Genomic DNA, 57,671 nt, shown 5'->3' with positions numbered 1-57,671 from the left:
CAGCGACGGGGCTGAGTCGGCGCCCAACGTTTGTCGCAGAATATCGCGATAGCTCGCAGCAAGTTTCTCCATGCGCTCTTCCGGCAAAGCGGACGCCTGATACTCCAACGTCAGCCGGCAACTCTCCTCGGCGTGCAGCACCGTGAGATTCAACGGTCCGTGAGCTTCCTTGCCGACATCGTCGCCTTCTGCCGTCGCATCGCTGGCCTCGACGGAGTCGAAATAGGAATAGGCGACATTCAGCAGCGGATTGGAGCCAAACATTCTAGGGTCGTGACGCAGTAACGCAAATACTTCCTCCACCGGGAAAAACAGACGTTCCGTCGCCCGCCACTGCGCTTCCGCCAGAGATTTGAGGTAAGCGTCAAACCCCTCTGCATCGCGATCAAAGCGAAACGCGCAAGGCGCCAGAGACACGAACATGCCTATGGTGTTTTGCGCCTGCGGCGGACGAAAGGCGTTCGCCACGGAGATAGAAAACCCATCGCTGCGGCCCTCCCGCGCCACGGCCAGTCCCCATATCCCCAGAAAGAATACCGACGGCGTGACGTTGTGGCGGGCGCATAGACGCTTAACCGCCGCCAACTCGGTTGCGGCCAGAGACCAGGAGGTATATTTCACCCCGTCATCGTCATCCACCGCGCCATGACCGAAGGGATCAAAATCGAGACCCTCAAGATAATCTTTCCAGAACGTCTGCGCTTCTTCCCAGAGCGGTTGCTGACGGGCTTCCGCCAACGCCTGCGCGTAACGGCGATAACTCAGGCTGGACTGCGGCGGCTGCGCTCCGCGCAGAAGCTGCTCAAACTCGTGCTTGAGAATCTCCATTGAGGGCTTGTCCACCAGAATATGATGGACCTGCAGATGTAACCGCGCCCGCTCCGTCTGCGGCTCCAGCAGACATCCTCGCAGTAAGGGCCCCCGCTCCAGGGCGAACGCCCGGGTCCAGTCCGCGTCAGCGCCGATCAACACCTGATCGACGTCGAGGGTCGCCAGCGCTTCCGCGCATGGCGCGCCCTGTTCATCAAGGGGGTAACGCGTGCGCAAAATGGCATGGCGGTCAAGCAGGGCCTGCAAGGCCTGTTTCACGGCGTCGCTGGCGACGTCCTGCGCAAGGGGAATGTCGATGTCCAGCACATAAGCCATGGAGTCTGGATGCAGTCGGTACTGCGCATACAAGCGGGCCTCCTGAGGGGACAGCTCGCCCCGAATCACCTCGCCGGCCTCCGCCGCGTTATCCAACAGCCTGGAAAAAGTGTCCGCAACGCCAGTCTGATATCCGCCTGAGCGGGCGTCGATCAGCGCCGCCAGACTTGCGATGGCGTCATGCTTAAAGAACTCCAGCAGTGACACCCCCTGACCGAATTCCTGCTGTATCTCCGCCAGCACTCTGCCTGCGCGCAAAGAGTGTCCGCCTAAAGCGAAAAAGCTTTGTTCCGCGCCAATAGCTGTGGCGTCCAACTCAAGATGGCGGGCCCAGCACGCCGCCAGCCACTCTTGAGTCGGCCCTTGTGGACGCGGGCCCGCGTCGCCGGCTGCGTCACTGAGCGCCTGCTTCAGCTTCTGTCGATCCAGCTTGCCGTTGCGGGTCAATGGCAACGCAGGCGTCAAAATGATCTGACTGGGAACCATGTAAGCCGGCGTACGCTGTAACAGCATCTCTCGCAAGTCGCGCTCGCTGAGGCTGTTGTCGGCGGCGACAATAAAAGCTCCGAGGCGGGCGTGCCCGCGCTGGTCCGTCAGGCTGATCACCGCCGCCTGGGACACCCCCGGCAAATCCAGCACCGTCCTTTCGACCGCGTCCAGCTCCACGCGGAAGCCGTTGACTTTCAACTGCCGGTCCCGTCTGCCCAGAATTTCCAGTTCACCGTTCGCGTCCCAGCAGCAGATGTCGCCGCTGCGATAAAAGCGGCCCTGCAGAGCCCCGTTGTCCAGGTCGATGAAGGCGTTTGCGGTCAGATCGGGGCGATTCAGGTAACCGGCGCCGACTCCCGCGCCGCCGATCAGCAGTTCCCCCGGCGCGCCGATCGGACAGGGTTGCAGAGTGTCGGGAAACGCCACAACGCACTGGCAGCCATTGAAGGGCCTGCCGATGGTTACCTTCTGATCATTGCGGGAGATATTCTGATAGGTGGTGAGCACCCCGGTTTCGCTGGGCCCGTAGAGGTTGATCAGCTCGTAATTATTTTTCTGGAACGCGCGCAGGCTCTCGCCGCCAAAATACAATTGCCGCAGGCTGGGGATGTCCCCCTGCGCCATGATGTCCTCCGCCAGCACCGTGGTCGTGAACATCAGGTCGATGCGCTGCTCCCGCAGGAAGTCGACGCACTTGGCCGCGTCGGTGCGGGCCGCTTCCGGCGCCACGACAATGACGACGTCTTCCGTCAGCGCCAGCACGCACTCCAGCACAAAGTAATCAAAGGTATGGTTCGCCAGCGAGGCGACCCGCGAGTGATCTGTGTGGTACTGGGCGCGCTCCTCCTGACAGATATTGAGCAGGGCCCGATGGGTGTTGACGCAGCCTTTGGGTTTGCCTTCGCTGCCGGACGTCATCACCACACACAAAGGGTCGTCCAGTGACGCCGCGTCGCCATGGCTGAATGCGTCTTCCCGGCCGCACGCCAGCGCGGACGCCGCGACCGCGCCGTTATAAGACGGCAGCCTGACCACTCGGCAACCCTGAGCGGCAAAGCGCTGCTCCAGCTCGCCGCCGCCATCCTGCAACAGCACCGTTTGAGTCCTGTGCAGGGCCACCACATCGGATAGCTGTTCTATTGGCGATTGCCGGGACTGTAGACAGAACGGTTTGCCGATGCGCATGCAAGCCATCGCCGCCAGTGTGGTCTCCACCCCTTTATCGCCAACGATCAAGACATAGTCGCCGAGGGCGTCCCAGTGCGGCCAGTTGGGAGCTTGCAGCAACGCGTCGATATAGCCGTCCAGCTGCTTAAAGCTGACCGTCTGGTCGTCGCACTCCAGAAACACCTGCTCGCCCCGATTGCGAAGCGACGCCGCAATCGCCTGGGCGACATTGCGATAAGCCAACGGGCGGCCCTGGGTCGGCGCGGACAGCGCGTCAATGCGCGCCTGCTCCGCAGGTGGAATCCAGGGCATGGACGCGAGCACGCCGCCCGGGTCGAACGCCATCGCCTCCATCAGCGTTCGCAGGCGCTCAGGCAGCAACTGCGCCAGCGCCGGGTCCGCCTGATTCGGGTTGAAGCGCAGATGCAGCCGGGTCGCTTCAGGACGCGCCTCAACGCCAATACAAAGCCTGTACTGAGAAGCGTCAATGCCTGCGCAGGGGACGCCCGTTTCCGAATATCCCACCAGCACCTGCGGCCCCGCCGACATATCGGTGGACGCGCTTTGCGGCGACAGGCCGGCGATCAATCCGGCGACCTGCTTCCACTGCCTCAGCTCCGCGCCGATCAGTTGTTTGACCGGCTGCGCCAATTCTGTTTCCGTCAGCCGCCACTGGGCGGGAATGACGTAAAGGCCGTCATTCGGACCTTGCCCCAGCTCTCCAGCGCCTATCGCCCAGTTCAGCGCGCCCAGGGACTCGCGACTGTGCACAAACGCCAGATGCTTGATACAGGCGGAGAACAACGATAACCGATGCAACGGAGAGGCGGACGCCATCGCGTAAATCCGGCTGTTAAGCGCCTCAGGTAGCGCGCAGGTAAGGGTCGTCGTCGCGTCCGCCTCAGGCGTCGCCTGCGCCATCACAAAAAACGGGCACTCCTGATAGTCCGCCGCCAACTGCTGGCGGACATAGGCTTTGAGCGCCTGTTTCCTTGCATTTATTGCAATGGGATCATTCGTGAGCATTTCCATGTTTTACTGCTTCTCCATGTCTTTCTGCTTATCCGTGTTTGCCTGGGTTCGTTTTTTCAATCCAGCGCGCATTGCAGCGCTTCCTTGAAACGGGCGCCCCAGTCTTCCTGCGCCGCCTCGGCGCGATACGCCAACGCCTCCAGTCGGATGTCAAAGCCGGCGTCATGTTCCGCCACCTCGCAGGTCAGGCTCCACTGCGACTGCGCTCCCGCCACGCCGGCCAGCTCAAGCTGGCGACAGGGAACTCCGGCGATGCGACCGGTAAAGCCGTCTTTATGGAAGTAACCGAAAAAGGCGGATGGATAGAGCGCCTCTCTGGACAGGTCAGGATGACGGGCGCCGAGGTCTTCCGCATCGTACAGGTAATGGCGGCAGGCCTCGCGAACCGCAGCGGACACCTTTTGCAACAAGGCGCTCCCCTGCTCCGACGCCATGGCCACCCGCACAGGCAACAGAGTCATCAGCGGCGCGATGACCGTCTGTTGCGCCAGATTGTCGCGGCCGTGGAAGATCATGGAGACCAGTTGCTCCGCCTGCTGGTCGAGTCCGCTCTTGAACTGGGTGAACACCGCCATGAAGTATTCTGGAACGCTGATCTTCAGTCTGGCGGTCAGCGCTTCGATGCGCGCCTTGCAGTCGGCGTCCACAGAGACCAGCCAGGCGCCGGTGCGCGGTTGGGACGCGACCGCTGGCGAGGTCGGCGCACTGCCCTGCAGTTGCGCCAGCCAGTAATCCGCGTGCGTGCGTCGCTGAGCGGCGAAAGCCGGGCTGTAGAACAACTCGGAGTACGCGCTCAGATCGCCGCCGGCGTCGGACTGAGGGGCGTCCGTCGTCAGCTCATGCAGAACCTGGGTCAGTCCCGAGCCGTCAATGCAGGCATGAGAGAAATCCAGCAACAACACGCCACCCTGTGCATCGGACACCCAGCGACCGCGCACGTTTACGCCATCTTCCAGAGAAAACGGCCGCACAAAGTCGCGCACGTCCTCTTCCAGACTCCCCAAGCTTTGCCGTTTTTCCAGACGAAACAGGAAGCGTTTGGCGGGGCGCAGGAAAAGTTCGTCCTCCGCCAGCGTAAACTGCGCGCTGAGACTCTCATGGCGTGCAAACGCCGTTTGCAGCAGGTTGCGCAGTTGTTTCAGATCCGGCTCCGCATCAAACGCCAGCGCCACGAAACTGTTGTTGCTGAGATCGCCGGGATTCAGTTTGACCGCCTTGTAAATCGCCCTTTGCGCAGGCAGCGCCCGGATGCCCTGGCTTGGCGACTGAGTTGACGCTGACATGAGTGTCGCTGATTGCGCGTCCGCTGTCTGTTCTGCCTGTAACCGAAACAATTCGGCTTCAATCAATCTGGCCTGACTCTCCAGATCCAGATGCGCCACGATCGCGCTCAGGGATATAGCGAGATTGAACTCCCGCTGAATGCCCGCCATCAGCGCCACCGCCAACAAGGAGTGTCCGCCAGCTTCGAAAAAGTGCGTTTGACGGCCAATGGCGTCAGTGTTGAGCAGAGCGCGCCATAGTTGCGCCAGCCTGGCCTCCACGCCCTCCCTGGGCGCTTGCGCCTCAGGAGGAGCCGCGGCGCTGAAAGACGGCGCCGGCAGCGCTTTGCGATCCAGTTTGCCATTGCTGGTGACAGGTAAGGTCGCCAGCCAGACAAAGTTGGAAGGAATCATGAACGCCGGCAGGCGGTCTTGCAGATGTTCCCGCAGCGCAAGATTCAACGCGTCTGCCTGAGCGTCCACGTCTTCGACTGACGGCGCCGCCGTGATATAGGCGACCAGACGGGCGTCTCCCGGCGCATCTTCGCGCACCAGCGCCACGCACTCCTTGACGCTGGCGTGGGATGCAATCGCCGTCTCCACCTCGCCCAGCTCAATGCGAAAACCGCGCAGCTTGACCTGAAAGTCATTGCGCCCCAGGTACTCAATGTCGCCATCCGGTAGAAAACGGGCCAGGTCGCCCGTGCGATACATGGCGCGCCCCGCATCAGCGCAGAACGGTTCGGCGACGAATTTTTCGGCGGTCAGCTCGGGTTGATTCAGATAACCCCGCGCCACGCCCACGCCGGCGATATACAGCTCGCCAACGACCCCGACCGGACAGGGCTGACGATGCGGATCAAGAATATAAAGGCGGATGTTGTCGATCGGGCGACCGATGGGAACCGTTGCGCCGACCTCATTGCCCACGCAATCCCAGACCGTCACGTCAATGGCGGCCTCGGTCGGTCCATACAGGTTATAGAGTTCAACGCCGGGGAATCGCTCCCGAAACCGGCGCACGCTTTGAGCAGGCAAGGCTTCACCGCTGCAAAACACATGGCGCAGGCTGTCGCTGACGCTGGCCGCCGCCTGATCCAGAAACGGCGACAGCATGGATGGCACGAAATGCAGGGTGGTGACGCGCCGGGCGCGAATCAGGTCGCTCAAATACACCGGGTCCTTGTGCCCCTCCGGCTTCGCCACCACCAGGCGCGCGCCGTACATCAACGGCCAGAAGAATTCCCACACGGAGACATCGAAGCTGAACGGCGTTTTTTGCAGCACCGCATCCTCCGCCGTCAAAGCGTGGGCCTTCTGCATCCAGGTCAAACGGTTCACCACGCCGCGATGTTCGTTCATCACGCCTTTCGGGCGCCCGGTGGACCCGGATGTGTAGATGACATACGCCAGATGAGAGGCGTTCACCGCCGTTTCTTCCCGGCTCAGATCTACGTTGCGCTTTTGCTCCCAGGCCGCCGTTGCGTTGAGATCAATCAGTCGCGCGTCGCGTTCTACGGCATAGGCCGCCAGCAGCGCATTAACGTCCGCGGGTACTTGAGCGTGAGTCAGCACCGCCTTCGGAGCGGCGTCGCGCAGCATGTAGTCGAGACGGTCGCCGGGATAATGGGGGTCCAGAGGCGCGTAGGCGGCGCCGGCTTTCAACACCGCCAGCAAAGCCGTCACCATTTCCACACTGCGCTCCACGCAGACGCCAACGATGGCGTCCGGCCCGACGCCCACGTCTTCTCTCAGATAGCGCGCCAGTTGATTGGCGCTACGGTTCAATTGCGCATAGGTCAACGCCTCTTCGCCGAACTCCACCGCTATTGCGTCCGGCGTGCGCGCCGTCTGCGCTTCGATCAGCCAGTGCAGACAGGCCTCACTGGGAAAGTCCGCCTGAGTCTGATTCAAGCGTCGCAGCACCAGATCACGTTCCTGCTCAGGCATGGCGCTCAGGCGGCCAAGACGGGTTTCCGGCGCCGCCTCCAGGGCGTCGACGATTTCCCGCAGCGCCGTCTCAAAAAAGTCGCACACCCGCTCGGGATCATGTCCCTGCGCCACCTGCGCGTTGACCACAAAATCATCGCCAAAATCGTCCACATTCACCGACACCGGATAGGTGGTGCGCTCCATCACGCCGGAGTAGCTGAGGCCCGCCACGGCGGAGGGATTAAGGGCCTGAAACGGGTCCGCCGACGGAACGTTGCGCACGTCACTGTGACGGTAGTTCAACATGGTCGTGAACAATGGCGTCTCGCCCTGAATTTGCGCGGACTTTTGCGCCTGCGCCAGGGAGGCCTGTTCATGTTTCACCAGTTGCATCAGCCTGTCCTGGGCGTTCCACAATCCTTCCAGCACCGGCAGCGACCCCAGGCGCAGACGAATCGGCAGTGTGTTGATGAACTGCCCCATGGCGCTTTCCGCTTCGTCGCCGGCGAACATGCGACCCAGCAGCACCGTGCCGAACACCACGTCATCGCGCCCGCTCAGGCTGCCCACTACCTGGGCCCAGGCCAGATGAATAATCGCCGCGACGCTGACGCCGTGCGCCCTGGCCTGCCGCCGTATCTGCGCGGATAAAGCCGGAGAAAGCGAACGCCAGGCTTCCGTGACCGCATCCTCGCCGGTCAGATACTGTTCCAGGCCAAGGGGCGCCGGCCCCGGTTCATAGTCCTGCAGCATGGCGTCGAAGAAGGCTTTGCGCCCCTCAACGTCGACATCGGAATACAGGCCGGACCGGGTTTCGGAGAACGACACGGCGGACGCCTGCGCAAGCGGTTGCCCCAGCAGTTGCGCTTCTATCTCCTGCTGCATTTTTTCTACGGTGGCATGGTCCACCGCCAAATGATGCAGCAGGTGCAGCAACACCCATTGCCCGTTCTGGGCGTCATAGCAGTAATAACAACGCTGCAGAGGCGCCCTGGCGATATCGAAGCGTTGCGCGGACGCAGCGCAGCGTCGCTTCAGGGCGGTAACGGCGTCTTCACCCTCCCGTTCCGCATGCACTTCCTCTACGGCCAACGGCGCCTCTCGCCAAACCACCTGCAGCGGTTGCGTCAGCCCTTCATAGGCAATACTGACGCGGAAAGCGTCGTGCCGGGAGATAGTGTTGCGCAACGCGTCCAGATAGTCATGCAACAGATCAGCGCTGGCGAACCGGGTCGCCTGCCATAACACATAAGGGTCCGCCGCCGGATTGGCGAGAGCATGATAGAACATGCCCTGCTGCAGCGGCCCCAGAGGACAGACGTCCTTGATATTGGCGGGTCCGCCCGTGACGGCGGCGATGGCGGTCTGTTCCTCCAGACTCAGTTGCGACCACAACGTCGGCCGGGTTTCGTTCGCCGCCGAAGTCGCCGCCCCCTGCTGCGGATCAAACCGCCGCAGCTGCGTCGCCAGATCCGCCAGGACCGGGTGCTGATACAGGGTGTGCGCATCCACGATGAAGCCGCGACGACGCAGCGCCAGCATCATTTTTACGATAAGCAGTGAGTGGCCGCCCAGATTAAAAAAGTGCGCATTGCGGCCGATGTCCTGAACCCCCAGCAGTTCGCTCCAGACCTCCGCCAGCAGACGCTCCAGCGCAGTCTCGGGAGGCGTGGCGTCGCCGTTGTTGGCAGCCCTGTAGGCGATGACCGGAAAGGCTTTTCGATCGACCTTGCCGCTGGCGGATAACGGAAAACGCTCCATGATGACCACCGCAGCGGGTCTCATGTAGTCCGGCGCCTGCTCCTGCATATAACGGCGAATGCTTTCCTGAACGCCTTCTGACGTCTGGCGTTGCTGCGCACGCTCCGAAACCAGCACGAAGGCCGCCAGACATTTGCTGTCCGCATCCTCTCCCTGCGCCACCACGACCGCATCGCGCACCGCCGGATGCCGCATCAGCATGGCTTCGACTTCACCCAGTTCAACCCGGTAGCCGCGTATTTTGACCTGAAAGTCGATGCGACCCAGAATGTCCAGCAGCCCGTCCGGCCGCCATCGCGCCAGATCCCCCGTGCGATACAGACGCCGTGACCCGCCGCCGTCCACATCGATATCGACGAACCGGGCGGCGGTCTCCTGGGGGCGCTGATGATAGCCATAGGCGAGTTGCAGCCCGCCGATGCACAGCTCACCCGGCGCTTCGTCGCGTAGCGGACGGTTGTTCTCGTCCAGCACATACAGCTCCACCTGATCGATGGCCGCCCCCACTGAGGGCAGATCCGGCCATTGCCGGGGATGTCCGCTCAGGGTGTGCGCCGTCACCACATGGCTTTCCGACGGACCGTAGTGGTTATGCAGACGGCAGTTCGGTAAAGCGCTGAAGAATTGCCTGATGGCGGGGGTGATCACCAGCTGCTCGCCGGCGGTCACCACATCAAGCAGCCCGCCGGGATAGCGATCCTCCGCCACCGCCGCCAGCGCCAGGCTGTTCAGCGCCACATAAGGCAGGAATATCCGTTGCGCCTGCTGCGACTCAATCAGCGACAACAGCTCCACAGGGTCCAGACGCAGTTCATTAGCCATCAACACCAGTTCGCCGCCGCTGGCCAGCGTGGCGAAGATTTCCTGAAACGACACATCAAAACTCAGCGGGGAAAACTGCAGGGTTTTCTTGCCTGCGTAGTCGCCCTGCTCGCGAATCTGCCAGACCAATAAATTCACCAGGGCTTTGTGGGGCATGCACACGCCTTTGGGCGCGCCCGTGGAGCCGGAGGTATAGATAAGGTACGCCAGATCCTCCGGCGTGCAGGCGCGGGACGGATTCTGCGACTCGTCGTCGTTTGCGTCGCCGGAAAAGTCATAGGCGTCCATATCCAGGAAGGCGAAGGTATCGGGCAGCGTGCGGATAATCTCGGCGCAGGAAATCACCACTGAGACATTGGAGTCGCGCAGAATATAAGCCTGACGCTCAAGCGGATAACTCATATCCACCGGCGCATAGGCGGCGCCGGCTTTTAACGCGGCAATAACAGCGACGATAGCGTCTATGCCGCGATCCAGGCAGACGCCCACTACCGCGAGTTCGTCGCCATAACGCCGGCGCAGTTCATGCGCCAGTCTGTTGGCTCTGCGATTCAGGGCGTCATAGGTCAGGGTTTGCGCGCCAAAACGCAGCGCAACGGCGTCCGGGGTGCGCGCCGCCTGACGCTCGAACAGGTCCTGCACGCAATCGTCCACGACGGCGTCCGCACCCGGGTCGGTTTGTTTGAGATGGCCAGAATTACTGTCTAACAACGATTTAGTAAACATAACTATCTTCTTTGAACTCGATAAGTTGACCGTTTTTCATGGTGATCAGGGCGTCCGCCTCGGAAAAATATTCATCATCATGGGTCACGACAAAAACGATGCGTCCCTGGGCTTTCAACATAGGGACCCATTCCTTGTAAAACCGGGATTTGGAGCGCGGGTCCTGGTCCGCGGCCCATTCATCCAGCACCACCACCGGACTGGGGTCCGCCAGCAGCATGGCCAACGAGAGGCGTTTACGCTGCCCGGTGGACAGCTTGATATTGTCGAAGGCGCCGTCGTCCAGCAGCGTGGACTTATCCGCCATGCCCAGCAGCGCAATATTGCGGTTGATGGCGTCCCGCGCCGCGATCAGGGCGGGATCGTATACCCGCTTGAACAGCCAGTTGTCGCTGAATATGGCGCGGGTGTGCTCCAGCAACTGGCTTTGCGACACCTCGACGCCGTCTATCCTAAGCGCGCCCTGGGCGGGGGCGTAGAGGCCCGCAAGAATCATCGCCAGGGTGCTCTTGCCGGAGCCGTTGCCGCCTGTCAGGAAGTAGGCCTTGCCGCTTTCCGCCGTCATGGAGACCGGCCCGACCCCGAAGCATTCGCTTTCCCCGCCCGGCGCGGGATAGTTGAAGCGAACGCCGTCCAGCTGCAGGGTTTTGACCGGTTGCAAAGTCGCACCCGCCACGCCGGACTCAGCGCTCTGGATGGACTGACTGAACGCCACCATATTGCGCATCAGGCTGCGCAGCCGCACCAGTTCGGGCATCGCCGACATGACCGCGTTCAGGGGACCGATCAGATACAGCAGGATGATCAGATACTCTTTCGACGCATCTCCGTCGAACCGGGGAATCAGCAACGGAAACAGCAAGGCCACCGCCACCAGCAAGACCGTAAGCAGGGACTCGCCGATAAAAAACGCGCTCAAGAATCCACGATCATATTGAATTCGCAACGCCTTGAAGCGGTCCGACACCGCCTGGGCATGGCGGTAAAAACTGCGCTTCACCGCTTCACGACGCAAACCTTTGTAGCCCTTCTGCAGGTCTTCAACGGTATCCATGAATTCGCTGCGGGTCTGCAACGCCTGCGGCATGATGCGGTTGGCGCGCTCGGACACGTAGTAGTACAGGCCAATCATGGGAACCGCGCAGGCCAGCAGAATGGAGGTCGCCAGCGCTGACTTGAACGCCATCAGATAGGCGAACAGGAACACAATCGTCAGCAAATTGGCGAAGAACGGCACAAAGGCCAGGACGCTTTTGGCCAGCTCCTGGGAATCTTCACCCACCACAGACTGGATTTTGCCAGGGGACAGGCGTTCCACGCTTTTATAATCCGACGCCAGCAACTTACGAATGATCTCCATTCGCCAGCCCTGCACAAAAGCGTGGCCGAACCGCATGATCTGCAGTTCCGCGGCCTTGCGGGCGGAAATATAGAAATAGATGCAGTTGAACAACAGCACTGCGCTGTACGCCAGATTGGCCGCCGGGCTGTCAATCGCCTGGATGATACACAACACCAGCGCCGAGTTGAGCAGACCGGAAACCACCGTCAGGCCGACCACTTTGGCGATCATCAGCGACGAAAAGGTTTTGCTGTCGAACTGTTCGCTGTGACGGGACGCCTGGAAAAAGAACAGGCTCAGAGCGTTGACGCAGACAACCAGTCCCGCCGCCGCCGTCAGCAGGCTTGTTGGGCCCCACACCAGCAGGTTCGCCCATCCCAGTCCCAAGGTAAGAGGGGGCGCGATTATCAGCACCGACGCCAGCGCGACGTTCAGCACCAACAGGCGTCCCAGGAATGCGCGCCAGCTCACCCTTTCCGCAGACTGCACGAAACTTTCCTGCACAATGGCTGCGTCCACCTGGGAGCCCTTGGCTTCGCCATCCGCCGGCTCCGCGGAACGCGTTTGCAGACGCCGCAGTACAGGCAGCGTCAGCAGCGCGCACAGCCAGAAAACCACGGCGGCGACGGTCGCGCCCCAGTCTCCCGTATCTGCGGCGAAGCGCTCCGGCAGAGGCTGCGGCGACGCGCCGCGCAGGTGTTCGAAGACCGCCCGGCCCAGCTGAATCACTTGCGGGCTGTTGCTGTTGCCCAGCAGCGCAACGCCGACTCCGGTTTGCGGGTCGAACGCCACATAGGCGCCGGCGTTGGGGTTCTGTCCCGGATGACTCCAACTGGTGGTGGCGCCCGCCTCGACATCCCACCCGTAGGCGTAGCCAGAGTCGCTGTCGCCGCCATAGGGACGTTTCGCCTGCTGCAACGCCCATTGCAGGACGTCCAGACGCGCGTCGCTTTGTTTGGGCGGCGGCTGCAGTAGAAACTGCAACCACCGCGCCATGTCCTCCGGCGTACTGAGGATATATCCCGCCGGAGTGTTTTGCAGATAGCGCGGCGCCTCATAGGGTCTGGCGACGGTAAAGCTGAGCTTATAGCCCGGTATGCGCGGCGCGGTGGCGGCGGGATCGCCTTCCACGAAGGTGTCCTTCATGCCCAGGGGCAGAAAGATTTTCTCCCGTAACAGGGCCGCGAAGGATTTCCCCGTCGCCCGTTCCGCCGCCAGCCCCAACAGGCTGTAGTTCAGCGTGGCGTACTCCTCTTTGCCGCCAACCGGATAAGTCAGCGGCGTGTCCCGCAACAAGCCCGGCAATTGCTCCAGAGCGTTGGCGGCGTCGCTGGGGCGCAGCAGGTCCAGGGTATCCCCGGACAGGCCGCTGCTATGGAACAGCAGATTATTCAGGCGAATGGCGGAATATCCCAATTCCGGACGCTGATTCAGCTCCGGAATCCAGCGTGTGATCGCATCCTGCCGGCTCAACGCGCCTTCCTGCTCCAGCACGGCGATCAACAGACCGGTAAAGGCTTTCGAACAGGAGGCCAGCTCGAATACGCCGGCTTCCTGCTCTCCCAGTCGCAGCGTGTGCGCCTGGCCATTGACGACCACGCTCAGTCCCCCGGTGGGGATCTGCGACGCGTCCCAGCGCCGGGTCAGCTCGCTGACCGTCTGCGCCAGGTCCGCCGCGGGCTTGACGCTCGCCATGTCGGCGAACGCGCGTCCCGTCAGCGCAAACAGGAGGCTGATCAGAAGAACGCCAATGCGGATTAAGCCGACATTATTCATTGACTTCGCTCTCCTGACGCTGGGTCGCGCCCCGCAACTTACGGCGGGCCTGCAAGGCCCTTCGCTTATCTCCCAGATCCGCCTGCGCGGTCGGCGCGGGATCGACCGGCGCAGACTCCGCCGGCGCCAGTTCCTTGCTCAGCTCACGCAGCGATGCGGCTTTGAACAACAGAGCCACCGGGATTTCACGCTCCAGTCGTTGCTCCAGCCGCTTGGCGAACTGGATCAGATCCAGTGAGGTGGCCCCCAGGTTGAAGAAGCTGGCGTCCACATCCAGTCCGTCAACGCCTAAAAAGCTTTCCAGCATGGCGCGCATCGCCTGCAGCAGCGTTTCCGCATCCGCGCCCGCCAGAGATTCCGCCTCATCGGCGGCGTCCGGCGCGCCCTGAGAAGCGCTGGCGCTGAACAGCATCTGCTGAGTGCTCAGTTGTTTCTCCAGCACCACGCCGATCGGCAGTTTGGAGACAGCGACAAAAGGCGTCTGCAGCTGACGCGCCAGGGTCGCCATCGCCAGCGCAATACGTGTTCCTTCCAGGTTCGACAGTCCCTCCTCCCGCAGTTTGGCGGCGAAACTTCGCTCCTCCGAACGCGTCTCCATCGCAATGACGATCTTTCCGATGTGCCGGCCCTGAGCCATAAACTGAAACGCGTCGGCGATGTCTCTGGCGGCGTAGGCTTTGGTGGGCAGCGGTCTCAGCGCCTCCCTCTCCAGCAGCGCCACGACCTCGGCCCAGGCTTCTTTGTAAGCAGGGTGCTCCGCCCCGGCTTGCACTGCGTGGAAACTGCCGCCTTCCGCAAAAATCGACAATCCCAGCTTCCAATCCTGCAGGATGTCCCGCAGGCCAAGCTCCAGAAAACGACCTTGCGGCGCTAACAGAGACACGCTTTCTTCCAGAAGTTCTCCCGCCAGCGCGTTGAGTATCACCTGGAACGGTCTGTCGCCGAGCTGACGTCGGAACGCCTCGCCAAACTCCCGCGTGCGGGAATTGGCGGCGCCCTTGGCGCCCATACTCATGAGCAGATTGCGTTTTTCTTCGCTGCCGGCGGTGACCCAGACTTCCGCCCCCAGATGCAACGCGATCTGCATGGCAGCCATGCCCACGCCCCCAGCGGCGGAATGGATCAGTATGCGTTCGCCCCGTTTGAGATTGGCGGCATGCTTCAGAGCGATCCAGGCGGTGGTGAACGCGACAGGGACGCCGGCGGCCTGCTGATATCCGAGCACAGGGGGGATAAGAGCCACGACTCTCTCCGGCATGATGACGTGCTCCGCCAGGCAGCTATGCCCCGCGCACATCACGCGGTCGCCGACGCGAACGTTGGTCACCTCCGCGCCAACCCGGGTGACGACCCCCGCCGCTTCCTGGCCGAAGGTCATGCTCGGGTCGGACGGCGCGGGTAAAACTCCCAGGGCGATCAATACATCCTTGAAGTTAAGACCCGCCGCCCTGACTTGAATCTCCACCTCCAGCGGGCCCGGCTCCCGGCGCGGCTCCTGGCGGGATTCGAAGGCGAAATTGCCGTCGCGGGCGTCGCCATTGCGCAAGCGCATGACGGCGTGACGCGCCGAGTCATTACTGCGTAACGCCTCAGACGCATCCACCAGCAGCAGATCGTCGATCGCCACCAACAAGGCGTTCGTATCCGAATAGATTTTCACCTGCAGTAATTTGCCGGCGCCCAGATCACTGACCTGCACCCAGCTCCTGACCCGGTCGCCCATGGGCGCATACTGCGTGAACGCGCCAATGGACACCGGCGCATACTGCGCGTCTTCCTGTTCCGGAGAGGCGATCAGGGTGGCGGTGTCCAGCAATGCGACATGCAGACCCTCCGTCGCCGCCTCGCCCTGATAAGCCGCCGGTAACTGCAATTGCACGGCGACGGCGTCGGGGGCGACGCGATCCACCGCAATCACATTGCGCCAGCGCGGTCCGAAGGCCAGCGCGCCGTTGGGGCTGACGCCGACGCCATCGCGAGCGCGGAACAGAGGCTCCCTCCGCCCAACGGGCTCCTCGTCACCCACTGACGTCTTGCCACCAATTGGCTCCGGGCCGGCCTGTTGCGATGAAATCGCGCTGTCGCCAAGGCGGACTTTGCCGGTTGCGTGGCGGGTCCAGGACTCAGTGGAGAATGCGCCAACGCCGGAGAAAATCGTGAACGCGGCGCGGTCGTCGGAGAACGCCACCACCACGTCTAACGCCACTCCGTCCTGCACCACCAGGGGCCTTTCAATGGCGACGCCGTGCAGAGAAAACCGTTGCGCCAGCGCTTGCTCGGCGATGGCGCGATGGGCCAAGGTCACCATGCCCATGGCCGGCATCACTGTCGTGGCGGCGTCCATGCGGTGCTCGTCCAGCCACCAGTCCCGCCTGGCGTCCAGAGGGCGGCGCCACAGCGAGGCATGCTCCGCTTCGGACCGCACAGGCTGTTTGAGGGCGTCATCCAGTTGCTGCGCCGAGCGCGTCGCCATGCCGGATTCCGCCCAGTCGTCCCAGGCGATGGCCAGGGCGCGGCCGCCCCGTCGGCGCACCTGTTCGGCGTAAGCCTCCAGACAGGCGTTGGCGGAAACATAGGCGACCTGACCGACTTTTTCCTTCGGCAGCAAGTTGCCCAGACTGGAGAACAGCAACAGGGTCGGTTTCCCCAACCGCTCCAGGTTGTCGCACAGGAAACGGGTTCCCGTGACTTTCGGCGCCAGGGTGGCGAGGGATTCCGCCTCCGAGCGCATCTGCATCATGGCGCCTTCGCCGCGACCGGCTGTATGGAACACATAGTCGACGCCAACGCCCTGCTCCGCGAGCTGGAACACCGGTGCGAAAGCCTTGTTCAGGGTCGCTTCGTCGCCAAGATCTCCCTGCAGCAAGGTGACGCGGCCGCCTTTGCATTCAAGGTTCAGCACCCATTGCAGAAACTCAGCGTTGGCGCTCTGGCCAGCGATCTCCGCCGCCCAGTCCCGCCGCGGCGGTAAAGACTTGCGCACCAGCAACAGCAGATGACAGTGGTAGACCTCCGCCAGATGCTCTGCAATCGCCGCGCCCATGCCGCCATTGGCGCCGGTGATGAGCACCCAGCTGTTGCGGCTGATGTCTGGAAGCGCGCGCGCCAGAGGCTGCTCCTGTATCCGTGCGCTTACACGTCGACGCCAGAACGCATCGCGTCGCAAGCAATAGAACTGGCCGCCGCGCCAGCCGTGCTCCAGCCAGGGTTTGAGAGCCTGGGCGACGCTTTCTCCATCAGGGCCGTCCGCCTGCTCCCTCGTCAGGTCTATGCACAGGGCTGACAGATCCGTGTATTCTTCCGGCGCAATCAGCAATGGGCCCAACAACTGGCTTTTTTCCGCGCTCGGGGTTTCCGTTCCCTCCCAGGCCGCCATGCCGACGGTGGGAAATATCAGTCTTAATTTTGGCGAGGACGGCTGGGCCGCGCTCCACCTGGCCAGCGCCACCGGCAGCCAGAACGCCCAGAATTGCGCCTGTGTGGCGTCCAGGTCATCCAGCAATCCGGTGACAATCACGTCCATCGCCGCAGACGCCCGCAACCCCTGCTGCGTCAGCCAGTCCTGCAACTCAGCATGGATCTTGCTGAAATCGCCTCGCCACCCGCCGCACTCGATTACTCCGCAGCGCTGATCGCGGGCTTCCAGCGCCTGCGCCAGATCCCGTTCTCGTTGCGTCAATTGACGACAGATAATCCAGGTATCCGGGGTTTCATCCATCGGCAAACGTTCGGGCGGTTGCGCGCCAATGCTTTCCCATTCCTGTCCATAAAAATGCGAGCCAAAGAACAATGAGGCCACCGTGTCGGCGTTCTGCCTGGGAGCCGCCGCAACAGCGCTCGCCAGCGGCGCGCAGACGCGACGCTCAAAGGCGTGGCCGGGCAGATGGCTGCGCAGGCTCTCTTGATCCCGCGCCTCCAGGGAATGCAATCTGGGCCAGACTATGCGCGCGCCCTGGGACCAGGCTTTGGCGATGAACTGGCGTAGCGCCGTCGCCTCTTGCTCCACGCCCGCGGCGCCCAGACTTGGCGTCAATCTTGACGCCTGTAGACGCAGCCATTTACGCGCATGCTGCAACAAATCCACGCCGGTTCCGATTTGCGTATAGAGCGCATCAGGAAACGCCGCATTCACTTCCGCCAGCGCCGCGCCCCACTGCACCGGCGACAGCATTTGCCGCACCCAGTATTGCGGATCGCACATGTCGCTCTCGTCGAGCTTGCGTCCCGTGGCGGTTGAGAAAATGGCGCATTGCGCCGGTTGTAGCGTGCAGGATTGCAGCAATTCACCGAACGCCCGCGCCGCCGATTCGATCAACGGCGTATGGAAGGCGTGGGACACCGCTACGCGCTTGAACGTCAGTCCCTGGCGCGTCAGCCTGGCTTCCGCCGACGCAGCGCCCTCCTCCGAGGTCGCCAACGTCCAGGTTCCCGGACTCAGTTCCGCAACCCGCCACAGCTCAGCCGGCAACGGGTCGTCAAAGCCTTGCTTACAGCTCACGGCGAACACCGCGCCTTTGGGCGTGGCGTCCATCAGCCTGGCGCGGGCGACCACCAGGGCCATCCCCTCCTCCGGGGTGAAAACGCCTGCGACCGCCGCCGCGGCGAATTCACCCAGACTGAAGCCGCACAACGCCGCCGGTTGGCAGCCCATCTCGCGCAACCAGACGCCCAGGGCGGTTTGCAGCGCATAAATCAGCGGTTGCAGATACAGCGTCGACAGGGATTCCGGCTGCTTGAGGCGCTCGATCAGAGCGTCCCGCTCAGCGCCGGGCTGCGCGCCCAGTTCGGTGATCAGCAATTGCGCCGCCTGCTCCAGCAGACGGAAATACAGTTCGCCGAATTCGGGAAATTCCGTCGCCAGACGCAGCCCCATTTGCGCGGATTGTGATCCCTGCCCCGGGAACAGCCAAACCTGATCGTCTCTGGGCTTCTCGGCGCCGTCCGTCCATTCCCATGCGTCCAGCTGCTGCTTCCAATCCGCACCGTCGGTGGCGACAAAGGCCGCGCGACAGGCATACTCGCTGCGGTTGTCCTGCAACTGCCGGGCGATTAGCGACAGATCCGCGCCGCCCGCTGCAAGCTCCAGGTCCAGATGCATAGCGTAGGCTTGCGCCAACCGGGCCAGCGCCGCCGGCGACGCCGCCGACAACGGCAGAATATGCCCCTGCGCCGCTGTCTGTGTCTCAGCGGTCTTCACCGCTGTCTCCACAGAGTTGGCAGCGTCCAGATCCTCGATGCGCGGCGGTTGCTCCAGCAGCACATGGACATTGGTGCCGCCGATGCCGAATGAGCTGACCCCTGCGCGGCGTATGGGCTGATCCGTTGGCCACGCAACCGCCTGGGTAGGAGCCCAGAACGGAGTTTTATCCAGTTCCAGATGGGGATTGGGCTTGTCGAAATGCAGCGTGGGGGGAATTTTGCCGTAGCGAACGCTGAGGGCCGCCTTGATCAGACCGGCGACGCCCGCCGCCGCATCCAGATGCCCCATGTTGGATTTTACGCTGCCGATGGCGCAACGAAACTGCGCCAGTTGCTCCGGCGGCGTCAACGCCTGCGCCGCTTTGTTCAACGCCTGGATTTCTATGGGGTCGCCAAGCACCGTGGCGGTGCCGTGGGCTTCGATCATGCCCAGACTGGAGAACGGAATATCCGCCAGTTGGTACACCTGGGAAATGACATCCGCCTGTCCCTGCACGCTGGGAGCTTCAAAGCTCACCTTGCGAGCGCCGTCGTTGTTCATGCCGGATTCCAGAATCACCGCATGAATCGGATCGCCGTCCGCCAAAGCGTCTTCAAGCAGCTTCAGCAACACCACCCCCACGCCATTGCCGTTGACCGTACCCTGGCCCTGATCAGAGAAGGTTTTACAGTGTCCGTCCGGCGACAGGATCATGCCGTTTTGATACAGATAGCCTCCCGTCACCGGATCGGTGATGCATGCGCCGCCGGCCAGCGCCATGTCGCACTCTCCCGCCAGCAGGGATTTGCAGGCCAGGTGCACGGCGGAAAGCGAGGTCGAACAGGCGGTCTGCACATGCACCGCCGGCCCCTGCAGTTTCATACGATAGGCGATCTGCGTGGCGAAAGCGGCGGGGTCGTTGTAGTTGCCGACGTCGAACATTTCCGCAATGTCCTGACTGGCGCCCGCGAACTGCTCCAGCCGCTCCATGTTCAGCGTCGAACCAATGAACACGCCGGCGTTGAGAGAGGACGCGCCAGGATTCAGCCCGGCGTCGAGAAAGGCGTTGTAGCTGACTTCGTGCAGCACGCGCAATTGCGGGTCCATTTTCTGGGCTTCGCGCTGCGAATAGCCGAAGAACTCATAGTCAAAGCACTCCGCATCCTCAAGCGCGGCTTTGGCCGGCACGTAATTGGGCAGGTCGATGAGGTCGGATGGCGCGCCGGCGGCCAACAGTTCGTCCCTGGAAAAAAACGACACCAGCTCGCGCCCCGCCAGAAGATTGCGCCAGAACGCGCGCCAGTCGGGGCTTTGGGGGAATCGGCTGGAAATACCAATTATGGCGACTTCGTTACCGCTAAATTCTCGCTTCATGATACTGAACTTCCTTTTACTTTACGCCGTCTGTCGGCCAGCCGGTTCTTGCCGGAACGGGCGGACGACAGGATATGTGCCTGGGTGGACGCAGCGCCGGCGTCAGCCGGGTCCGTCTGCGCGCCGGTATGCTCTGCGGACGCTTCGCTGCGCCTGATCCAGGCGGCGAAGGAGGCGATGGTCGGATGCTCAAAAATAACCGCCACGCCAATGTCCCGGGCGAATCGTTGCTGCAGTTGCGATTGCAGGGTAATAATTTTGATGGAGTCGCCGCCGGCGTCGAAAAAGTTGATGTCCGACGCCACTAGCGGGGTCTCCAGAATGTCGCGCCAGACCGCCTGCACCTGCGCTTCCACCGGGTCTGTCAGCGGCGCCTGCGCAGCCGCCGTCTGGGCGTCTTCCCGGGCCTGTCGGGCGGCGATATCGAGTAGCCGCCGGCGGTCGATCTTGCCGGTGAGCGTACGCGCAAAACCATTCACCGCCAGAATTCGCGACGGGGTCCATGACTCCGGCAGATGCCGGCGAATGTGCTCGCGAACACGGGGCTCCAGTTGCGCCGCTGGCGCAGCGCTGTCGACGAACAGCCGCCATTGCCGCTTCCCGCCCGGGTCGCGGACCGGCAGCAGACAACTGGCCTGCACCTCCGCCATGGTTTCCACCACCCGCTCCAGCTCGCGGGGTTCGATGCGCACGCCGTTGATTTTCACCTGATCGTCGATGCGTCCCAGATAGTTGAATCCGCTCGCGGGAGAAAAGGTCACCGCATCTCCAGTGCGATAGAACCTTTGATCCTGGTAGTTGACGAAGGCTCTGGCGGTTTCAACCGCGTTTGTGGCGTACCCTCGGGCCACTGCGCGCCCCGCCACCCAGAGTTCGCCGCGTACGCCGGGTGGCAGCGGCTTGCCGAATATGTCCGCGCAATAGGCGACGACGTTCTGAATAGGCCAGCCGATGGCGACCGCCGTATCGGGTGTTTGTCTGGCGCTCAGGCAGTCCACGGTCGTCTCGCTGGGGCCATAATGGTTGCTCACCGCATACCCCTGGCCCAGCAGCTGATCCCGCAAGCGCAACGGCAGTTCTTCCCCGCCGAAGATCCACAACCGCATGGCGGGCAGTCTGGGGGCGTCTTCCAGCAACGGCGCAATGGCGCCGGGGATGAAATTGACCAGGGTCGCCTCCGTCTCCTGCATCATTCGGATAAACGCCGTGCGGTCCTGTATAACCTGTGGCGCGGGGTATATCAGCGTGGCGCCCACGCAGAGGCTGCCGAACAGGTCTTCCACGCTGGGATCGAAATTCAGATCCGTCAGTCCCAGCACCCGGTCCGCCTGGGTGAGGCCGGTTTCACCTATGAACCAGTCCAGCAGATTCGCGACGGACTCGTTGCGAATGGAGATGCCTTTGGGCGCGCCGGTGGTGCCGGAGGTGAAAATGAAATAAAACTCGTCTTCGGGACGCCGTTGCGACCACAACGCCGGCAGTGGGGACGGGACATTGCTGTCCGTTTGCGTCGCCAGCGACGCCTCGGTCTCCCCTATCGTCCCTATGTCTACGCTTTCCTCTATATCCAATAGAAGACAACCGCTATCCGCGCCTAATTCGGCGATCAGCGCGGCGTCGCACAGCACGATGCCGCAGCCTGCCAGCTCCAATAAAGTCTGCTTGCGCGACGTCGGGTCTTTCGGGTTGAGATAAAAGTAGCTGCCGCCGCTGAACAGGATCGCCAGAATCGCCACCGTCGATCCTTCGCCTTTCGGCGCATGCACGCCTACCCGGTCGCCGACCACAAAGCCCGCCCGTTGTAATTGCGCCTGCACGCTGGCGATGCGTTGCGCCAGTTCGCGATGGCTGATGCGGCGTTCGCCGTCGATCAGTCCGACGTGATGCGGCGCCTCGATCAGACATTGACGGATGCCCTGCAAGGCGGCGTTGATGTCCGCCGTCGCCGTGGTCGCTCCCGCCACCAGATGGCTCGCCTGCGCCTGATCCGGGACTAGCTGTAACAGGCAATCCGCAATCGGCGCGTCGTCCGCCTGCGCGACCAGATCCGCCGCCAGGCTGTCGAAGGCGTGAAACGCCGCGGTCACTGCGGCGGGATCGCCGCTAAAGGTTTCGCCCGCGCTTAACTCGACTTTCCAGGCGTCCGCGCCGGAAACTGTGAGGGTCAGGCCGAAATGGGTGGTTTCCTCGGTATGCAGATCGGTCAGGCTGGTGGCGTAGGACGCGTCCTGCAAACTGGGGTCGATAGGATAGTTGTCGAACACGACCAGCGAGTCATACAACTCTTCTCTCTGACCCGCGATTTCACGGATCAGCAACGGCGGCGTTTTTTCGTGAGCCTGAGTGCGCTGCAAGGTCTGGAACATCGCGCGCAGCCCCTTTTCCAGGGTCCAGGCCCCGTCCAGGGTCAGCAACAGCGGCGTCGTGTTGGTGAACAGTCCCAACGGCTGTTGCTCGGCGTTCTGCGCCAACGCCGCCTCGCGACCGGAAAACGCGCAGCCGAACGCCACGGTTTTCTGAAAGGTAAGTTTGCTTAGGGTCAGCGCCCAACACAGGTACACAAAACTCGCTGGCGTCACGCCGGCGCGACGGCACAGCGCCTCAATCTCCGCCTTACGCTCTTGCGGCCACAAACGCCCGGCTTTTGCGGTAGTCTCTGCGAGCGGCGCGTCGTCAGTGTTTGATTTTGATGTCGCACGACGGAACAGGGGCTCATCCAGTAATTTTGTGGTGACGGCCACATCCCTGTCGTCAGCATCCTGCAACGCATCACGCCAATACTCCCGACTGCGTTGCAGCGCTTCCGGGTCAAGCCCTTTCCAAAGCTGCTGCGAATACAGCCGTGACGCCAACAGCGGGATAGCCTGGCCGCGCAGGCCCTGCACCCACAGGGAGACCAGCAATGAACTGCTCCAGCCATCCATCAGTATGTGATGGAAACAGAAAGCGATGCTCAGCGTTCCTGCTGCAACGTCATGCAGGCAGGCGATGCGCAACACTTCGGAGTCCAGCTCAAACGGCCGCGCCTTGGACTGCGCCAGCCAGTCGAGACAGCGGGCTTTGTGGTCTGACGCAGTGAGAGGCGTATAGTCCAAAGCAATGCGGGGCGCCGCGTACACCGCCTGATGCGGCGCGCGCAGGCCACGCCACAGGAAAACGGATCGCAGGGCGGGCTGCGACGCCTGGATTCGCCGCCACAGGTCGCCAATCTCCGTCTGGCTCGCCGGCGTGCGCAGAGTAAAGGACACGCCAATGTGATAGGCGCTGTTGCCGTCCTTCAACGCATGAAACAGCAAACCGCTCGCTTGCGGAGTCGCCTGCAGCAACTCCTCAATGTAGTTTGACGACTTCATGCGCAGCGCTCCGCCGCGTCATAAAGGTGCTGCAGTCTGCGCTTGTCGATGGCCAGAGAGACGGCGCCGGCGTCTTCGATAATGTTCAGCCACTGCTGAGTGCGGGCGTGGATGAAGGCGGCCTGTCTGTCGTTTTGGTCCTGGTGGCGGTCCGCATCAGCCAGCGTCTCCTTTACCTCGTTTCTGATGCGACGCAGCTGTTGCAGGGCGCCGGGATCATCCAGAACCGGCAGTTTCGCGCTGTACAGGTGATAACAGCAGCGTTGCAGAAACTGCTCGCGGCGATTCTGCGGCGCACTCATCGTTTGTGCGAAGGCGAACAGGTCCTGGGGTTCACAAATCGATTGCATAGGCAGGTTCGCGCGTTGGGTCAGATAACTCAGGACAGATTTAGGGGAAATTTCCAGATAACGGGTGACGCCGTTTTGCGCCACATACTGCAAACTCCGCAACCACTGCACCGGCGACGTCAGGTGTTGCAGGATGGACGTTTTTATCTCCGCCGCCGGCGTTTCCGCGCCGCTCACATTACAGACCAGGCGGGACAGCTGTTCGACCGGTTGCGCGGTCGGCAGGAAGTCCAGCTGGCGCTCCAGTTGCGCACGCGCTTCCGCCATCAGCGGAGAGTGGAAAGGTCCGCCGATCTTCAGGGGATACAGCAGACCGCCCATGGCCTCCATCCGCGGCGCAAAACGTCGAATCTCCGCCATTTCTCCAGAGACCGTCGCCTGATCGAAGGCGTCTATGGCGGAGATGTAGATATTCACCCCGTCCTCAGCTCTCGCCTTCTCCACTTCCTGTGCGACGGTCGCGGCGGGGGCGTGCAGCACCCAGCACATTTCGCCTTGCTCAAACTGACGCGCGCAGGTCTCGACGATTTCGGAACGCAGATTGACCACCCGAGTGAGCGTAGCCAGATCCAGATAGCCGGCGGCGCACATGGCGGGATATTGGCCCAGGCTGTGTCCCATCACGAAATCGGGAACCAGCCCGCCGTGCTTGCGCAATATATCGGCGATGGCGACGGTGGTCGCCGTCAGCGCCAACTGAGCGATGCGCACCTGTTTCAGCGCGTCGCGGCGCTCGCCGTGGATCACGTCCTGCAGGTTGACCTGGGACAGCTCCGACACTTCCTGCAGGCGCTCCCGATACTCGGGATAGACCAGGAATTCGGCGAACATATCCGGCTGCTGGGCGCCCACTCCGGGAAAAAGAAAGACGGTTTTAGCTGAATCCATAGCGGTTCTCATACTGCGGCTCCGTTAATGATGAGATCCAGCTCCGTCTGTGAGAGCTGGCAAAAGGGAAAATCCGAGGGAAGCAGGACGGACGGCGCGGCAGAAATCGCGTCGCCCTCGCCCGCCAGTGCATCGCGCCAGGCTGACAGTCCGGCGTTCAGTTGCGTCAGGTACTGGATGGCGCGCGCCTCGCTGGCGCCGGGAACGCCTAGACGCAATTCCACGCTAACCGCGCCGGACTCGCGCTCGTCAAACACCAGCAGGTCAAAGTCGGCCACACTGCGTTCCTGCGGATGGCGGAAGCCCCCGGACAACGCCGGCGTCAGGGTGAAGTGACGCCACTGCCCGCTCAGCCCACCGCCGATATCGTTGATACAGAGCAAAGGTCTGACCCGCTGGGTCTGCGCGCCCAGGTGATGGAGCCAGTTCTGGCGACCGTCACAGCAACTGGACTTGATCTCTCGCAACTGCGCCGACGCCCCTTGCGCAAGCGGATCAAGGCTCACCTGATGAAAGCCAGTGAACCAGCCCACCGCATTGGCCAGCGCGCCGTCCCATTCGTGGGGAACGTTCGCTTCCGAAAAAACGCGACCGTGGTGTTCAAACAGCGCCACAGGCTGGGCCGGACTGGCGTTGTCTTCATCCAGCGCCGCCATCAGCGCGGCGGCGAGCAACTGGGTGCGCTCCGCCTTAAGCCGCCGCTCCATGTCCTGAATGTCCGCGCCCGACAGCGTCAGCGTCAATCTGACCGGCTCCGCCGTCGCCGTTGCATCCCCGGAGTGCGCCGTTTGCGCCGCACCGCCGTGATCGCGCAACCATTTCCCCCACAGGAACGCGCCAGCCTCTACTTCTCCGCCAGCGGTAGTCGCGTCGCCCAGGGCCTGATCCAGTTCGTCCAGTAAATAGATCCAGGAATGCACGTCGCAAATCAGGTGATGGCACACCCAGATCAGATAGTTCTGGTTCGACGCAGGGTCGTAAACAATTTCATGAACGCTGGGCTGCTGTTGCAGGCTGACTGCGCCCTGCAACTCACGCAACCGCGCCATGAGCGACTCCCCTGTCGCCAGCTCATGTACGGCCAACGAGGTTGAGGCGGACTCAAAATGACAGGCGCTAAGGTCAGCGTTGGTTCTCAGCGCAAAGATTTTATGACGCCCCTGCACCGCCTGAACGGCGGCGTGAATGCGCTCCGGCGCCAGGGACGACGGCGCCGCCAGGGTCACCCCCTGCTGCAGGCGATTCGGATAGTGAAAGCCCTGCTCCCGCATCCAGCGCACGCTGGGCAGATGGGTGATCCAGTTAGCATCGACGTCCTCAATGGCGATGGCCTCGCCGGCATTCAGCGTCTGACTGTTAGCGCAGGCTTTCTCCAGCACGGCGCCCAGGGCGGCCATGGACAACAGCTCCCCCGCGCCGACGCGGACGCCCTGCTTCGCAAGCAGCGCCGCCAGACGGATGGCTTTGATCGAGTCGCCCCCCAGCGCCAGGAACGACGCTTTCAGGTCCACGCCCTGGGGCCAGATCGGCGTAAAAAAGTCGTCATTCAACCACTCAGGCAGCGAATAGGTTTGTGCGGCGTCAGCGTCCTGCCCGCCGATGCTGCGCGAGGGCGTCAGCGTCGCCGCCAGGGCGTTGTGAGCCGCCGCCGTCAGCGCCTTCATATCCACTTTGCCGTTGGCGTTGACCGGCCAGGGCACCACCGTGCAATACAGGCCAGGCAGCCAGGCGTCGGGCAGTCTGTCCTGCAGGCGCGCCTGAAAATCCGGGTTGTCGTAAGGGATCGGCGAGCTGCTGCACAGCGCCACCAGCTCGCGACTCTCGCCTGCTCCGTCCGACGCATGCGAGGCGTTGGCGGCCGCCAGCTTCAACGCTTTTATCTTGCCCTGGCGATCCTCCGCACCCAGCGCCGCCAGCGCGCTTTCCACCGCTTTTTCGATTTCCGTAGGATGAATGCGATAACCGCGCACCTTGAATTCTTCATCGATGCGCCCGAGACAGTGCAGCTGGCCCTGGGCGTCTTTTACGCCCAGGTCGCCGGAGCGATACCAGCGATGTCCGTCCTGACGACTGCGCACGAATTTGGCGTCAGTCTGCATGGGGTTGTTGAGGTAACCCTCCGCCAGTACCGGGCCGCCGATCCATAACTCGCCCTGAAATCCTTGCGGCATGGGTTCGCCTCTGGCGTCGCGCACCGACATCAGCGCAGCGCCAAGCGGCGCGCCAATGGGCGTGACGCCTGCGCTGTCTTCGGCGGCTAAAGTCGAACCGTGACGGGTATGAATGCAGCAGCCCACCGTCGCTTCCGTAGGACCGTATTCATTCACCACGCAGCTGCCGGCGGGGAAAACGCGCAACGCCTGTCGCACCAGCCCCTCGGACAGGTTTTCACCGCCGACCACAAAGGTCAGCGGGCGGCGCCGCGGAACGCTGTGCTCCGTGAGCAGAGACAAATGGGAAGGCGTGCATTTCACCCCGGACAAGCGTTCGTCGGCCAGCAGCGTCCGCAGTAACGCGGGGTTATCGCGAATATCCTGTTCATGAGGCTGCATAAACCCGCCGGACAGAACAGGAACCAAAATGCTGGTCTGGGTGAGGTCGAATCCAAAGGAGGTGAACAACGGCGTATTGAACGGCTGCTCTCCCGCGTAAGCCTTGGCGGTCGCCACGGCGTAATGCGCCAGCGCCACAGGAGAGATCGCCACGCCTTTGGGCTCTCCCGTCGAGCCTGAGGTGTACAGGATATAAGCCGGTTTATCCTGGGCTGCGTCCGTTAAGGCGTCTGGCGTCGGCGCCGTTGTTGCGGACCAAGCCGATGACTCTGACGCCTGGTGAGTCGACCATTCCAGCGGAATGGACATGTCCAGCAGCGCCAACGGCAGTTCCAGGCTTTCCGCCAGACTCTGATCAGGCGCTACGTACAGGCACAGAGACGCCCCGGAATTTCGGGCGATAGTTAACAACCGGGCCGCAGGCGTCGTGGGACAAACGGGAACCACGGTGATGTTATCGATCAGACAGGCCAGATACGCCAGCACTGTCGCTGGCGTGCGGCGCCCAAGGATCATGACGGGCCGATCATCGCCGCCGCGCTGCTGACGAAGGTGTTCGCGCAGCCCACGCATCCAGTCCCAGCCCTGGTGGTAATAAATGGGATCACTTTCAGGGCCGGCGCTGAACAGGATCTGGTCGGGGTAACGCTGGAAAGCATATCTGATGTGCACGCCGATGGGCGCCGCGGTCTCTGCGTCGGAGCCATCAACCCGCGGCGCGAAGGTCGTCTCTGTCTTATCTGCTTGATGCATCGCCTCCGCTGCAGCCAACACGTCCGCAGCCGCTTCCATGGCGTAATCGACCACTGTCTGCAAAAAAGCGCGGCATTGAGGCTCCGACCACTGGCGACGAAAGTCCGCTTCCAGCTTGATGCTTCCATCCTCGAAGCGATCATGAATATGTACGGTGGCGAACAGCGCTTCCACCGCCTGCAAATGGTCGATTTCCACTTGCGCGCCAGAGACGGAAGGCTGAAACGCGCCGGTCTGATAGGACACGCCGAACGCAGGAATGACCCGTTTCCAGTCTTGTGAGGCGAAGTCGCCCCAGCGCGCGCCGGGGGCGTATCGGGAATGCGCCAGGGCTTTTTGCAGCCCCTTGCGCAGAACGCGATAACAGTCCGCCACGGTCTCGCCCGCCGCGCGGGATACCGGAACCAGCACTGGCGCCACGGCCATTGCAATGGCGCGTTTTTCGTCCTCACTCCAGCGGTTCAACATCGGCGCCTGCACCAGGACCGCATCGCCGTCTTCCACCACCATTTGCGCATAGGCGACGGCGGCGAAAAACAAACGGAACACGGAACCGCCGCCCGCTCTGAACTGACCCAACAACGCATTCTGGTCTGCGCGCAAGGACAGGCGCACGCGTCTGCTGCGCGCTTCCCCGCCACGGTAGTCGCCAATGGGCTGGCGGCTGTTTTGCAGAGCGGCGGGGGCGGATTCGCCGAACAAGCTGCGCCAGTATTCCGCATCCCTGCTCCACCGTGGAGACGCTTCGTACTCCTGCTCCCGCTCCGCCATGACGGAAAAAGCAGCGCTCCCGACCTGCCCACAGGCGTCGCCTTCCAGCGCCGCCGCCAGACGCTCCATTAATAACGCCAGAGCGGCGCCGTCTGCCGCGGCGTGGTGGGCCTTCACAAACCAGCCGGACTGCTGGTCGCGATACTGGACGGCGAAGACGCGGATCGGCGTTCGCGACAGATCCTCTTCCAGCAGCAGCTGACGCTCGGCCCACTGGGAGAACGCCTGTTCCGGATCAGGATGCTGGCTGAAATCCACCTTTTGCACGTCCGCCCATGGCGCCTCATGACGCACGCCCCGCCACAGCGCGTCGGACGCATCGGCGACAAAGCCAATGCGGAAGACATCCTCGGCGTGAACGACCACTTCAGCCGCCTGCGCCAGACGCTCCAGCGACAGACCGCCATGCATGCGCGCCACGCCGCCCAGATAAAAGCGCCGCCCGGACAAATGAAAGGCTTCCATCTTGAAAACGGTCTGTTGCGACCGGGACAACTCAAATGTCAGCTTATTCATCATTTACGCTACCGCCTCCGCGAAGAAGTGCTCACGCAGGGTCTCCGCAATCGCCTTGCGGTTGAGCTTGCCGGAGCTGGATCGGGGCAGCTTGCCGGCTTGCCAGAATCGCGCCGGCAACATGTAAGCGGGCATTTGCGCGGCGAGAAACTGACGCAGCGCCTGAGCCTCCAGCGGATCGCCGGACGCCGCGATAGCCGCCGTCAGCCACTGTTCGCCCTCGTCGTCGTCCACCACGCAGACCACGGCTTCGCTAATCGCCGGATGACTGAGCAGGTGATGCTCTATTTCACCCAGCTCGATACGCAGCCCGCGCAATTTCACCTGGGTGTCCTTGCGTCCCTGACAGAAAAACACATCTCCGTCTTCACGCCATCCCAGGTCGCCGGTCAGATAGATACGTTGTTGCAGCTCTGGGTGAAAAACAAAGGCTTTGTCCGTCAAGTCCTGACGGTTGTAGTAACCTTCAGCCAGACAAATTCCGCCAATGGCGATTTCTCCCTGCTCCAGATCACCTTTCAGCGCTAATGTTTCCGGGTCGACAATGTATAACTCGCAACCGGTAAGCGCCTGTCCGATGGGCACGTTTTTGGGCGCAGGCGCATCGCAATCGTAGTAACTGACGTCGATAGCCGCTTCCGTCGGACCATACAGGTTAGTCAGCAGACAGCTAGAGCCGAACTGCGCCTGGAACTGGTCGACCAGACTGGCCTGCAACGATTCGCCGCTGACATAGACTTTGCGCAAGGTGGTCGCCGTATGTTGCAACTCCTGCAGCACCGGCTTGAGCAGACTGGGAACGAAGTGCGCCACGGTGATGTTTTCACTTTGCAGCGCCGCCAAGATGCCTCTGGGAAAAGACTCCAGACCTGGGCGCAGCAAATAGTGACTGGCGCCGTTCAACGCAGGCAGGAAAAGCTCCCACAGAGACACGTCAAAGGTTAACGCGGTGCGCTGCAGAATGATGTCCGACGCCGTCATCGCACTGTGTTGTTGATGCCATTGCAGACGGTTGATAAACGCGCCGTGATTGACCAGCACCCCTTTCGGGGTTCCTGTCGTGCCGGACGTAAAGATCAGATAAGCCGGGTCCGACGCCTGCAATTGCGGCGCGTTCCGCATCGCGTCTATTTCAGGTTTGCATACATAAATATCCTCCAGGCGCTCCGCCAGAATCAGCGCCAGATCCGGTCCCGCCTGGGAAATCTGGCCGGACTGGGCGGCGCTGCAAAACGCAACGCGACACTGCGCCGTCTGCAACATGGAAGCCATGCGCGCAACGGGGGTTTTCGCATCCAGAGGGAAATAAACGCCGCCTGCAAGCAGCACGGCGTAGGCCGCCACCACAAACGCCGGACTTCGCTCCAGACCAATGGCGACGCATTCGCCCTGGCGCAGGTCACGCTCATCAATCAGATATTGAGCCAGTAGCCGCGCGCGCTCATGCAGTTCGCGCCAGGATAGAGTCTCCCCATTGCCCCAGCGTATCGCCGGGTTGGGATTGTCTCGCGCCGTGTCCTCGAAAAAATCAGTAATAAGTCGACCAGTGTCCATAGAGCCGGAGTCCTTTGATTGCTGGCTGTGTCGCTCCTGAGCCATAGCGCGCCCAGGGTTACAGACGAACCCGGGGCGACAGGCATCCGTCAGCCGAGACCTTGGGTCTCAAGCCTGGAGGATAGAAATGGTGAGAAGCGGATTATGAAATAGTCTATACAGCGCTATAGCTGTATCGATTACATACTTCCTTGCCGATCAGCATTTTTTGAAGTTCATTGCTGCCTTCGACGACCTGCAAAATTTTCGCATCCCGATAGAGACGGCTGACGCCGTTACTCTCGTCGCAGCCATGGCCGCCGTGAATCTGGACGGCTTTGGCCGCCGCCGTACCGGCTTCATGTGATGCAAAAAGCTTGGCCTGAAGAATCTGCTCCAGGGCGTCTTCGTCCCGGGATTCCTTCGCTTTTGTCGCTGACAGGCAAATGAGTTGGGAGGCAAGCAGACTACTGGACATTTCCGCCAGATAGCCGCGAATGATGCCTTGGTCCGCTAGCAGCTCACCAAAGGTAGAGCGGGTGTTGGCTCTGCGTGCAGAAGCCGCCAGCGCCGCTTGTTGAACGCCTAGCGACGCCCAGGCCACGCTGATGCGGCCGTAGTCCAGAGCGCTATTGGAGATGAGGTTCTGGCCGAAGCCCGGTTTCCCGATGATGTGAGATTTGGGAATCCGCACGTCGACGAAGTCGAGCACCGCCAGATAAGCGCTCTTGAAACCCAGCATGTTTTTCTTGGCGGTAATGGTGAATCCTGGCGTCTCTTTGGGAATCAGAACGGCGGTATCCAGCCCCTGATATTTACCGAACACCAGAAACAGATCCGCGATTTGGGCGAACGTGATCCAGGTCTTTTGTCCGTTGACCAGCAAGGCGTCGCCGTCGTCGACAAACTGCGTCGACAGGTTCTTGGAATCGCCTCCGGCGCCGACCTCGGTTTGCGCAAACGCGCCGATGATCTCGCCTTTCACCAATGGCGTCAGATACTGTTGCTTTTGCTCCGGCGTTCCCCAGTCCTCAATGGTTTTCAACACCATTGAGTGCACGTTCAGCAAGCCCGTCAGTGAGCCGCTTCCCGCCCCGATCGCCATGTTAAGAAGCCCGAAAGTGGTGGCGTCGAAGCCAAGGCCGCCGCTTTCCTCTTTCGCCAGGCCGCCCAGCCAGCCGTTATGGGCGAGTTTTTTCACCACCGAGGCGGGGGTCGCCTCGTGTAGATCCCACTCATCGGCATAAGGCGCGACTTCATCGGCGGAGAACTGTTCGAAGGCGTGCAGCCACTGGTTTTGAGAAGGCGATAGAAAACGGTTAAGCATTTACCACCGCCTTTCTCTCCAAGAAATTACAGACAGCCTGAATACTACAAAAGTTGGCGTTATCAAGGTCGTCAATCTCTACCTTGATTCTGAAGTTTTTTTCGAGAAAGGAGATTAATTGGATAGCGGCCAGGGAGTTAACCAGACCTGTTTCGAAGATGTCGACTGAGTCGTCCAAATCCTGTTTTCCAGCGAGTTTGCTCAGGTATTCAGACACTAATTTTTTACGCGCAGATACGTCCATTACTACTTTCCTTTGCGAGCTTAAATTCCATTAGTCTTTCCATTGAAAGTCAGCTGGCGCTGCTAGTGAAAAGGTTTTCTTTCCAGGCCCCATCTTGGGGCGCCAAACTGACTTGCAGCATCATATATCATCATCACGAACAGGCGCAATCTTCCAGCCGACTGATTTTATTGACAAAAATTAACCCTGTTTGTCACACCCAGAAAGCTGACCAAATAACGCGAAGCAAGCGTCATTTCTGATTTCAGAGCAAAACCAGAAGCGACCTTTTTGTTCTTTTTCGCCACCCGGGCGCCCTGTGGCGCAAATTGTCGCAATCGAAAATGGGAAAAGTTTGGGAACGCATGCAGGCTTCAACGACGATTTCCTGCGGTAACGGCCACAGCCTCCGTTACAGACAAGTTGTTACAGGCAAGTCGTTGCCGACAAATAATGGGCGATCAGCATATTTGTTAATGCGAATGCTTATTATTGATATTATTAATTCCCCCAGATAGACTGCCGGTTTCCTTCTCCACAATCCCACAATTGAACCTCATGTCGATGTTACGCAACTTCTGGTTATACCTCCGCTCTTTCCGGGCCTCCCACTCGTCTTTCCGGGCTTCGCTCTCTTCTTTTCAGGCTTCGCTCACTCGGTGCGCCGCTTATGTTCTCAGCTTCAGCTGCCTGTTATTTGTCGGGCCTGGCTCCGCTTACGCCGACGAGGAGTCCGTACGGCGCATCGAGCATTCCATGGGCGTGACGCAGGTGTCCGGTACGCCAGTCAGAGTGGTGACTTTGTTTCAGGGAGCGACGGATACCGCCATCGCTTTGGACGTTATTCCCGTGGGCGTGGTGGACTCCTGGGCGGAGAAGCCTACATACAAATATCTGCGTCCTCATCTTCAGGGCGTTCCTCATGTGGGGCTGGAGACCCAGCCCAATCTGGAGGTGGTCGCCGGACTCAAGCCGGACTTGATTATCGCCTCCAAACGGCGTCATGAAAAAATCTACGGTCACCTGACCCAGATCGCCCCTACTATCGCGCTGGAAACCGTGTTTGATTTCAAAGACACCGTAACCATGATGGGATTGGCGATGAACCGACAGGCGCAGGCGGAGACGCTGCTGCGAAACTGGAACGACCGCGTGGCGGATTTTCAGCAGCAAATTCAGCTCAAGCTCGGCGACCAGTGGCCGCAGGAAGCATCCGCCATTAACTTCCGCGCCGATCATGCCCGTCTATACCTGCAAGGCAGCTATACCGGCTCCATTCTGCATGAGCTGGGTTTCGTCAGCCCTCCCAACCATCCGCAGGATCACTGGATGCAGAAGCTGGCCACCAAGGAAAGCATTCCCGCAATGAACGCGGATGTCTTTTTTGTGTTTATGAACACGGAAGACCCCGCTGTGCTGCAGGGATATGCGGACTGGACCCGGCACCCGCTGTGGAAGAACCTGGACGCGGTGCGTAAGCATCAGGTTTTTCAGGTCGACCAGATAGCCTGGCATTTATCCGGCAGCATCCTTGGGGCCAATCTGATGCTGGATCAGATCTACGAGCATTTTGGCCTCACCGGTCCGACGCAGTAGATGTTCCTCAAGTATTTACGGGCCGGACGGAATTCCGGTCGCGCCCTGCAACTTCTCCTCGCGCTATGGGTATTGGCGGCGGCCTTCTGCGCCAGCATCGCCCTGGGTCAGATGTCCATGCCGTTGAACGACCTGTGGGACGCTTTCACCGCTTTCGACCCGGGCTCCACCGAGCACATCATCGTCACGACCACCCGCCTGTCCCGGGCGTTGACGGCGCTGTGCGTCGGCTCCGCGCTGGCGGTGGCGGGCGCCTTAATGCAGGCGCTGACCCGTAACCCCCTGGCTTCACCAGGAATCTTCGGCGTCAACGCCGGCGCCTTGTTCGCCATTGCGCTGTCGACCACGCTTTTCTCCGTCCCGTCGCTGCAACACTATATCTGGATCGCTTTCGCCGGCGCCGCCGTCGCGGGAACCCTGGTTTACTGCCTGAGCGCGCTGGGCCGCGATGGCCTGACGCCGGTCAGAACCGTGCTGGCTGGCGCCGCCATCACCGCCTTGTTCGTCTCCTTCACCCAGGGACTGCTGGTGATCAATCAGGAAGGGCTGGACAGCATCCTGTTCTGGCTGGCGGGGTCGGTGGCGGGACGCAGTCTGGATCTGGTGGCGCCGGTGGCCCCCTGCATTCTGTTCGCCATCATCGCCAGCATGGCTTTAGGCCGTCATATCAATGTTCTGATGTCCGGCGATGACGTAGCAAAGGGCCTGGGACAACGCACCGCCATGCTGCGGTTATTGATGGGAGTTTTGATCATCGGTCTGGCCGGGGCTGCGGTGGCGATCGCCGGCAATATCGTCTTTGTCGGGTTGATCGTTCCTCATATGGTCCGCGCCTGGCTCGGCGCGGATTACCGTTGGGTGCTGCCAGGTTGTGCGGTGCTGGGCGCCGTTCTATTGTTGAGCGCCGACGTAGCCGCGCGGTTCCTGATACCGCCCCAGGAGGTCCCCATCGGCGTGATGACCGCATTGTTGGGAACGCCCTTTTTCATCTATCTGGCGCGGCGGGGCGTGCAGCATGCATAGGCTTATCACTCTGCGCTTTAATCGGTGGTCGGTGCAGGTTAACCCGCGCTCGGCGACTCTCACTTTGGCGGTGCTGGCGGCGTCTTTGACGCTGGCGCTTATCGCTATCGCGACGGGCAGCCTCTGGATTTCCCCGCTGGAAGTGATCAAAGAATTGATCGCCAGTGAGCCGGGCGATCACGCCTTTATTATCGAAACCCTGCGGCTGCCTAGAGTACTGATGGCGTTTCTGGCGGGTTCCGCGCTGGCGCTGTCCGGCCTGATCCTGCAGAGCATTATCAGAAATCCCCTCGCCTCTCCCGACATTATCGGCATCACCAGCGGCGCGTCTGCGGCGGCGGTGTTCTTTTTGTCGTTTCTGGCGGGCGCCGTCAGCATCCGCTGGCTGCCGGTAGCGGCCATTTTGGGTGCGGCCTGCACGTCTTTGTTGATCTATGGGCTGGCGTGGCGGCAGGGCGTTTCCCCCATTCGTCTGGTGTTGATCGGCATCGGACTGTCCGCCGGACTCAGCGCGCTCACCACGCTGATGATCGTCATCAGCCCCATCGCCACCAGCATGACCGCTTATGTGTGGCTGACCGGCAGCGTGTACGGCTCAGAGTGGAGCGACGTTCAGGCTTTGGCGCCCTGGTTGTTGACCCTGGGCCCGCTGTCGCTGCTACTGGCGCGGACTATTGATATTCAGGAGATGGGCGACGCTATCGCCATCAACCTTGGCGTTCCGGTGCAGCGCAACCGTTTTATCCTGTTATTGATCAGCGTCGCCCTGGCCGGCTCCGCCGTCGCCTATACCGGGGCGATTGGCTTTGTCGGCCTGATTGCGCCACATATGGCGCGCCGGCTGGTAGATCGTTCTTTCGCCAGTCTGGCGCCGGTGGCGGCCATGATCGGCGGCGGCATGGTGGCGCTGGCCGACACCATCGGCCGCACCGCCTTTCTGCCGCTGGACATTCCCGCCGGGGTATTCGTTTCCGGTGTGGGAGCGCCGTTTTTTATCTATCTGCTGTATCGGCAGCGTCATCATTAACAGAGCCTGAAATGCGCAGGCCTGTCGTTGCAGACAAATAGAAGGACGCATTTGTCCGCCTGATTAATAGTGAGATCGTCATGAGCAATACGACAACGACCGAACACCCGCTGGAAAGCCGCGACCTGACGCTGGGCTATGAGCAGAAGGTCATCATTGAAGCGCTGAACCTGAGAATTCCCCGGGCCAAGGTGACCGTGTTCGTCGGCAGTAACGGCTGCGGCAAATCCACGCTGCTGAAATCTTTCGCCAGAGTGCTTAAACCCCAGCAAGGGTGCGTATTGCTGGACGGCCAGGAAATACAGCGAAGCCCTACCCGGCAGGTGGCGCAGAAGCTCTCCATGCTGCCCCAAGGGCCATTAGCGCCGGAGGGGCTGACCGTTCATCAACTGGTCAGGCAGGGCCGCTACCCCCATCAAGGCTTGCTGCGGCAATGGTCACAGGAAGACGAACGGTTGGTTGAAAAAGCGCTGCATGATACCGGCCTCACCGCACTACAGCATCAACCCGTGGACTCACTGTCCGGAGGCCAGCGCCAGCGCGCCTGGATCGCCATGACCCTGGCGCAGAACACGGATATTCTGCTGCTGGACGAACCCACCACCTATCTAGACCTCACCCATCAGATTGAAATCCTCGACTTGTTGCGCGACCTGAATGACCGCGAGCAAAAGACCATTGTCATGGTCCTGCACGACCTCAATCTGGCCTGTCGCTACGCGGACCACATCGTGGCGATCCAGCATCGCAACGTCTACGCCCAGGGCAGTCCGGAGGAAATCATCACCGAGGAAACCGTCAGCGCGGTGTTCGACCTGGGCTGTCGCATTATCCGCGATCCCCTGTTCGGCTCGCCGTTATGCATCCCCTTCGGCAAAACCACGCGCATACCAGCGCAAACTCAAGAGCATGACAAACGGAGCGAAGCATGCGTCTAGGCGCCGCCACGCCAAAGTTCTGCGCCCAGGCCAGTCAGGAGTCCGACGAGCCTCTGGCGGGAACGGGCTTTCATCCGCAAAGTAATCTATTGCTGAGCTGGCCCATCGCCGCTTGGACGCGCACTTACCATCAGGCCAAGGACATGAGTGAAACCGAGTCCGGACTTGTCGCAGAACTGGTCGCCCAAGGCCGCCGGGTGAACCTGATGCATCGGGCGGATCAGTCGAAAACGCTGCGTTGCGCCTATTTGATGCCGGAGCGCGAAGCGTACGACATTCCCCGCGAACAACTTGCCGCGTTTCTGCTGGCGTTGCAGCAGGGCCGCTCGTTGGCGGCATGGCGTAGCGGCCCGGCGCCCGCCAAGGTCGTGCTTTGCTGCACCCATGGCGTCAAGGACAAGTGTTGCGCCAAGTTCGGCGTTGCGGGCTTCAAGGCGCTGGAGCAGGCCGCGCAGAATTTCCCGCAAGTTGAAGTCTGGCAAAGCTCTCACTTGGGAGGCTGTCGTTTCGCGGCCACCGCCCTGGTGTTTCCCGACATGCGCAAATACGGGCGTATCGAGCCTGAGCGCGCCCTGCCCCTGCTGGAAAGCGAGATGAGCAACCTTCCTTATCTGCCCTGCTTTCGCGGAAACAGCGCTTTGACGCCAGTCCAGCAGATTGCCGAGATCGAAGCGCGCAAACGCCTTGACGCGGAGGGACATCAGCCGACTCAGTTAGAAATAGTCGCTGAACAGAGCGACAGTGAGGGCCGGACAGAAATCGCGTTTTCCTGGCGATCCGATACTGCGGACGGACGCCTGGTTATCCATCTGGAGGCCGCGTCGTTCCGGCGCTACGACATGTGTTCGGATATTGACGCCGGCGCCGGCCCCACAGATCGCCGCACATGGCGAACAAGTGAGACACAGCAGGCAGACAATTAGCTTTCTTCTATTTGCCTGAGTCTTAACTTAAGCAGAAGTTAATTCGCCGCTTAATGCGATTGATAATAATTATCATTTTTATTACATTGCACTCCTGGCTATTTTTCTCCTTCATTCACATCCCAAGACAATCATTAAGGAATTGTCCATGCTGTCAAAACCTTCCCTGCACGCCCTGGCGCTCACGCCGCTGGCGGCGTTTTTCCTCTCCGCACAGGCTCAGGCCGCGCAACCGACTACGGTGCTGGATGAGGTCGTGATTACGTCCACTCGGTCCGCCACGGGGGAGAAGGACTCCCCTCAAGTCGTCACTATAATCACCAGGGAAGAGATTGAAGAGCAGTTGGCGTTGACGTCCGATTCATCGCAAATTCTGAGCAACCTGCTGCCCGCCTACTCGCCTAACCGGCAAAAGCTGACCAGCAGCGGGGAAACCTTCCGCGGTCGTGCTGTGCTGTTCATGATCGATGGCGTGCCGCAGTCCAATCCGCTTAGAAACGCGTCCCGTTCAGGCCATACCATTGACCTGTCTATGGTGGAACGCATTGAGGTGATTCACGGCGCCAACGCCATACACGGCCTGGGCGCCACCGGCGGCATCATTAACTTCATCACGCGCCGTCCAAGCGGGGTGGAACTCAAGCAGCACGCCGGGGTTCAGGTCACCACTCCCGCCCGCAAACTGGATTCCGACACCCTGAGCTACAAATTGGACTATCAGGTGGAAGGCGCCCAGGAGGACTTCGAGTATCTGGCTGGCCTCAGCTATGAAACCCAAGGGCTGTATCTGGACGGGAGCGGCGCGCCGGTAGGCGTCGACAATACTCAGGGCGATCTGATGGACTCCCATGCTTACGATCTGTTCCTGAAGCTGGGGTATTGGATAGACGACGAGCAGAATATCGAGCTGGAAGTGAATCATTACTTGGCGGCTGGGGACATGAACTATGTCAGCGTAACCGGCGATCGCAGCGAAGGGATTCCCACAACCTCAGAAAAAGGCAAGCCGGAAGGCGAAGCGCCCCGCAATCGGGTCATCACCGCCAGCATGAAATACGAGCACCACGACCTTGCAGGCATGAACTTCACTGCGCAAGCCTACAGTCAGCAATTCGAAGGCCGCTTCGGCGCCACCCTCACCTCCACGTTCCAGGACGAGGATATTGCGCCAGTAGGCACGCTGTATGACCAGTCGCAGAATGAATCCGACAAACTCGGCGCCAAATTCACGCTGAGCAAGCAGGACCTGCTCGACAACAAGCTGAAGCTGACCGGCGGCCTGGACTTGCTGCGTGACACCACCCAGCAAAGACTGGTGCTGACCAACCGTAGCTGGGTGCCTGAGACCACTTACAACAACTACGCGCCCTTCCTGCAGGCCCAGGCGCAACCCATGGACAATCTGGTGTTGCACGCCGGGGTGCGTTACGAGTACGCGGAACTCGACGTGGACTCCTTCGAGACTCTGGCCTCCGCCAATGGCGTCACCGTGGAAGGCGGCAATCCCGACTTCAGCGAAACCCTGTACAACGCCGGTGTGGTGGTGACGCCCCTGACCTGGCTAAGCGTGTTCGCCAACTATTCGGAAGGCTTCGGCATGCCGGATGTGGGCCGCGTGCTGCGAGGCATCAACCAGCCGGACCAGGACGTGGACGACTTCCTCAATCTGCAACCGATCCTGACCGACAACCGTGAAATCGGGGTGCGGATCGATTTCAAACCCGTGGATTTCGAGTTGAGCTATTACCAGTCCGACTCCGACCTGGGTTCGCGTCTGGAGAATATCGACGGGGTCTATTTCGTGAAACGGGAGCGAACCGAAATTGACGGTCTGGAAGCGACGCTGGGCGTTCAGGTGCACGAACGGCACCGGGTAAAACTGGCCTACTCGCGCATCAATGGCGAATACGACAGCGACGCGGACGGCGAGTTGGACAGCAAACTGGACGGCCTCAACCTGCCGCCCAACCGCCTAACGGCGGGCTGGAACGCGCGCTGGACGCAAACCCTCAGCACCTCCCTGCAAGCCAGCCATGCCTTCGACCGCAGTTTTGACGATCCGGAAAAAGAGTTCGACGGCTACACCCTGGTGGACGCCACCCTCGACTATCAACTCTCCGTCGGCAAGCTGTCCTTCGCCGTAGCCAACCTGTTCGATGAAGACTACTTCACCTACTACTCCCAAAGCGCCCTCGTCAACGACGACCGCAACTTCAAAGGCCGCGGCCGCACCTTCACCCTGGGCTATGGCGTGGATTTTTAAACCGTCTCGCTAACTGCACGCCTCAAGAAGACCAGCGCTTGATTGGTCTTCTTGTTTAGCTGCATACCGTCGCGCTGTCAGAAACCAGCTTTTACTATGCAGTCTCTCGTGGGCTTTACCAAGGGTTTACAGCACACGGAATGTACTTCGAAGAAATTGAATAAGAGTGTTGGATGGCGCTGCGCTTATCCAACCTACGGTTTATAGATTGTTCGCTACTTGTAGGTTGGAAAAGCGCAGCGCCTTCCAACAACTGAGTTGAAGGCTGCGGCGGCAATCGAAGGCGCGCGTTTCCAGGAGTAAAGTGCGCTTTGTCTTTCAAGCCCCGAATCGAGCCGTCAGCGCGCTTAACTCATCCGCAAGGGCGGAGAGATTTTCCGCTCTTTGGGCGACTTGCACAGCCCGGTCTGAGGACTGCCCCGTCACTTCGTTGATGGACACTATGTTTCTGTTGATCTCTTCCGCCACGGAATGCTGTTCCCGAGCGGCGGCGGCGATCTGCGCGCTCATTTCGCTGGCGACTTTTATCGCTTCCGACACCTGATTGATGGTTTCAGAAGTGCGCTGCGCGTACTCCACCGACTGCGCGGTTTTACCGGACGCCTGCTCAATCACCGACACCATGGCCTGAGCGCCGGAATGCAGCCGCTCTATCATATGATGGATCTCTTCCGTTGACGCCTGAGTCTTCTGAGCCAGGCTCCGCACCTCGTCGGCGACCACCGCGAATCCGCGGCCCTGTTCACCGGCTCTGGCGGCCTCAATGGCGGCGTTCAACGCCAACAGGTTGGTCTGCTCAGCGATACCGCGAATGACATCGAGTACAGCGCCAATACTTTTGCTGTCCTCGTTCAGTTTGTCCACGACTTCTTTGGCGTCCTGCATGCTCTCGGAGACTTGCGCAATCGCCGCCGACGCCGCCTGAGTCACCTGTAACCCCTGCTTCGCCGCTTCATCAGCGCTGGCGGAGGCTGCTGAGGATTGTGACGCGTTCTCCGCCACGTGATTCACCGTGCTGGCCATCTGATTGACCGCCGCCGCAGCCGTCTCGGTCTGCCGTTGCTGTTGGTGGATATCGTCGTTGCTCCGGTCAGTAATATCCGACAGTTCTTTGGCGGAAGCCGCGACATCGCGGGTTAATCCGACAATCTTGGTGAAGGTTTGCGACAGTTCGCTAACGAAGCGGTTGAACGCTGTTGCGATACGGCTGATTTCATCGTTTCCATCCTCATCCAGCCTGCGGTTTAGATCGCTGCCGCCGCCGGAAATCTCTTCCATCGCCACCGCAATGTTATTAATCCGACGATGCGCCAGCGTTCGATACAATATCGCCGTGAGCCCTAGCACGGCGAGCAACGCCAGCGCCAATAAAACCGCTATTTTGGAACCCAGCGCCTGCCCATTGGCGAGAGGCCCGTCAATATTGATATCCACCTCCAATACGCCCCGGACGTCTCCCAGTTTCCAGTCATTTTTAGGCGTGTCCGCCCGGGTGTTGTGACAGGAGACGCAGGCTTGCGCGACCATCTTGTCCGCCACCGCAACGCGCACCACGGACCCCAGCTTGGTGTCTTTATCCACCTGTGAAAACGTGGTGTCCGGATCTTTGGTCAAACTGGCCCAGGCGGCTTGCCCAAAACTGTCGAGGCGCCGTTCGGAGCGGTTAGGAAACGGAAAGGCGCTGTACAGTTTCAGCGTCATGCCCTTTTGTGAAAACTCTTTGCTCAAGTCGTGAATCATCGTCGCCGGCAAAGGGATCGCATCCTTCTCCTTACCATGGTCAAAAGACGCCTTCATGCTCGAATTTCCCAGCACTTTCTGCACGACATTCTTGGTGTAGTAACCACGCAAGGTCTTGAACTGCTGCACAACCTGCTCCGCCGACGCGGTGGCCTCGCTGATGGCGTTAGCTTCAACCGCTTTGGGGATATAAATGTAGATTGCGATGACGGACAAAGTGAAAACAACAATGACAGGAAGAGTGATTTTCCAGATGAGAGAGAGTCTGTTCATACCGCTGCTCCTCACCACAGGCAGGCCGGAAAGCCTTGAGGGTTTCCGGTAATGATTAAGGGACGAAAGCAGGTCTATACACTATAGTGTAGACCCATAACCGGTTAGATTTGGCGTTTTGTGGGTAAAAATTGCCGTCTCGTCGGATGGCGCTTCGCTTATCCAACCTACATCAACGCAAGCCAGTCTCACCGCACTCTCATTCACCACCGCCGCTAAAACTCTGTAGGTTGGAAAAGCGCAGCGTCTTCCAACAACTGAGATAGACATCCAATGAGACCAGAACATCAACTGGGGCCCAAGATGGCTCTACGAACAAGACCTGCAAGAAGGCAAACTAATCGAACTCCTCCCCGCCACCCCACCGAAAGCTTCACCGTCACCGCCCTCTACACCACCCGACAATTTCTGCCCTATCGGGTGAGGTGGTTTTTGGAGTTGTTGGGGGAGCGGTTGGAGTTGGGTTAGGGGAGAGTTTTGTATTCGTTGTAATAACATATATCTTTGCTAAAGGTTGAAGCACTCGTAAGCGCTGGACACCCATTTTATGCTTTCACCACTAACTACTTTTGGCTAGTTTGTCTGTCATTTTTTGTTGTTTTTTAACTCGAAAAATTAATGGCATCGGCTTACATCAGATACCGTCTGCACCAATTTGTCGCTCAAATGCTTGTGTAACTAAAGCCAAGATATGAGGAATATCATTTAAGTTGTCGAGACCTACTTCGACATCACCGTTCCCCCAGCGCCCTAAGTTCGTGACATCTTTGCACAGTCCACGAGGGTCATCAATTTCGGCGAAAGGCATGTTGAGCGACAAGCGGAGTCTCTTCGCCTGAGGCACCACATCGACAAAATTGGTTTCGGCTTTAAAGGCGACATAAAGTTTTTTTACCTCCTCTGTCACACATGGGTCCAGCTCCAACACCGCTTTGCGGAATGCCTGATAAATATCAGCCATTTTCCCAGTCACTAGCTGAGGGTGGTCCGCCAAACTATATTCCGTTGATTGCTCAATTTGTGGTTTATATGCATCGAAAATATCCCTAGGCAACTCAACCTTTGCCCATACCTCGGTCGCTTTATTTGCTAGCTTATTGGCACGCTTTTGAATAGCAGCTTCATCCCACTTGGCTTCAACAGCAATCCCTTCATTCATCTTAAGTGGACTGAATTTAAAACCATACTCATGTTCACACTTAGCGATGAACGCACTGTTGCTATACTCTGTGTTGTATCCTGTTAAAGTTAAGTTTCCTAGAGTATGGCGATAAATCTCCCAAACACGCTCCCACTCATCTCCTAATTCAGAGCGCCATACCAAAGGTAGCTTTTCTGCTTTATTGTCGGCTTGAGGCATGATGTGCTCAATTGTGTACTCATCGACCAAAATGCGCTCTTTACGACCAAAGTTTTCCATGCGCCTCAACCAGTAACTTTTACTGCGGAAGTTATAAATGTCTTTGGTTTGAATTTTTCTATGGAACTCTTCATCGCCAGGAAAACGTCGATAGGACGGTAACAGCAGGAAAGCGGCTTTTATGCTTTCAAGATAACGATCCTTTTTAAGGCCGATACCCATTCGAGCAAAGGTTTTGTTCATGGAGTTTGTTGGGATCTCACAGATAGCGCGCCTGAATACATAGCTTTCGATGATACGCACAGCGGACAAAAACTCGCTGTGGCTCAACAGGTCACCTGAAAAGTCTGAATACAACTCAAGTAACAGTGGGTAGGCAACATCAACTTTGAGTTCTCGCAAATCTTTAAAGGCTAGCTTTAACTCCTCATCCTTTTCTTTACCCAAAGCGAAAGCGCAGAAGAAAACTGCATAGTTCCTAATATCTTTAACCAGCTCATCTACGCCTTTGGTTGCGATAGACGGTCGTCTCGAATACTCCTTGAACACCTCATATACTTCACCAATCTTAGGAATTTCACGAGTCTTTACGGTGAGGAAATGACGCATAAAGCTGTCAAAGTAATCGCTATATGCTTGCTGCCCAAATGTCAGCTCCATTGGTCGCCAATATTGTTCGTAGAGATGGGTTTGATGCTCAGGCTCTAGCCCCATGAGAATATAATTGCGGATCAAATCCGCTTGGCTCAACTCCCTTCCCGTTGAGTTCATGCTCTCAAATATAAGTTGTGGGTTGTCTTGCTCCCGGTTAAGCGAAATATCAACAACCATCAGTTTTGCCAGTCCACTGCAAATTGGTTTCAGATCAATAAGCTTTTGCAGCTTCGACTTGAAGAACTCATAGTTTTCAACCACACGAATAGATCTATTATCTGGCTGCTCAAGCCCCTTGATAATAGCTTTTAATGACTTATCGTCGGTTTGAGACAACACCAGCTTGTAGAACTTCTCACCACTTTCCAGAGGATTAGTTAAATAATAGCCCTTTAATTTGGTACAACTGAAATCTTCTAAAGGCTCTTGCTCACCAATCACCTCCGTTAATGCTGAAATTAAAAGAGTAATAGTTGTTAAGCGTTGCTGACCGTCGATTACTAAGAGTGGTGTTTGAGACGATACAGAGTAGAGGCCTTTCTCGACATAAACAACAGACCCCATGAAATGGGCATTGATATCAACATTATTGCCACTGCGAATGATATCATCCCACAACTGCTGGCATTCTTTTTCTTTCCAAGAGTACGTTCGTTGATAAATTGGAATTACAAATTGCGGTGACTTTTTCAAAAACTCCAACAGTTTCGCTTCAGTTGCTTTCATATCGCATCAAGCTCCATCTAACATTGAACACATCTGCTCAGTTGTATTCAAAAGTATTCTCAGTAATCTGCATACCGCGTTTCCTGTCCTTAGGGCTTAATTCACTGAGACTGCAGATTGGACCAACAACAGATCACGAATGCCGCAGCCGAACAACAGCAGAGATAGTTTCTTGATTTACCCTCTGCGCCGCTTCTTTATAGCGCAATACCACTGTGGCGCGGCCATGTCCGGTTTCTCTGACGATGTACTCTTGTGTTCACTCCATACAGACAAGATGACAGCAGCTTATGGGCTGCTGCTTCAAGTAATCAGGCTTTAGGAATTAAAGGAAGCATAACAGGACTTTTAAATTTTCCCAGCATTTCGTTAAAAGAAAGGCCCTAATCCTCCGTATCCCACTCTGGCCATTCGCCGCGAAAGCGGGCGACTATTTCTGTAGTCGAGATGAATCCGACAATGATATGCGTATCAGGTACTTTTTCTTCTCCTGGCAAGTCATACCAGCTGTTGTCTTTCCACCGCAGTAGCTGGTTTTCTCCGAGTCCGTTGGGAAACTTTGTTGACGCTAGAAAAATCCCCTCCCATTTTGGAGAGCCTTTTTGCCATTTAACTTTTCTATTCATTGATACCCGTCTTTAGACTCGCTCATTGCTTGAGCAGGTTTTTTAGTTGGTGTGGGCGTAGCCCGACTTGGACATACGGCGGGAAAAATCATAACACTATCCGTCAGCATCTTTTCTATTGCTTTAACGCTCCTGTCATTACCGATATTTATCCCATATCCCCTCAATCTCCCCACTATCAATCAACGCCTTAATCGCCGCATTCAACCGGTCCAGTGCGGCGGCTTTGTTGGGGTGGATGCGTAGCATGACGTCTACGCCGCCGACTTCGAAGCCGGGTTCGAGGCCTCGGTAGACGGGGTTTTCGCGCATGCGGTAGAGGACGAGGTCTTTGTTGATGATGACTTGGTCCAGGCGGCCGGCGAGTAGCATGGTGAGGAGTTGGGATTCGCCGTTGGCGTCGTAGCGTTCGATGGCGCCGCTTTGGAAGAGTTTGGTGAAGGTTGGATATTGGTAGCCACGCACGACGCCGATGCGTTTGCCGATTAAGTCTGAGGGCGCTTCGACGGGCAGGCTTTTATTGCGGCCGAACAGCAGGATGTCGACGGATTGCGCATAGGGAATGGTGAACAGCCCCAGGGTTTTCTCCCCTGCCCGCCATGCGGGGTTCACCCCCGACTCGATATCCACCAGATTTTCATTGAACATCATCAAACCGCGGGCCAAGGGGTGTGTTTGTGAGAGGAAGGTGTCGCCGGTGATGCGGCTGAGGGCGTCGAAGAAGTCTTTGTAAAAGCCGGTAGCGACGCCGTCCTGGTAGAAAAAATAGGGGGGAAATTCCGTGTTATGAGCCAGCACTCTGAACTCTTCCGCGTGCGCCCCACCCTTCGGCGGCCATATCCCGATCAGGAGAACGAGGAGGCTTCTCAGAAAGATACCCGCCAACAGCTTTCGTAGGGTCATTCTTGCTCTAACTTCTATGACAAAGGCATGTGAAAAAGCGTGGCTCTCCCTGCGTCCGTTTGACGCCGCCTCAGCGTAGCGCGCTTGCTGCCGATAGACGCCTCGTATGTTAGGTAGCTACCGGTTAAAGCAGTCTGCTCTGATCATCTCCTTTTTGGCATGACACATTTGTAAATCAATGCAAATTCAGCCGCCAGACAGTCCCGCCCTTTCGCGCGAGACCGGCTTGTCTGGCGGCCGATATGGCAGTAGGCGGGTTATTTGACGCCGTAATCCGCCAGGATCTTGTCGTAGGTTCCGTCCGCTTTGATGGCGGCGAGACCCCGATTGTAGGCGTCGATGATTTTTTGGCCCTGAGCGTTGGCCTTGCCGGTGGCGACGTGCAGGTCGTTTACGGACAGGGCGTTACTGGTGAACTCCACCGAGCCCAGGTCGATGCCGGCGTCCTTCATGACAGACTTGGCGACGATCTCATCTTCCAGGGTCAGGTCTACGCGATCGCTCAACAGCTTTTTAACGTTGGCCTCAATCGTGCCCGCTTCCGGTCTGGAGAAATTAGTGGCGTGGGTGAACTCGTCGCCATAGCCGTAACCGCTGACGATGCCGACCTTCTTCCCGCTGAGACTATCCAGCCCATTGAACTCAAACGGGTCGCCTTTGCGCTTGATAAACTTGATGCTGTTCTGCGCGTAGTAGTTGCTGTAGTTCAGCACCTTGGCGCGCTCCTCCGTGAACCAGGCGCCGGGCAATATGTCGATATTGCCGTTGATCACATCATTCAACGCCCGTTTCCACGGCAGGATTTTGAAATCCACCGTGTAGCCCTCTTTCTCCATCGCCGCTTTCAGCAGCGCAATGGAAATTCCGGGATCACTCCCCTCCTGTATAAACGGCGGCCAAGGGTCCTGCGCAGCTGTGACGGTCTCCGCCTGCGCGGAAAACGCAACGAGCATGGTCAGAATCAAGGTAGAAAGAGCCTTCATGCTTATACCTCTCTGTTTGAGATAGATCATTGGCGTAGGCCGATAAACCTCGGGGAGAAAGTTCATCAGGCGAAGGTCAAACGGCGTTGTTTACAAATCCCCAGGGTGGCGTGGCGCAGCGGCCAGTAACCGTAATAAGGTTAGTTTATAAACAGGTCGCCAACAAATTGGAGCGCCGCCGTATGTGGGCTTTTTGGGAGACAATTTTGGGGGGGCGGTAGTTTTGAACGTGGGTATAGCCTTGAACGTTTGAATGTTGGAAGGCGCTGCGCTTTTCCAACCTACTTTGGGAGGCGGTGTTATGTAGGTTGGATAAGCAAAGCGCCATCCAACTGTTTTCGTGGAATGAGCGCCAGAGTTCAGTTCGACTCCGGCGCATGAGAAAGGCTAGCGATCGCTAATCAGATAGACGTTGTCGGCGGAGCCTTTGGGGAGTTCGGTGGCGCTTTGGAACAGGAAGTTCTGGAAGTTGTTTGCGCCGTTGAGCACATGAATTTCCGTACTGTTCACGCCATTACGCTTAAAACCAATCAGGTCCGGCGCGCCGTCGCCATTGAAGTCAGCCACGCGGAAGCTCCAGTTGTCATTAGTAGCATGCAGCGCCGTCGCCGAGTGCACGACAAAATTGTCGTAACCGCTTTGCGCGCTCAGGATGTGCACCTCCGTTCTGTTGGAGCCGCCCCGTTTGGCGATGTACCAGAGGTCGGGTCTGCCGTCGCGGTCATAATCGCTGATCAGGAACTCATCCGACGAATTGGGTCGCAAGCCCAGCCCTGTGGCGTCATGCAACAGGAAGTTCTGCGGATTTCTTCCGTCCAGCACATGCACTTCCGTGCGTCCGCTGCCTGTTGTGTTATGCAGGATGGCCCAGATATCCGGCTGGCCGTCGCCGTTGTAGTCCCGTATCGCCATGTGATCGTTGACGTTTATGTAGCCTAATGCCGTGCCGGACTGGAAGATAAAACGCTGCAGCCCGCTCTTGCCGTCCATGATATGCACCTCCGTCGTTCCCGTGCCGGTGTTGCGCTTTTTGAAGCCGGCGATATCCATATAGCCGTCGCGATCCCAGTCCGTCATATCGAACTGCCAGGCTTCGTTGGCGGCTTCCAGCGCGCTGTTCTGGGCGGCGGTGGAGATGAAACTCTTGCTGCGCAACAGCTTCTGGAACGTGGTTCTGGCGCCGCCTTGTTTGTTCAACACATAAACATTGGGAGCCAAGGGACGATTGGCGCCCGACGCGCACCCGGGATTCAAACATACGAAGGTAGAGCCCAGTTCGCCGGGATTTCTGAAATCCGCGCCAGCAGGCGCTTTGAAACGTACAAACAAGCTACCGTTTTCATAAGCCCAAGCGTTGCCGTCAAACGCGCGCAACGCCGCCCAGGCGCCGACCGAACCCAACTGAATCAGCGGACCGGAGAATCCGTATTGCCCCGCCGGCGTTCCCAGATAGACATACACGTTGGGCGCCACGCCCGGCAGCTCCAAGGTCACATACTCGCCGCTGCTCATGCTGTGATAATCGAAGCGGGTGATGCTGGGAATCTGGTCGTGATAGATGTAGGCGTAGTTATAAGCGCCGTCGACCATGGGCAACAGACTGACGCCTTCGATTTCCTTGCGGGATTCGGTATAACGGGCTCCGTCGCTACGGAAAAAGGTGCTGTCCTGACGTCTGCGGCTGACCAGCGGCGCCGGCGGTAGCCAGATTTCATCAGAGGGACGCACTTCCACGTAGGCGAAACGACGACGACTTTCCATGCCGCTTAGCCCATCTTTGATGCGGCTGCTGTTACCGTCGACCAGCATGGGATGGTCCTGGGTGATGGCGGTCATGGGCTGGCCGGTGAATGTCCCGTCCACATCGTAAATCGCCCCGTTGAACCAGACCGGGCCAATGTAATCATTGCGATAACGCACCTGGTAACTGCCCGGAGAGACCGTGGTGTTGTGCAGGGAGTGCCCGGAGTATTTGATATTGGCGCCCCATTGATCAAACAAGGTGAAATTGTCCCGCTCGAAACCGGTGAAATGGGAGTCGCGAATACGCACCGGACCATCGTACAAAATATGTCCAATCGCCATACCAATGACGCCGCTGGATGCGGATAGACCCAACGGAGCCACAGGCTCGTAGTTTTCCGAGGCGCCCACCCACAGAACGCGGTTGTAGTCCGTCACCCAGGTGCTGGCTTCTCCTTCATAGTTGTCCGCCACGATCAGATCGTTGTAGGTGCTTTTGCCGCGATTGCCGCCTACACGGGAATACATGCCCAGATAGTTTTTGTACACCGTCAGCCCGTTGATGATCGGCTCCTGCTGGGGCATGTAGTCATTGTTCAGGTTAGGCGTCTGCGTGGCGTCATTGGGCATGGGGGCCATGCCCAACAGCCAGCCGTGGAAACTGGAGTGCGCGGTATTGTTATCGATCGCGCCGGCAGGCAGGTTCTGCACATTGGGATTCAGCCCCGGAACGAATACCGGACTGTTGGGATTCTGATGAAAGGCGAACCAGAAACCCGACCCGTCGGAACCCGCAGCGTGGTTGTTTTGCACAATATTGTTGGGGTTGGTGATCCAGAAGGTGGACGGACCGCTGGCGTTTCTTAATCTGCCGTTGGTGAAATCACTGGGCAGCAGTGCGTATTCCGGCGCGGGCTTACGGGTCACCAGACCGAGATTGCCGACGATGCGGTTGCCGGTTTCGTTGCCGTCCTCCATGAACACAGCGTGCCCCAGGTTGTCGTAGCAGACGTTGTTTTCCACTGAAGCGTTGTTCGTGCCATGAACGGTAATCGCGCGATTGTAGGTGTGGTGGATACTGGAATTGCGAATGTACTGTCCGGCGGCGTTGCCAGCCAAATGCCAGTGGAAGGGATAACGTCCCAGCTTGCGGCGTTGCCCCATGCGGGTCAACTCCACATTGGAAAGACGACCGGAAGCGCCGCGCATCACCATAATGTTGCCGCCATAGGCGATGCGGCCGCTGTTTTCATCTCCCTGAATCTTCAGGTTGCGCGTCAACAGGCCCACTTCCGCACGCTCGTCCAGCGTCCAGCTTTGTCCGTTGTCGCTGTACTCCTGTAGCTTGCCGAAATGGTTGTAGGCGAGGCGATCATTAAGCGTGAGGGTCTTTCTATCGCCGCTCACGCTGACGATGGTGAATTCCTCGGCATGGTTCATGTCGAAATCGCTGGAGGCGATGACAATGCGATCCCCTGCCCGCCAGTTCACCGTCTCTTTTAACGTGATGCGGTTGTCGCCAATCACAGCGGAAGCCCCCAGTTGCGTCCAGGACAGCCTGGGTTGGCCATGCATTTCGATACGGCCGCCGTTCATGGCGTGAATCAGCTTGGATTCCGCCGCCGGGTTCTCTCCCAGCAAGGTAATAACGCCCTGCCCATTGAACGCGGCTTCTTCCCGGCCCAGCTCCAGCAGACCACCCGCCATCACATGGATTTCCGCCACATCCAGCGAAAAGTCGCGGTTAACCGGTGCAGTAAGAATGCCTTCGTTGATGATCACATTCGCCGCGTTCAAATCATCCAAAACCATAGTGGCGCCGGCGGGAATGTAGACTTCTTCGCCAAGCCCGGGAACCGAGTTCTCCAGCCAGGACGACGCCTCCGACCATAACGGCAGCCTTTCCAGCTGCACATCATCGACAAAAGCCGTGTTATCGCCGCTGGCGCTCAGGCCGCTGATCAATAACTGGTATTTACCAGGCTCCAGCCACATCGTGGTGGAATGATACAGGCGGTAGTTGCTGTCCTGCGGCCGAATGTTTCCAATTCGGTTGCCGGCGAGCGATACCCGCAGCGTTTGCCCCTGGGGCGAGTTGATGCAGCCTCGCTGCGCGCCTTGCAGATTGACGCGATAGGCGCCTGCGCGAGGGATAGTGATGGTTTTCTGCACCTGCCCCGTCTGTTGAATAAACAGCGCCTGCTGCCCCTGAGGCGTGTTGGGATTGCATGAGGTAAACGCGGAGCCGTTTTCGGTGATGCCCGCGCTATCGGCGAAGGCCCATTCTCCGCCTGCAGGGAGATATTGAAAACCGCCCGAGGGAACATCCGGCGTCTCAAAACCGGACTCGCCAATGGCCGTCATCACGCCCTCGTCAACGGCCGTTAGCGCCATGGCGCTCTGACCAAAGGTCAGCGCAGCGAGGGTCGTCAGTATGGAGAACGTCCTCTTGCGTTTTAAGACAGAGCCGCGCGCCGGCTCGTCTGTATGTATATTCGTTTCACCCAAGTTCATTTTATAGTCTTCCACAGTGCATTGATTCTTAGCTCTGGCTCACCTGAACACGCATAAAGGCGTTGTGGGAGAGACGCCCCAAACAGGCGCAGAAATCCCACATCCAAAATCAACCTTAAACGTTTCAGATCCGACATCGATAAATTAAGTAAAAAGTTCGGCATTGCTATCTTGTCGCCGAAACCAGAACCTCATCCTTTAAGGCGAATAACCGAAATGCATCAGACCGATAACTGCCGACGCAGCAATCAAGACCTAGATTGAAAGAATAAGTGCAGTATTTCAGTTATCCGATCCCAGGCGAACATTAACATAAGTTCACACTCAATCCTCTAGGGCAATATTAATAACCCATACGGGTTAAGAATGGTTGGAGACTTTATTGTTTCTTGGAGTGAAATAAGGAGAGATCTATATCCAGTATCCAGCGCGATAAGATAAGAGTTTTATATAGCTGTTTCATTGCAAGTAAGTCACTTTATGGTTCATATATTAACCACCCCCCTCGCCACCCGCAAACTCTGAAGGCCATCAATAAATCATTTAATCGACACGGTCTATGGAGATACTTCGCCATCAGAAGGCTTGGGCTTACGCTTTATTGCTAGCACCGAATTATGACGACGTCTGGTATGATCCAAAGGCGTTAATCGCCTCTTAGGCGAGCATCCTAACAACAAAAATCACGGAGTCTGGCGAGATGCATATCGGGCCGAAGTTTTTACTTGCCGCCATCAGAAGAAGAATTAAAGACGAGGGGCTGAGTTACGGTTATTTGTCCGAGAAGACCGGTATTCCCCTCTCCAGCATCAAACGTCACCTGCATAACCCGTCTCTGGGGCTGGACAAGATTCTCATGTACGTCAGTTTCCTCAATACCGATCTGGTGGAGCTGACCAAACTCGCCAACAAACTGCAGCATGAGAATGAGCTGTTTATTTCCGACAAACAGAGCGAGCTGTTTCTGGAGCACCCCTACCTGCTCGACTTCATCAATATGGTGACCTCTCATAATATGACGCCGGACGCCGTGGCGAAGAAACACGGCCTCAGCGAAACCAGCCTGCGCTTTTACCTGCGCATCGCTGAAATACTTGGCTATATTGATGACTTTGGCGACGGCTCCTTTTATCAGTCTGGACGTCGCTATCTATTGGAAGAAGGCTCCGCCCTGGACAGCCTGTTTCGCCGCCGCTTTCAGGAAGAGTCCCTGTCCCACCCCATCCACCCAGGCGTCTGCGTCGGCCGCATCAGAATGACGGAAGCGCAGAGAACCCAACTCGAAGACGACCTCTACGACAAACTGGTCGAACTCAACGCCGTCAACACCTCCAACGACGAAGGCGAACCCACCAACGTACTCATGCGCTGCACCCCAGGTAAACTGACCCAGTTTTCCGACGGCCTGCCGGATATCGATGGGCAACTGCTGAAGTATGTGTCGGAGATGTTTGCTAAGGCTTAGGGGGATGATTTGGCGTGATCGTGCAGGGGGTATTTTGCCAACGCACCAGATTTCAAAAAGAATACGTAGGGGCGTTTTACAAGAACAGTTAGCTGAATCCTGTTATTTGCTGGCATGTTGAACGACACAGAAAAAAGAGCGTACCTAGTACAGAAACGGAACCTTTCGAGGCAGCATACGTTCTCTCAATTATAGCTATTTACACACTTTGAGAGACGACGCTTCGGCCTTCAACTTAGCAGACACAGAGCTTTGTGAAACTTAAGCCAATAGGCTGATTTAAAGGCAGTCAAGTGTGGTTTACGATCTTCAAACCGTGTGCTGAATTTAGTTGAGGAAGCTTATGTTGAAGAAATTTCATGAGCCATGATAAAGTCAGCCATTCAATGTTCCCTCAAGCTTTTGACTACATTTTATTTGGAGTAAGACCCTATTATGGAAGAACATTTACTGAGAGATAGCAAAACAACTGAAAGCTTTTTTATTGAGATCGGAGATTTCGATAGAATATACAAATCAGACAAAGAGCTAGTTCTATTTTTGTGGCGCGCATTTAGAACAGACGAACACGCCACAAACCCCTTGTATCCAGACTTTGAGAAAAGGGAGCTAAGAGATGGAAAATTCAGACGCGCTGATGTAACCATCAAGCAATTAAATGGGGAAAAATTTATTTTTCCACATATATACAGAAAGCGCCCAGAGGATATGTGGAAAGCAAAGGGGACGTCTCTTTTTGATAGAGACAAAACATTCAAAGGGAAAAATTGGGCTTACTTGGAAATACCAGCGGGGACAGATATTCCCGAAGGCATTTTGATCGTTAGAGATGATTATAACGAAAGATTTGAAGCAACCCACTACTCTATCGTTCCAAACAGAGCAATGTCGGTTAGTACCTTTAAGAATCTACTGGACGAACTCTATACAAACATCCAGAAGAAAAAGAGAAAGATGAGCAATGGCTGATATTGATAATGATACTTTAATGGTTTCACTGCAGGCTGTCTTTGAAAGCATAAATAGATTTGAAGCTTTGCTGGAGTCAGAAACACTCAGCGACCCGGAAAATATTACAGAATTACTCATGTCGTACGATGAAGCCTTCAAGGTTCTGTCCAGTGTTTACAAAGAACAACTGGCAAAAGGGGCGGATCTGCCGCCCTATGAAGCAATCGTGAAGAGATAATTTATCAAAAGTGTAGACTGAACGAATTATCCATTTTTATGGATAGTCTGCTAGGCGCTGCCTCTTACTTCGATTTAAGAGGCTCGCCTTTTTCTCGCTCTTTATTGAGGAGCACCGCCACCAATGCCGGAATCGGTATTGGAATTAGATCATCCGTCATCTATCACCCGCCATATGGCTGACTATTTTGTGAATCTCAATTGCTGAAAATTGTTAATCGTTGTTGACAGGAAAGTCGCGCACTCCATTTTCATCTAAAGAATTGAAAATAGATAAGAATCCTCCCTCCAGTTCAAAATCCACGCTATTTATTATTGGTAAAACTTTTCCTTTAAGTGTCATCGAGGACATACCAAGCTTTATATTGAGGATTTTCTTGTCAATGGCGGCGTTTAGCTCCTTTAAGGCGTTTTTCTTATAAGGAATTTTTTCATCGTATGATATGCAGTTAAAAACGTCTATTTGGTTCTTAGTCATCGAAAGGCTATCAAAGTGTTGCCAACAAACTTCTATTTGAGCGCCATCAATGATTAAAACAATCGGATAATCCTGATGCCAAGTATCATCTGGTACATACCAGCCGACATATGTTTCCATAATCGACTTGCCGATCAGCTCTTTCGAAAAAAGCTGAATAAGGTTTTCAGCATCATTCTTTTTTAGTACCCATTTAGGGCTATACCTTTGAATCCATGACATAATTGTTAAAGCAAGCCAAAATTCACACCATATAAATCGAATAGCTATTATTTTTTTCCATATTTATTTAAATAAATATTAAAAACCGTTTCCATTTCATCCGGAAAACTCGGGTACGTTAGGCATGGACAATTCTCTATGTAGTGTTTTAAGGCGTCATCCCAATTATTGATTCCCATATCATCAATCAGGTTTCTTGGAAGTTCAACATCTGTATAGTTGTCATCCCAGCATGACATGGGGCCATATATCTCCTTCCATCTGTGCCACTCTGGTTCATCTGGATACCACGGCATATCGCCAAAGGAGTTATAGATAACCAAACTATGCCCATCATGCTTTTGTATGAACGCCTTTAAGAAAGGAACCATATTTTCAATCCAATGACCGGGATATTCCATTTTTAATCCGTTCTCGAATGTAAGAATCGCCTTTTGCAATTTATCCTTATCCGTGACTGACCCACAATAAATACCGATCTTTAAATCACCAGGATATTTAAACAATAGCTCGTCATCTGGGAACCATTTATGAAGCTCAAGGAATTCATGGCAATCGTTACACGCAAGGCGGTAGTTAGTGCCCATAAGTATCAACACCTTTGCATCACGACGTTGTTATTAGCTCCTGGGAGTATGAGCTGTGGCATATAGAGAATAGCTCACTGGTCTGCCCAAAACACCAGCCTGACTTCGCTGTCTGGCAAGGCGCTTGGGAACAGGGTTAATTCGATAGCAGGGCAACGGCCATTTTCGTCTTCTTGTAAATGCTTAAGTTCCGACATTAACAACCATGACGGCCGGTTTGCCTCCTGCCAATACTCTTCTATAAAGCTCAACATCTCGATGCTGAGGTCAGCAGGGAAACCCCTTTCACCCGATAATTCGTAAATGTCTGCGTATGCACTCTTGCCCCACCAATACGGAGCGACGTTCTTCGGAACTGGTTTACCTTCATAGTCCTCATCTTCAACAAGGTCATCCGCGATGATCCACTCACCGTTGTGATTAATTTCAATGAAGGCGAATACGCTTGTACTCATAAGCCCCTCCTACTTCTATTTCGCATATGGCGCCCAGAAGCGAGTTAAGCCCTTTTGACCAGCTCAAGCTTGTCTTCAAACCAATATGGCTCAAAGTAATGTTTGGTGCTTGTTACGGATGTTTCAATTATATATACCCACTGGTACCGATGCATATGCCACTCAACTTTAAGGATTTCCCTTAGCCTATCCGGCTTTTGCTTAAATCTAACAATATCCCCTACCCTATATTTTGCAGGCGCGCCAAATGGATGGATTATAAGCTTCCGACTTTCAATTTTAGGGAATGACATCCACCACAAATCCTCGCCATCAAATTTTCTGGGATCGTCAAATGCAAAAAACATTGTTCAAAACCTCTCTATCAGCACCAGATTCAGTACATTTTTGCAGCAAAGACCCTGCCGAACTTGATTTTATAGAATTTAAAAGTTTTAAGTGGCCGCTATGGCTCTCAGTATCGACGCGTATTAGAAACTCAGCTCGCGATAAAAATAAATTGCTCTTCATCGCTCCATCCAGCCTGGGCTTTCAGTTTATACAGGTCGAATGCCGGCCTGTAAGGATCGACGTCAAACTCGTTCTCCACCATCGCCCACATAATCCAATGAGACACTGTATAAAAGCAGCCCGAGAGTTGATATAGAGGCTCGCTTAGAAAGAAATAGGCCTCATATCCTTCTTTTCCGTGGTATTTCTTTATGATTTCGCAGAGAGCGTCATTGAGGTGAATGGTAGGGTTATCCGCATTTCCAAGCACTTCATGCCTTAGCGCTTCATTCCCTCGATAAACAGAGCGTTTCCCAGCTTCTGACTTTTCAGCGTTTAGTTCAATAAGCTCCTGATCGCCGTACTGCCTAAGAACGGCTTCAATGTTTTGATTCATTTTCTCAAGCAGGCAAAGGAGAGAATGGTCATCGATTTCAGTAGTTTCAGGAGCGCTCTTCAACACTTCCGTTACTCTGTTTAATAAAAGATCACCATTTGGGAAAATTGAGAAGCACTCATTCAGCTTTTCTTCACCAATACTCCATATATCGAAGTGAAGAGCATAGTCATCTCTTATAACCGGCATCGAGTCGGTAGGCTCGCCTAATGCTTCCCGCCATATTATTTGCCACTCTTTCTGAATGCTCATAAATCTCCATACTTCCAATGGTTACTGAAGCAAAGCCAAATTTGCACACTCGCGGATCTAATCCTGAAATTTAACGTCTGACTGTGGGCAGTATGAAAAACAACCTTCTCTTTAAGGCTTTGTCATACGCCCAGGCCTGTAAACAGCAAAATACCAAAACACAACGGCTGACACGCCGCCAACGAAGCTACAGAAAAGCGCCTGGATCAATAAGGATGGCTCAGCATCCTGACCGAAAGGCTTTAGCCAGTATACAAACACAAAACCAGGGAGAAGTGCGGGCGCGATATACCAAATCAGCTTATCTTTCCCCAGTTTGTTTAGAAGCAAATGGCCGGGAATCGCCCAGATTACCAGAACCACTAGCGCCACCAATGTGGCCACGCCAGCGATTACGGCGGAAATTCGGAGATCACTGAAGTCACTATTAAAAGAGTCAATCGCTGCCGCGATAAATACCTGCATAAACACTGAAACCAGCAACGCAAAACTAGCAACTAATACATTTTTCACACTTAATCTCATAAAGAAATGGGGGAATCTGATGCAATTTATGTATCTAAACACTCACA

Annotated in this window: 33 protein-coding genes (2 of these 33 running past the window's edge); 10 read left to right on the top strand and 23 right to left on the bottom strand. The window is 57.7% G+C overall.

All coding sequences use genetic code 11. From position 1 onward, the window contains the following. The 10 genes from AC2IBB_RS16935 to AC2IBB_RS16890 all read right to left on the bottom strand — a co-directional run. On the bottom strand, positions 1 to 3,834 hold the 5' portion of the coding sequence (locus tag AC2IBB_RS16935; RefSeq protein ID WP_486327947.1) for an AMP-binding protein. Its footprint begins 2,568 nt before the window's first position; the window shows 3,834 of its 6,402 coding nt (coding positions 1-3,834); it begins with the start codon at positions 3,832 to 3,834; its stop codon lies off the left edge, out of view. A 56-nt stretch (positions 3,835 to 3,890) separates the two neighbouring features. Beyond that, on the bottom strand, positions 3,891 to 10,337 hold the full coding sequence (locus tag AC2IBB_RS16930) for an amino acid adenylation domain-containing protein (RefSeq protein ID WP_486327946.1): 6,447 nt from the start codon (positions 10,335 to 10,337) through the stop codon (positions 3,891 to 3,893). After that, entirely contained in the window at positions 10,327 to 13,455 is a 3,129-nt protein-coding gene (locus AC2IBB_RS16925; RefSeq protein ID WP_486327945.1) for a serine hydrolase, read from the bottom strand. The genes AC2IBB_RS16930 and AC2IBB_RS16925 overlap by 11 nt, the downstream gene beginning before the upstream one ends. Then, positions 13,448 to 20,008, bottom strand: a complete 6,561-nt coding sequence (locus AC2IBB_RS16920; RefSeq protein ID WP_486327944.1) for a beta-ketoacyl synthase N-terminal-like domain-containing protein — start codon at positions 20,006 to 20,008, stop codon at positions 13,448 to 13,450. Before AC2IBB_RS16920 ends, AC2IBB_RS16925 begins: the two co-directional genes overlap by 8 nt. Further along, positions 20,005 to 23,361 (bottom strand): AMP-binding protein, encoded by a 3,357-nt coding sequence (locus AC2IBB_RS16915; RefSeq protein WP_486327943.1) that lies wholly within the window; start codon positions 23,359 to 23,361, stop codon positions 20,005 to 20,007. Before AC2IBB_RS16915 ends, AC2IBB_RS16920 begins: the two co-directional genes overlap by 4 nt. After that, positions 23,358 to 24,599: an ACP S-malonyltransferase gene (locus tag AC2IBB_RS16910; protein WP_486327942.1), complete on the bottom strand. Its 1,242-nt coding sequence runs from the start codon at positions 24,597 to 24,599 to the stop codon at positions 23,358 to 23,360. Before AC2IBB_RS16910 ends, AC2IBB_RS16915 begins: the two co-directional genes overlap by 4 nt. Positions 24,600 to 24,607: 8 nt before the next feature. Beyond that, on the bottom strand, positions 24,608 to 29,194 hold the full coding sequence (locus AC2IBB_RS16905; RefSeq protein ID WP_486327941.1) for an AMP-binding protein: 4,587 nt from the start codon (positions 29,192 to 29,194) through the stop codon (positions 24,608 to 24,610). After that, entirely contained in the window at positions 29,195 to 30,745 is a 1,551-nt protein-coding gene (locus AC2IBB_RS16900; RefSeq protein WP_486327940.1) for an amino acid adenylation domain-containing protein, read from the bottom strand. It lies immediately after the preceding gene. 154 nt (positions 30,746 to 30,899) lie between these two features. After that, on the bottom strand, positions 30,900 to 32,051 hold the full coding sequence (locus tag AC2IBB_RS16895; RefSeq protein ID WP_486327939.1) for an acyl-CoA dehydrogenase family protein: 1,152 nt from the start codon (positions 32,049 to 32,051) through the stop codon (positions 30,900 to 30,902). After that, positions 32,044 to 32,295 carry an acyl carrier protein gene (locus AC2IBB_RS16890; RefSeq protein ID WP_279504892.1) on the bottom strand — a complete coding sequence of 84 codons (252 nt, stop codon included), beginning with the start codon at positions 32,293 to 32,295 and terminating at the stop codon, positions 32,044 to 32,046. The genes AC2IBB_RS16895 and AC2IBB_RS16890 overlap by 8 nt, the downstream gene beginning before the upstream one ends. Positions 32,296 to 32,832: 537 nt before the next feature. On the opposite strand from AC2IBB_RS16890, the gene AC2IBB_RS16885 reads away from it, so the two are divergent. From AC2IBB_RS16885 to AC2IBB_RS16860, 6 genes are all read left to right on the top strand, one after another. Continuing rightward, positions 32,833 to 33,870, top strand: coding sequence for an ABC transporter substrate-binding protein (locus tag AC2IBB_RS16885; RefSeq protein ID WP_486327938.1), 1,038 nt, complete (start codon positions 32,833 to 32,835; stop codon positions 33,868 to 33,870). Beyond that, positions 33,871 to 34,893: a FecCD family ABC transporter permease gene (locus AC2IBB_RS16880; protein ID WP_486327937.1), complete on the top strand. Its 1,023-nt coding sequence runs from the start codon at positions 33,871 to 33,873 to the stop codon at positions 34,891 to 34,893. Beyond that, on the top strand, positions 34,886 to 35,920 hold the full coding sequence (locus AC2IBB_RS16875; protein WP_486327936.1) for a FecCD family ABC transporter permease: 1,035 nt from the start codon (positions 34,886 to 34,888) through the stop codon (positions 35,918 to 35,920). Before AC2IBB_RS16880 ends, AC2IBB_RS16875 begins: the two co-directional genes overlap by 8 nt. Positions 35,921 to 36,000: 80 nt before the next feature. Continuing rightward, complete coding sequence (locus AC2IBB_RS16870) at positions 36,001 to 36,858, top strand: ABC transporter ATP-binding protein (RefSeq protein WP_486327935.1); 858 nt, start codon at positions 36,001 to 36,003, stop codon at positions 36,856 to 36,858. Then, the gene (locus AC2IBB_RS16865) at positions 36,849 to 37,781 is read left to right on the top strand and encodes a ferredoxin family protein (RefSeq protein ID WP_486327934.1); all 933 of its coding nucleotides are present in this window, start codon (positions 36,849 to 36,851) and stop codon (positions 37,779 to 37,781) included. The genes AC2IBB_RS16870 and AC2IBB_RS16865 overlap by 10 nt, the downstream gene beginning before the upstream one ends. A gap of 148 nt (positions 37,782 to 37,929) precedes the next feature. Further along, on the top strand, positions 37,930 to 40,044 hold the full coding sequence (locus tag AC2IBB_RS16860) for a TonB-dependent receptor (RefSeq protein ID WP_486327933.1): 2,115 nt from the start codon (positions 37,930 to 37,932) through the stop codon (positions 40,042 to 40,044). 318 nt (positions 40,045 to 40,362) lie between these two features. Here AC2IBB_RS16860 and AC2IBB_RS16855 read toward each other — a convergent pair whose 3' ends face one another. Next, positions 40,363 to 42,057, bottom strand: a complete 1,695-nt coding sequence (locus AC2IBB_RS16855) for a methyl-accepting chemotaxis protein (protein ID WP_486327932.1) — start codon at positions 42,055 to 42,057, stop codon at positions 40,363 to 40,365. A 303-nt stretch (positions 42,058 to 42,360) separates the two neighbouring features. Here AC2IBB_RS16855 and AC2IBB_RS16850 point away from each other — a divergent pair, with 303 nt between their 5' ends. Beyond that, a complete protein-coding gene (locus AC2IBB_RS16850; RefSeq protein ID WP_486327931.1) occupies positions 42,361 to 42,525 on the top strand; it encodes a hypothetical protein in 165 nt (54 codons plus the stop codon). Between the two features lie 166 nt (positions 42,526 to 42,691). Here the strand turns inward: AC2IBB_RS16850 and AC2IBB_RS16845 are convergent, their stop codons facing one another. The 5 genes from AC2IBB_RS16845 to AC2IBB_RS16825 form a co-directional block, all read right to left on the bottom strand. After that, positions 42,692 to 44,797: a GmrSD restriction endonuclease domain-containing protein gene (locus AC2IBB_RS16845; RefSeq protein WP_486327930.1), complete on the bottom strand. Its 2,106-nt coding sequence runs from the start codon at positions 44,795 to 44,797 to the stop codon at positions 42,692 to 42,694. A gap of 383 nt (positions 44,798 to 45,180) precedes the next feature. Then, complete coding sequence (locus AC2IBB_RS16840) at positions 45,181 to 45,423, bottom strand: hypothetical protein (protein ID WP_486327929.1); 243 nt, start codon at positions 45,421 to 45,423, stop codon at positions 45,181 to 45,183. A 138-nt stretch (positions 45,424 to 45,561) separates the two neighbouring features. Continuing rightward, positions 45,562 to 46,326, bottom strand: coding sequence for a substrate-binding periplasmic protein (locus AC2IBB_RS16835; protein ID WP_486327928.1), 765 nt, complete (start codon positions 46,324 to 46,326; stop codon positions 45,562 to 45,564). Positions 46,327 to 46,583: 257 nt separating this feature from the next. Then, positions 46,584 to 47,309 carry a transporter substrate-binding domain-containing protein gene (locus tag AC2IBB_RS16830; RefSeq protein WP_164887283.1) on the bottom strand — a complete coding sequence of 242 codons (726 nt, stop codon included), beginning with the start codon at positions 47,307 to 47,309 and terminating at the stop codon, positions 46,584 to 46,586. A gap of 387 nt (positions 47,310 to 47,696) precedes the next feature. Beyond that, complete coding sequence (locus AC2IBB_RS16825; RefSeq protein WP_486327927.1) at positions 47,697 to 51,566, bottom strand: G8 domain-containing protein; 3,870 nt, start codon at positions 51,564 to 51,566, stop codon at positions 47,697 to 47,699. 700 nt (positions 51,567 to 52,266) lie between these two features. Here AC2IBB_RS16825 and AC2IBB_RS16820 point away from each other — a divergent pair. From AC2IBB_RS16820 to AC2IBB_RS16810, 3 genes are all read left to right on the top strand, one after another. Then, the gene (locus tag AC2IBB_RS16820) at positions 52,267 to 53,031 is read left to right on the top strand and encodes a transcriptional regulator (RefSeq protein ID WP_486327926.1); all 765 of its coding nucleotides are present in this window, start codon (positions 52,267 to 52,269) and stop codon (positions 53,029 to 53,031) included. A 435-nt stretch (positions 53,032 to 53,466) separates the two neighbouring features. Further along, complete coding sequence (locus AC2IBB_RS16815) at positions 53,467 to 54,000, top strand: Tse2 family ADP-ribosyltransferase toxin (RefSeq protein ID WP_486327925.1); 534 nt, start codon at positions 53,467 to 53,469, stop codon at positions 53,998 to 54,000. Next, on the top strand, positions 53,993 to 54,220 hold the full coding sequence (locus tag AC2IBB_RS16810) for a hypothetical protein (RefSeq protein ID WP_486327924.1): 228 nt from the start codon (positions 53,993 to 53,995) through the stop codon (positions 54,218 to 54,220). The genes AC2IBB_RS16815 and AC2IBB_RS16810 overlap by 8 nt, the downstream gene beginning before the upstream one ends. 213 nt (positions 54,221 to 54,433) lie before the next feature. Here AC2IBB_RS16810 and AC2IBB_RS16805 read toward each other — a convergent pair whose 3' ends face one another. The 7 genes from AC2IBB_RS16805 to AC2IBB_RS16775 all read right to left on the bottom strand — a co-directional run. Next, positions 54,434 to 54,919: a hypothetical protein gene (locus AC2IBB_RS16805; RefSeq protein ID WP_486327923.1), complete on the bottom strand. Its 486-nt coding sequence runs from the start codon at positions 54,917 to 54,919 to the stop codon at positions 54,434 to 54,436. 47 nt (positions 54,920 to 54,966) lie between these two features. Then, positions 54,967 to 55,506 (bottom strand): hypothetical protein, encoded by a 540-nt coding sequence (locus AC2IBB_RS16800; RefSeq protein ID WP_486327922.1) that lies wholly within the window; start codon positions 55,504 to 55,506, stop codon positions 54,967 to 54,969. A 74-nt stretch (positions 55,507 to 55,580) separates the two neighbouring features. Next, positions 55,581 to 55,961 (bottom strand): hypothetical protein, encoded by a 381-nt coding sequence (locus tag AC2IBB_RS16795; RefSeq protein WP_486327921.1) that lies wholly within the window; start codon positions 55,959 to 55,961, stop codon positions 55,581 to 55,583. Positions 55,962 to 56,005: 44 nt separating this feature from the next. Further along, positions 56,006 to 56,308, bottom strand: a complete 303-nt coding sequence (locus tag AC2IBB_RS16790; protein WP_486327920.1) for a hypothetical protein — start codon at positions 56,306 to 56,308, stop codon at positions 56,006 to 56,008. 131 nt (positions 56,309 to 56,439) lie between these two features. Next, complete coding sequence (locus AC2IBB_RS16785; RefSeq protein WP_486327919.1) at positions 56,440 to 57,099, bottom strand: hypothetical protein; 660 nt, start codon at positions 57,097 to 57,099, stop codon at positions 56,440 to 56,442. Between the two features lie 111 nt (positions 57,100 to 57,210). Continuing rightward, on the bottom strand, positions 57,211 to 57,612 hold the full coding sequence (locus tag AC2IBB_RS16780) for a hypothetical protein (protein WP_486327918.1): 402 nt from the start codon (positions 57,610 to 57,612) through the stop codon (positions 57,211 to 57,213). Positions 57,613 to 57,658: 46 nt separating this feature from the next. Further along, on the bottom strand, positions 57,659 to 57,671 hold the 3' portion of the coding sequence (locus tag AC2IBB_RS16775) for a hypothetical protein (protein WP_486327917.1). 464 nt of this gene lie beyond the right edge of the window; the window shows 13 of its 477 coding nt (coding positions 465-477); the start codon falls outside the window, past its right edge; it ends in the stop codon at positions 57,659 to 57,661.

Source organism: Hahella sp. NS-SX17 (genome assembly GCF_057367735.1).
Note: the sequence above shows the minus strand (reverse complement) of the source record. Positions and strands in the feature narration are given on the sequence as shown.

What these genes read in the sequence shown, in the direction of transcription:
- AC2IBB_RS16930 (WP_486327946.1), bottom strand. Translation starts at nt 10,337, where the DNA reads ATGTTTACTAAATCGTTGTTAGACAGTAATTCTGGCCATCTCAAACAA.
- AC2IBB_RS16925 (WP_486327945.1), bottom strand. Translation starts at nt 13,455, where the DNA reads ATGAATAATGTCGGCTTAATCCGCATTGGCGTTCTTCTGATCAGCCTC.
- AC2IBB_RS16920 (WP_486327944.1), bottom strand. Translation starts at nt 20,008, where the DNA reads ATGAAGCGAGAATTTAGCGGTAACGAAGTCGCCATAATTGGTATTTCC.
- AC2IBB_RS16915 (WP_486327943.1), bottom strand. Translation starts at nt 23,361, where the DNA reads ATGAAGTCGTCAAACTACATTGAGGAGTTGCTGCAGGCGACTCCGCAA.
- AC2IBB_RS16910 (WP_486327942.1), bottom strand. Translation starts at nt 24,599, where the DNA reads ATGGATTCAGCTAAAACCGTCTTTCTTTTTCCCGGAGTGGGCGCCCAG.
- AC2IBB_RS16905 (WP_486327941.1), bottom strand. Translation starts at nt 29,194, where the DNA reads ATGATGAATAAGCTGACATTTGAGTTGTCCCGGTCGCAACAGACCGTT.
- AC2IBB_RS16900 (WP_486327940.1), bottom strand. Translation starts at nt 30,745, where the DNA reads ATGGACACTGGTCGACTTATTACTGATTTTTTCGAGGACACGGCGCGA.
- AC2IBB_RS16895 (WP_486327939.1), bottom strand. Translation starts at nt 32,051, where the DNA reads ATGCTTAACCGTTTTCTATCGCCTTCTCAAAACCAGTGGCTGCACGCC.
- AC2IBB_RS16890 (WP_279504892.1), bottom strand. Translation starts at nt 32,295, where the DNA reads ATGGACGTATCTGCGCGTAAAAAATTAGTGTCTGAATACCTGAGCAAA.
- AC2IBB_RS16885 (WP_486327938.1), top strand. Translation starts at nt 32,833, where the DNA reads ATGTCGATGTTACGCAACTTCTGGTTATACCTCCGCTCTTTCCGGGCC.
- AC2IBB_RS16880 (WP_486327937.1), top strand. Translation starts at nt 33,871, where the DNA reads ATGTTCCTCAAGTATTTACGGGCCGGACGGAATTCCGGTCGCGCCCTG.
- AC2IBB_RS16875 (WP_486327936.1), top strand. Translation starts at nt 34,886, where the DNA reads ATGCATAGGCTTATCACTCTGCGCTTTAATCGGTGGTCGGTGCAGGTT.
- AC2IBB_RS16870 (WP_486327935.1), top strand. Translation starts at nt 36,001, where the DNA reads ATGAGCAATACGACAACGACCGAACACCCGCTGGAAAGCCGCGACCTG.
- AC2IBB_RS16865 (WP_486327934.1), top strand. Translation starts at nt 36,849, where the DNA reads ATGCGTCTAGGCGCCGCCACGCCAAAGTTCTGCGCCCAGGCCAGTCAG.
- AC2IBB_RS16860 (WP_486327933.1), top strand. Translation starts at nt 37,930, where the DNA reads ATGCTGTCAAAACCTTCCCTGCACGCCCTGGCGCTCACGCCGCTGGCG.
- AC2IBB_RS16855 (WP_486327932.1), bottom strand. Translation starts at nt 42,057, where the DNA reads ATGAACAGACTCTCTCTCATCTGGAAAATCACTCTTCCTGTCATTGTT.
- AC2IBB_RS16850 (WP_486327931.1), top strand. Translation starts at nt 42,361, where the DNA reads ATGGCTCTACGAACAAGACCTGCAAGAAGGCAAACTAATCGAACTCCT.
- AC2IBB_RS16845 (WP_486327930.1), bottom strand. Translation starts at nt 44,797, where the DNA reads ATGAAAGCAACTGAAGCGAAACTGTTGGAGTTTTTGAAAAAGTCACCG.
- AC2IBB_RS16840 (WP_486327929.1), bottom strand. Translation starts at nt 45,423, where the DNA reads ATGAATAGAAAAGTTAAATGGCAAAAAGGCTCTCCAAAATGGGAGGGG.
- AC2IBB_RS16835 (WP_486327928.1), bottom strand. Translation starts at nt 46,326, where the DNA reads ATGACCCTACGAAAGCTGTTGGCGGGTATCTTTCTGAGAAGCCTCCTC.
- AC2IBB_RS16830 (WP_164887283.1), bottom strand. Translation starts at nt 47,309, where the DNA reads ATGAAGGCTCTTTCTACCTTGATTCTGACCATGCTCGTTGCGTTTTCC.
- AC2IBB_RS16825 (WP_486327927.1), bottom strand. Translation starts at nt 51,566, where the DNA reads ATGAACTTGGGTGAAACGAATATACATACAGACGAGCCGGCGCGCGGC.
- AC2IBB_RS16820 (WP_486327926.1), top strand. Translation starts at nt 52,267, where the DNA reads ATGCATATCGGGCCGAAGTTTTTACTTGCCGCCATCAGAAGAAGAATT.
- AC2IBB_RS16815 (WP_486327925.1), top strand. Translation starts at nt 53,467, where the DNA reads ATGGAAGAACATTTACTGAGAGATAGCAAAACAACTGAAAGCTTTTTT.
- AC2IBB_RS16810 (WP_486327924.1), top strand. Translation starts at nt 53,993, where the DNA reads ATGGCTGATATTGATAATGATACTTTAATGGTTTCACTGCAGGCTGTC.
- AC2IBB_RS16805 (WP_486327923.1), bottom strand. Translation starts at nt 54,919, where the DNA reads ATGTCATGGATTCAAAGGTATAGCCCTAAATGGGTACTAAAAAAGAAT.
- AC2IBB_RS16800 (WP_486327922.1), bottom strand. Translation starts at nt 55,506, where the DNA reads ATGGGCACTAACTACCGCCTTGCGTGTAACGATTGCCATGAATTCCTT.
- AC2IBB_RS16795 (WP_486327921.1), bottom strand. Translation starts at nt 55,961, where the DNA reads ATGAGTACAAGCGTATTCGCCTTCATTGAAATTAATCACAACGGTGAG.
- AC2IBB_RS16790 (WP_486327920.1), bottom strand. Translation starts at nt 56,308, where the DNA reads ATGTTTTTTGCATTTGACGATCCCAGAAAATTTGATGGCGAGGATTTG.
- AC2IBB_RS16785 (WP_486327919.1), bottom strand. Translation starts at nt 57,099, where the DNA reads ATGAGCATTCAGAAAGAGTGGCAAATAATATGGCGGGAAGCATTAGGC.